Origin of the sequence: Polaribacter gochangensis (assembly GCF_046224025.1) — a bacterium.
In the GTDB taxonomy this organism is placed as follows: domain Bacteria; phylum Bacteroidota; class Bacteroidia; order Flavobacteriales; family Flavobacteriaceae; genus Polaribacter; species Polaribacter gochangensis.
Genome location: NZ_JBJXRF010000002.1, coordinates 230,686 through 288,356 on the forward strand (window position 1 = coordinate 230,686; position 57,671 = coordinate 288,356).

Genomic DNA, 57,671 nt, shown 5'->3' on the forward strand with positions numbered 1-57,671 from the left:
CAAGCGATTGCTCGAGTCCGTTGTGGTTTTGATACATATGTTGCAAAGATTTTACAAACTGAATTGCATCCACCGAATTAAACGTTCTATGAACAAAATTTTGAAATCGTTTTAAATCTGATTCTTGATGATTGATTATAAAATCATACGGAGCATTGTCTAACAATTCCATTAGTTTATTGGAATTATTGATGATCATTTTCCGATTTCCCCAAGCAATTGTTGCTGTTAAAAATCCAGCAATTTCAATATCTTCTTTTTTAGAAAACTGATGTGGAATTTGAATTGGATCGGATTCAATAAATTTAGGATGGTTGTACAACACCACTTTTTCGTCTAAAAATTCTTTTAAATCTGCTTTGTGTAATGGCATTCTTAGTGATTAGAAAAAGTTCTTAAATAATTACGCCATCTTTCATTGTTAACGTTCTGTCTGCCATAGCAGCTAATTCTTCGTTATGTGTTACCAGTACAAAGGTTTGATTAAATTCATCTCTTAATTTAAAAAAAAGCTCGTGCAAATTTTGAGCAGAAGTAGAATCTAAATTTCCGCTTGGTTCATCTGCTAAAATTACAGACGGATTATTAATCAATGCTCTAGCAACAGCAACACGTTGTTGTTCTCCGCCAGAGAGTTGGTTTGGTTTGTGTTGATATCGATCTTCTAAACCTAAAAAATCTAACAGCTCTTTGGCTTTTTTCTCGGTTTCTTTCTTCTCTTTTTTTGCAATAAAAGCAGGAATACAAACATTTTCTAACGCAGTAAACTCCGGTAATAATTGATGAAACTGAAAGATAAAACCAATGTGTTGGTTTCTAAATTTAGAAATTTTATTGTCAGAAATCCCTTTTAAAGAAGTTGCATTTAAAATCAATTCATAATTAACATCAGATTGAGGTTTGTCTAAGGTTCCAATTATTTGTAGTAAAGTTGTTTTTCCTGCTCCAGACGGACCAACAATAGCAACAACTTCGCCTTTTTTTATGTGTAAATCAACACCTTTTAAAACGTTAACCTTACCGTAAGATTTATGTATGTTTTTAGCAATTATCATAGTTATATATCAATACAACGAAAGTATTAAAAATAAGTTATATAAAAACAGAAAAGACCTTGAAGCTTTTACACATCAAGATCTTTTAAAATATATATAATGGAATCTAAAATATATTTTTTAGTTTATTGTAATCTATATAATAGACAAATCGTAATGAAAACACATTTTGATTTGGTTGCTCAAATAAATTATCTAAATTCTTAAAGAAATCTAAACTCGAATTAGAATCTTGATTAAAAATGGTATTACGATATAACGCAATTAATTGACTTCCGGGAGCAAATTGCCAGATGTAATTTAAATCTAAATTCCAACTATTAAAGTTTACATCGCTACCATTATTGTATGTTTCTGGAGATAAACTTCCGTCGGCATTTAATTTAAAGTAGCTATTTGTATAATCAACAGAACTCCAATAGTGTCTAAAAGACAACGATAAAGAAGATTTTGTACTGAAATTATATCTACCAGAAACGGAGTTTACGTAACTTTTTCTATCTCTATTTCCAAAAATAATATCTGTTCCGACTTGATCTACATATCCTTGATCGTTTACGGTTTTGTTAAAGTTAAAGTTGTAATTTAAAGAGAATTGATTGCTAAAACGGTAACGTGGACTTAAACCAAAACCGAATCCGTTTTTTGGATTATTAGCATAATTAGATAAAAAGAAGTTCATATTTAATCCAAGTTTTTTCTGAGAATTGGTATTGAACCAAGAATTAAAATTTAATCTTTCAGGTCTTGTAAAATAAATTCCGCTTGTGTTTCCTTGTCTAGGCTCATTAAAATCTTTACTTTCTGAGCCATAATTGATGTTAGCTCCAAAATTAAAACGGTTTTTGGTTTCTGCATTAAAGTTTAATCCGGCTTGATAACCTGTGTATGTTCCTGAATCATATTGGTATTGTAAATTATTATAAAAATTAAAATTATATCGATTAAAAATCCCTTCTGGTTTTAAAGTTCTAAAACCTGCGTTTCCATAAATTTGTTGTTCGTTATTACTGAATAAAATTCCCATATCATTTGGATTGAAATTTTCGTCCTCAAAATTATATCCGATTTCCCAATTCCATTTTCCAGAATTTTTACCAAAACTAGTATCAAAAGTATATCCAGTATTTGGGTTGTTAACATCATCAAAAATATTGCTCATTTTTACAGAACCATCTACATTGTATTTGCTATCTTTTGTTTCTAAATGCCAAAGTAAACCAGTGGTATTTGCATCTCTAAAATCTCCACTTCTTGTAACATTTGTGTTTATTAAAGTGATTGCAGAATTTTGATTGAACTGTTTATCTACTACTAAAATATTGTAATTTGAAAACGGACTAGTTTCAACTTTTCTAGTAGTGCCGTTACTATTGTCTCTAATAGTTGCTTCTGTTTTTCCTGTAATTGCGTTAAAAAAACCTATTCCTAAACCATTTTTTGTTCTTCCAGAAATTTTAATGGCATTAAGCATGGTTACTTTTTCTGGATTGTCTATAATCTCTTCATTGGCATTTAATTGACTTGCTACATCAAATTGATCTATTGGAGAACTCCCAATTCTTCTAGAATAAAACAATCTTCCTTTGTTGAACAACTCTGTTCCTTCAGTAAAAAACTGTCTTTGTTCTGCAAATTGTTGCTCAAACGGCCCTAAATTTAATTCAACATTATCAAAACCGGCTTGACTAAAATCTGGAATTAAAGTAGCGTCTAAAGTAAAGTTTTCAGACAATCCGTATTTTAAATCCAATCCAACACTCCAATCATTTGTAGATGTTCCGTCGTAAGACTCTGTGATGGCAGAAGCATACGGATACAACCCTAATCGTGTTGGAGGTTTGATGTTTTTTAAATTTTCAACCAATCCATCATGTTGTGTCCATCTTCCTACCGCATTATCAATATGTGTCCACGTATGTTGTTCATTTAATCTCTCTAATCTTCTGTGAAAATTGAATCCCCAATGTTGTACTGGAGCATTTGCAAACCGTAAAGCAGAGTAGGGGATTTTCATTTCTACAGCCCAACCTTTATCATTTACTTTAGCGGCACTTTGCCAAACGGCGCTCCAATTAAAATCTTCTTGTCCATTTGAAACTTTTGAATCTCCTTGATTTCCGGTACTTTGTACAACAAATTCAAAAGGATTCTGCCCATCATCATTTGGATTTATAGTTGCTAAAAAGAAATCTGCTTGACTAAAATTATCTCTTGTTGCAAATTGCATTGGAATTTTATCAGGATTTGGATCATGTAACATTGCAGAAATATAAATGGCGTCGTCGTTGTAAATAACTTTTACAATTGTTCTGTATTCATTAGAAACTTTTTTACCATTGTCTGGTCTAAAGACAACAAAATCTTTAATTAATTCAGCATTTTTCCAGGCATCATCATTTAGAATACCATCAATTTTTGGAGGTGTTGTAATTCTTGTTGCAGATACTTTTTTTCGTTTTTTCTTGCCTTGTGTTTTTGATTGAGAAAATGTCGTTTGGAAAACTAAGAGTGCTACTAGTGAGATGAATCGTAATTTCATTATTTTTTGTTTTGATTGATACCGTAAAGACTTCTTAAAAAATAAAATGTCACAGTTAGGTTTGTTAATTAAATCTTAAAATGGTTTAACAACTCAAAACTATTTATTGAAGAGTTCTAAATAAAATGCAATGTAATCAACTGTAGAAGTAGTGTATTGAGATGTAAAAAAAGCCTCAATCTAATAGATTGAGGCTTTGAAACATTATGAAAATATGTTTAAAAAATATTTTTGATATTGTTGTAATCAATAAAATAGACAAATTTTATAGAAAAAGTATGCAAAGCAGGCTGATTGAATAATTCATCAATATTATTGATAAAACTCAATGAAGATTGATCGTTGTAATTAAAAATGGAGTTTCTGTAAAAAGCAGTTAACTGACTTCCTGGAGCAAATTCCCATAAGTAATTCAAATCTAAATTCCAACTATTATAATTTACGTCATGATTTGCTGTGTAAGCATGATTTGCTAATGTTCCGTCTGTATTTAAACTGTAAAACTGACTGTTATATTTAACAGTTTGCCAATAATGTCTAAATGATAATGATAAAGAAGATTTTGTGCTAAAACTATATTTGCTAGATATGCTGTTTTCGTACGAATCTGAACCTCTTTTACCAAAAATAATATCATTATTGTCATCATTTGTATAACCAATAGCGTTTTTGCTACTACTATATTTAAATTGATACACTAAAGACATTTTATTACTAAATCGATACCTCGGACCAAACTCAAAACCAAATCTTGATTCGTCTGTTTTAAATACTTTTCTAATATTAGCTTTTAAATCGAAGGCAAACTTTTTTCTAAAATCTGTAGAGATAAATCCATCAAAATCTAATTCAGAACCTCTCTCTAAATAGCGTTGCTCTGCAATTTCTCTTCTTGGTTCGTAGAAGTCTTTTTGTTTTCCTATTTTCCCTTTAGCATTTAATCCAAAAGAAAAACGTTTATTGGTGTTTGCGAAAAAACCAATTCTATAGCTATTTCCAGTGTAAACCCCAGGATTGTATAAAAAGCTATTAAACAATCTAAAATTAACCATAAAGCTATTGAATTTTCCAACGGGTTGTAAAATTCTATAACTAGCCATTGTATAAAAGGTTTGCTGATTGTTTCTTCTTTGAAAACCTAAATCGTTATAATTGTATTTGTCATCTTCAAAATTATATCCAATTTCTCCTTGCCAATTTCCTGCAATTTTAGCAATGCTAGAATCAAAAGCATACCCTGTTTCTGTTGCTCCGTTTTCTTTTATATTACTAGTTTTTACATAGCCATCAGCAAAATAAGTATTCGATTTATTTGTTAAATGATATAGTAGGCCAGTTACGTTTGCATCTCTAAATTCTCCTTCTCTTAACACGTTTGTGTTTATAAAAGTTACAGATGAATTTTGATTGAACTGTTGATCTAATACCAATACATTGTAATTAGCAAATGGTTCGGTTACTTTTTTATAATATTCGTCTATAGGCCTGTTTCCAGCTATTGTTGTTTTTTTAATGGTTGCTTCGGTTTTATCTGTAATTGCGTTAAAAAAACCAATTCCTAAACCACCTTTAGTTCTTCCAGAAACCTTTAAAGCATTTAACATGTTTACTTTATCCGGGTTTTCATAAACTTCTTCATTTGCAGCTAAATTATCTTCAGCATCGTAATACCCAACTGGTCTATTTCCTATTCTTCTTGAGTAGAACATTCTACCTTTGTTAAATAATTCTGTTCCTTCTGTAAAAAACTGTCTTTGTTCGTTAAAGCGTTGTTCAAACGGGCCTAAATTTAAAGTAACATTATCAAAAGCAGTTTGCCCGAAATCTGGGACTAAGGTTAAATCTAAAGTAAAATTTTCTGTAATTCCGTATTTTAAATCCAATCCTAAATTCTGATTGAAGTCTGTTTCTCCATCAAAATGAGAAACCGAAGTTGAAGCATATGGATAGAAACTTAATCGCGTTGGTGGATTAATATTACGGATCCCTTTTAAAATGCCATCATACTGTGTTCGTTTACCAATAGTATTATCAATATGATTCCAAGTGTATTGCGAGTTCTGGTTAATTATTTTTCTTAAAAATTGAATTCCCCAAGTTTGCACTTCTTCATTAGAAAAGCGCAATGCAGAATAAGGAATTTTCATTTCAACAGACCAGCCATTGTCTAAAGTTTTTACTGCACTCTTCCAAACGGCACTCCAACTTCTATCTGGTCTTCTACTATCAGAAACTTTCGCGTCTAACTGTGTTCCTGTAATCATTACATCAAAAGAAGTTGCATTTACACCATCATTATTTGGGTTTAAGATTAAAGAAAAAAGATCCGCCTGGCCATCATTATCTCTACTTGTAAATTCGCTTGCTATTTTAGAAGGATTTGGGTCAAACATCATTGCAGACACATAAATAGCTTCATCGTCATACAATACTTTTACTTCTGTTCTGTAATCTGGATTTTCCTTCTCGCCGTTGTTGGGTTCCATCATTACAAAATCTTTAGCAACTTCTAACCCTTTCCAAGCATCATCGTTTAGCAGGCCATCAATCTTTGGTGCCTTGTTGATACTTCGTTTTATATTAAGTACTTTTTTGGTTGCGTTGCTTTGAGAAAAAAGGAGAGTAGTTGTAAAAAGGGAAAATAGAAATAATAGTTTCGTGCTTTTTATCATCATTTGTTGTAGTAGTTAGTTTTAGAAGCAAAAATATTTAGGTTTTATTTTAATTATCATAAAATGATGTTAATTTCTTAATAAAATTATGATTTTATTAAGACAACTTTTTTCTGAGTTATTTTATAAAAATTGCTACGTTATTCTCATTTGAATTTGTATTTTTGTGGCGTTAAAAAACATTCTTAAAAATGAATTTACACGAATATCAAGGAAAAGAAATACTAAATAGCTTTGGCGTTAAAATCCAACGCGGTATTGTAGCTAAAAATCATAAAGAAGCTGTAGATGCAGCAAAACAATTAACAGTAGAAACTGGCACCAGTTGGTACGTTGTGAAAGCACAGGTTCATGCAGGTGGACGTGGAAAAGGCGGCGGAGTTAAGTTGGCAAAAAATTTATCTGAAGTAGAAAGCATTTCTAACGATATCATTGGAATGATGTTGGTAACACCACAAACTTCTGCAGAAGGTAAAAAAGTAAACCAGGTTTTAATTTGTGAAGATGTTTATTATCCTGGTGATGCTGAACCAGAAGAATATTATATGTCTGTTTTGTTAAATAGAAACACAGGTAAAAATATGATTATGTATTCTACTGAAGGTGGAATGGATATTGAAACTGTGGCAGAAGAAACACCACATTTAATTTTTACTGAAGAGATTGATCCTTTATTAGGAATCATGCCTTTTCAAGCGCGTAAAATAGCGTTCAACCTAGGATTGTCTGGTGTTGCTTTAAAAGAAATGACAAAATTTGTGACTGCTTTATACAAAGCATACATCGGTTCTGATTCTTCTATGTTTGAAATCAATCCGGTATTAAAAACATCAGATTCTAAAATTTTAGCAGTTGATGCGAAAGTTACTTTAGATGACAATGCGTTGTTTAGACATAAAGATTATGCTTTGATGAGAGATTTACGTGAAGAAAATCCGATTGAAGTAGAAGCAAATGCCGCTGGTTTAAATTATGTTGATTTAGATGGTAATGTTGGATGTATGGTAAACGGAGCTGGTTTGGCAATGGGAACAATGGATTTAATTAAACAAGCTGGTGGAGAACCTGCAAACTTTTTAGATGTTGGTGGAACGGCAGATGCACAACGTGTAGAAACTGCTTTCGGAATTATCTTAAAAGACAAAAACGTAAAAGCAATTTTAGTAAATATTTTTGGCGGAATTGTACGTTGTGATAGAGTAGCGCAAGGAGTTGTAGATGCCTACAAAAATATGGGAGACAAAATTAATGTGCCTATTATTTGTAGATTGCAAGGAACAAACGCTGTTGAAGCAAAACAACTAATTGATAATAGCGGAATGAAAATTATTTCTGCTACAGAATTTCAAGAAGCTGCAGATAAAGTACAAGAAGTGTTAGCACAAGCTTAATTGCTTGAAAATATATTTAAGTGTTTAATGAAACGCCTCACATTTGTGAGGCGTTTTTTTTGCTTCTAAACGAATGCTTTTAATTCATTTTTTTAATTTATATTGTTGAACTTATTTAAATGATACATCATGAAGAAACTATTGATTTTGCTTTTATTTCCAGTAAGTGTTTTTGCACAACAACCAGCTAATTCAGAAGTATTCTGGAATACGTTAAAAGAACATTGCGGAAAATCTTATGAAGGAGAAATTGTTGCCGGAGGAAAAGAAGGCGATGGTTTTGTAGGAGAAAAATTAGTGATGCATGTTCGTTCTTGTAAAGACAAAACAATTAGAGTTCCTTTTTTTGTTGGAGAAGATAAATCTAGAACATGGGTTTTTACGATGACAGATAAGAAGTTAATTCGTTTAAAACACGATCATCGACATAAAGATGGTTCTGAAGATACAATTACACAATACGGTGGTCTAAGTCCAAATACAGGATTGGCAAATGTTCAATTTTTTCCAGCGGATCAACAAACAGCAGATTTAATTTCCTATGCTTCTCATAATGTTTGGTGGGTTACTATTGATACAACCAGCTTTACGTATAATTTACGTAGAATAGGAAGCGATAGATTCTTTTCTGTGAAATTTGACCTAACTAATGAAGTGAAAACTCCAAGCGCACCTTGGGGAAATGAAGATTGATTTAGAAAGGTTTTCTTAATTAGACTAAACTGATATTAAAGATACACTTCTTAAGGCTATTTTTTAGCTTAGTTCTTCTTAATGGTCTTTCCAAATTTTTTCATATAGTTATGTTTTTAACGTTGTTGTATATGGTTTGTTGTGTGTTTTAAGCAACTAATTTAGCAAATAAAAACCGAATAGAAAATCCGCGAGGATTTTCGTAAGTATACCAGCACTAGCAATTAATTATATAAGGTGTTGTGTGTAGTTTTTTATGGTCAATATAGATGTCAAAAGTTTAAAACACCTATTTCAGTTATAAATATTTCTTGGTGTTTTTAGTTAGTCAGGTAACAAAGTTTAACTAGGACAATTGATTATTCTATTTTTTTAAAATACAAAATAAGCTTATAGTTATTAATTTGTTTAATTCGATATAATTTATTGTACAATCTAATTCTTGCTTAAACTGTCTATTTTTCTTATTGCGTTTTCATTGTTATGATTTAGTGATAAAGTTTTTTGTAATTAATAATAGAATTTACTTTATCTCCAATAGCTTCATATGCTTCTCCCAAACTATCAAAAGCATTATACGAATTTGGGAAGTTTTCTGTATTCAAAAGGAAAAAGAGTAAAGCTTCTGCTTTATCACTTTCATTTCTGCTTTGCAGTATACTGTAACCAATTCTGTTTACAAGAGCTTCTGGCGGACTAAAATCCCAAAAAAGTTTTTTAGAAAGCTTTTGGAAGTGTTGATTAAGTTGTTCTATAGTTTCTACATCTCGATAGTAAACTCCATAGCCATTAAAAATAGTTGAGATACCATTGTAAAAAGCAATTGGTGAGATTGAGTTATGATTTTCGCCTTCAAAATATTCTAATCTTGCAGGGAAATAGCCTTCGCATTTACTATTTAATGCCTCGTATAACCTTACGTGCCGATCTCTATTTCTAATATTTCTTTTACCCTAATTAGCAGTTGCTATGTATAAAAACCTTTTAAACGATTTTTCAGTTACAACTTGCAATTTAACATCCATCGTTTCGGCGTCCCAAATTCCAAAGCTTGGGTCAACAGCAATAAAAGTATTGAAAACAGTATCTTCTTTCATATAGGCGTGAGTGGCCAATAAACCTCCTAAAGAATGTCCGAACAATACTTGATAGGACGTTGTTCTATAATTTTTATCTAGCTCCTTAATGAGTTCTTCTTCTAGAAAGCGAAAAAAAATTTCGCCATCTCCTGTATTATTTTCTCTTACGGTTATTATTTATTTGGTGATATTCTCTACCAATATTCAACTATTCGTGAGATTTTACCATCTCTAAATTCAAAAAGTGTCATTTGCAATTCACTTTCTATTATAGCACCACCTTTTTTTTCCACAAATCTTTTTTGAACAGCAGCCGCTTTTAAACCTATTATTTTACTTTCTATTTTAAAATCTGTAACTCTCCCATCGTAATTGCCTTCATTTAGGTTCCTTAAAGCACTTTTATATAAGCTCTCACAGGTATAAAACCCATTAAATTTTGAATGTGTATAAGTAAAATCATCAGTAAATAGATTGAATGTGTTATCAATATCTTCAACTGTAGAACCTTCTTGAAACATTTTTAGGTTGAGATTGTAATACTTGGTTAGTATCGTGTTTATTGAATCTTTGTGTACTTCAGTTACTTCTTGGGCAAGAATAGTATTGCTAATAAGAAAAACTAATAAAAGGAATGATAATTGGTTTTTTTTCATGGATAGTTATTTATCGTGCGAATTAGATTTAACAGATGCTTTATTTTGTAAAGAATACATAAGCTTGATATATCGTTCAATTTCTGCTGTATAATTTTTATATAAAAACGTATATTCAGGGTTTAATTCAGTTTTAATTTTTAAGAGTGTCTCCTCTGGCCTGTTTCCATTTTTATTGTCTAGTTCTACCTGTTTCCAAACACTTGATAACAAATTAATATCACGTCTAATTGATCTCACTGTGGTTGTGTTACCATGACCTATTAATATTTTGGTTGGATTTAATTCAGCGATGAAATTAAGTGTGTTGATTAAACTTGGAATATTTACATCTTCAGTGATAATCGGCATCCAATCTGAACTTAAAACGTCTCCCCCAAAAACAACTTTATGTTTTGGTAGCCACATTATTATATCTCCAGCTGAGTGATTCTCTTCTGTCAAAATAAATTCAACTTCTATACCATCGAAATTACGTTTTAGACTATTGTTTATTATAGAAGAGGGAAATGCAAGCTGGGTAGGGCCTATTTTACCTTTGGTAACCTTGTTATAAAATGCTACATCATCTTTACCATATTTTTTCATCTCAGCTAATGCGTTTTTACTTGTAATAATTTCTGTTGTTTTATCAAAGGCAGCGTTGCCCAGCCAATGATCTGCATGACTATGGGAATTTACCACCCAGCGAACTGGAAGCTTAGTAACAGATGCAATGGTTCTTTTTATTTTATGTCCTATAGATTCAGACGAACCCGTATCAAAAAGCAAAACACCATTTTTGGTAACGATAAAATGAACATTAGAATTCCATCCTTTATTTTCAGGAGTTGGCAACCCAAATGACGGGGAAACAATACTATATATATTTTCTGCAACACGAACGACATTAAATGTTTCAGAGCTTATTTCTTTTTTATAGAATTTTTCAGTTTTTGCGTTTTTGTTATTGAAAGAAAAACACAAAAGGCAACTAATTAAGATGCTTAAATGGTATTTAAAGAATAAAAATTTTAGCATTGATGTCATTTGTTTAATGTTTTAATCATGTTGTTAACCGACTATTTGACTAAAGTTTACGTGTTCTTTTTTCCAATTCCAGATGGACATGCCAAAGTTTCCGGAATCTTCAACAACTTTCATTTGTACCTCATTTATTATTTCAATAACTATTTTACCGTTTAAATTGTCGTTGCCTATGGGAACGTCTGCCCATTCTAAAATTATTTGATTGCCCTCTATTTTTCCATTCCCAACATGACACCAGTTTTCAGCTAATTCACTTTCCAGTGTTTTATGATTCATACCTAACCAAAAAACCTTATTTTCAACAATGTTGATCCAAAAAAAATTCCCTCCGGTTGATTTCCAAAATCCCTTTTTGGGTACGATAGTTTCTTCTTTTACGTTGTCTTTCATAAGAGTGTTGTTATGATATCTTTGTTTACAGCTGAAAATAGAAATAAGTAAAACAAATATCATTATTTTCTTTAAATAGGTCATTTTTTTTAATTTAAGTAGTTATTAAGCTAATTTATAGCCTCAACTATATGACTTTAGTTATGATAGATTTCCATTCTAAATGTATCTTCTGCCTTTAGTTTAAGTATTTTACAAATGCTAATTGCTATTTTAGTTTTTTTTAAGGTTGATGTATTTAATATTATCTATCTCAATTATAAAGTCAATTTGTTATTTTTTATGGCATCAGTATAATTTTAAATGTCTAATGAACTGCAATATTAAATCTTTTAAAATTTATCTAAAAGGACAATTGTCCTTTGCCAAAAAATCTAAAACTATTTAATTTGCTTTAAGAAATGAAAACAATGAAAACACAAAAAGGTTTTTTGAGTTATTGATTATTTTGGTGACATTAACAAATTGTAGTTATGCCTTCATATAAAAATGGAATTGAGAGAGCAATTAAAGTAGCCCAACAAGCAAAAGAAAAAGGGAATTTACCTTATGGGTGTATTTTAACAGATGCGGAGGGAAAAGTTTTGCTAGAAGGAGAAAATACAATTAATACGGATAATGATTGTCTGGCACACGCTGAAATAAACTTAATTAGAGAAGCTTGTAAGCTTTATGATTATAATGTTTTAAACACATGTGTTATATACACCAGTGACGAGCCATGCGCAATGTGTTCATCTGCAATTTACTGGAGTGGTATCGGTAAACTAGTTTTTGGATTAAGTAAAAAAACTTTCTATGATAGCATAGGTAGAGGAAATCGTAATTGGGTATTTGAACTTGGTTCCCGAGAAGTACTTAGTAAAGGAGGTCGTGAAGTAAAAGTTGTTGGTCCAATATTAGAAGACGACGTCTTAAAGATTCATGAAATAAAATAAGATTAATTTTGATTTTTTAAAGCTCTGTTTAGACTCCTTAATGTTACACCTAGATAATTAGCAATATCCTGTTTAGATATGACTTGTGTTAATTCGGGAAAAATCTTTTTTAGTCTATTAATATTAGAGTGAATAGAATTAAATTGATTATAAGAATGCCGATGCGCTTTATAAGCAATTTTATTAGTAAGTGTTTTTAAAATTAAATCATTAAAATTCTTATCATTACTTAGAAGTTTTTTAAAATAACTTTTATTTATTGCATAGACTTGAACTTCATTAATACTTTCCACAGAACAAACACTTGTAATATCATGTATAGTCTCTACTTCTCCAAATAGTTGACCTTCTCCAAAAAATTCTTGAATAAAAACATTTCCATCCTCTGTAGTTATATAACATTTACTAATCCCACTTTTTAATACATAAACATGAGATGTTTTATGATCTTGCTTTATAATCTTGTTTCTTGGTTCGACTTGTTGCAAAATAATATGTTCCCTCGATTTTTTTTCTAAGGATAAAATATAATTTAAAATATTTTTGTCTACTCTAATCATTGAGTTAAGTGTTTATTTTATAAAAGGATACAAATTAACTGATTTAAAATTTAGATTTTATCATATTTTTTAATTTAAAAGATTCTGAATACTGTCAAATTACTTTGTCATTTCTATACATAATGTTTAAAATTATGTAGCCTTATTTCAGGACGGGTCAGCATTATGCACAACGTTGTTGTATATGGTTTGTTGCGTGGTTTAAGCACCTAATTTAGCAAATAAAAACCGAATAGAAAATCCGTGAGGATTTTCGTAAGTAGGCTAGAACTAGCAATAAATTATATACGGTGTTAGCAAATGTTTTTTTGTTTTTCAGTTTTTCGGATTTCAGAGTTTGAGTAAGAATTTCTCAAAGATTTTATTCCACATTTTATTCAATTCCGTAATTTATATTTTTTCCAGTTTGAGTAAATCTTCACGTTTTATAATTCCGAGAACTTGCTAAAATTCAAGTAATAATTTTTCACGATTGAGAGACTGTTCAGCACTTTAAAAGTCCTTTTTCTGTTGAAATTTAAGTTAATATTGAAAAATCAAACCAAATAATAACAATATTATCGGTATCAAATTTATGAGTATCCATATTGACTTAATAAGACTGTTTTCAATTTCTTTTGTTCTTAATAATTTTACACCATTCAAAATAGACCAAACTATCGAAATTATCATTAATGTATTTCCTAAATATTTTCCAATTTCATAAATTAAATTCAAATCAGTTTCCCATAAATTGAATGTAATACTGCGAATCACAATTCCTAAGACATAAATTATTAAAATTAAGATTGTATTTCTTTTTAATTTGTTCATTTCATTACGTGATTTTTTTCAAATATTTGCTAACTAGTTATATAGAGAATAAAGTTCTCGTTTACCAAATTGAATTCCCGGATAAGAGGAACTTATGTTTCTTTTCATCTAGTTGCTGTTAAAGATACTAAATACTTTTAAGAATCATTATTATTAGGAATTCTACAAATGCTTTTTCAACACTTCAATTTCGTCTCTAAATTGTGCAGCAGTTAAAAAGTCTAAGGCTTTTGCTGCCAATTCCATGTTTTTACGCGTTTCTCTAATGCGTTTTTCTATTTCTGGTTTTGGCAAGTATTCTAAATCGGCTTCTGCAGCTTTGTTAATGGCATTGTCATAATGAAAAGAAGAAACTGCACTTTTTGTGAGCGAATTGTCTATTGCTTTGGTAATTTGAGTTGGTGTAATGTTATTTTCTGTGTTGTATTCAATTTGTTTTTGGCGTCGTCTGTTGGTTTGGTCAATGGTTTTTTGCATGCTGTTGGTCATTTTGTCTGCGTACAAAATTGCCAATCCGTTTACATTTCTAGCTGCTCTACCAATGGTTTGTGTCAACGATCTATGCGAACGTAAAAAACCTTCTTTATCGGCATCTAAAATAGCCACCAAAGAAACTTCTGGTAAATCCAAACCTTCACGTAAAAGGTTTACGCCAATCAATACATCAAACAAGCCTTTACGCAAATCTTGCATAATTTCTACACGTTCTAAAGTATCCACATCAGAATGTATATAACGACAGCGAACTTGAATTCTAGTTAAGTATTTTGCCAATTCTTCTGCCATTCTTTTGGTGAGTGTTGTGACCAAAGTACGCTCGTCTTTTTCTACTCTAATTTGAATTTCTTCAATTAAATCATCAATCTGATTTAAACTCGGACGCACTTCAATAACGGGATCCAACAATCCTGTAGGGCGAATCACTTGCTCCACATAAACGCCTTCTGTTTTTTGCAATTCATAATCGGCAGGAGTTGCACTTACATAAATTACTTGATTCTGAATAGCTTCTAATTCTTCAAATTTTAACGGACGATTGTCCATGGCAGCTGGCAAACGAAAACCGTGTTCTACCAAGTTTTCTTTTCTACTTCTGTCTCCGCCGTACATGGCGTGTGTTTGCGGAATGGTAACGTGACTTTCATCGATAATCATTAAATAATCATCCGGAAAATAATCCAACAAACAGAAAGGTCTTGTGCCTGCTTCTCGTCCGTCTAAATAGCGAGAATAATTTTCGATTCCAGAACAATACCCCAATTCTCTTATCATTTCTAAATCGAACTCAGTGCGTTCTTTTAAACGTTTTGCTTCTAAATGTTTGCCGATTTCTTTGAAATAATCTACTTGCTTTACCATATCTTCTTGAATCATATGGATGGCATTTTGCAACACATCTGGTGAGGTTACAAATAGATTTGCAGGATAAATGGTGAGTTCTGAATATTTTTCTAAAACTTTATTCGTTTCCATATCAAAGGATTCAATCTCTTCAATTTCATCGCCAAAAAAATGAACTCGATAACCGTTATCACCGTAAGATGGATAAATGGTAATCACATCACCTTTTACTTTAAAGGTTCCGCTTTTGATGTCAAATTCGGTTCTAGAATACAAACTGGTTACCAATTGATGTAAAAATTTTGTTCTAGAAATTTGTTGTCCGGTTTCAATCGGAATGACGTTCTTTTTAAATTCCACCGGATTTCCGATTCCATATAAACAAGAAACGGAAGCCACAACCAACACATCTCTTCGTCCAGAAAGTAGGGAAGAAGACGTGCTAATTCGTAAGCGTTCTATATCATCGTTGATAGATAAATCTTTTTCGATGTATGTTCCTGTTACGGGAATGTATGCTTCTGGTTGATAATAATCGTAGTACGAAACAAAATATTCTACAGCATTTTCTGGAAAAAACTGTTTGAACTCAGAATACAATTGAGCTGCCAATGTTTTGTTATGCGCCAACACTAAAGTTGGTCGATTGATTTTCTCTACAACATTTGCAACCGTAAAGGTTTTTCCAGAACCTGTAACACCCAATAAAGTTTGGTATTTTTCTCCAGAAACCAATCCTTCAGTCAATTGTTTGATGGCTTCAGGTTGATCTCCTGTTGGCTTAAATTTAGAATGTAATTGAAAATCCATAAAGACAAAAATACCAATTAAGAAACGGAATTTGAAAGAAGTTGCACTTATTTTCTAAGCAAACTAAAATGTCCAGTTTCCTTTCTTACATTCCCATGAATGTCTTCTAAAACGGCATTGAACCAATAATCGTTTGATGGTAATTTACTACCGTTATAGGTTCCGTCCCAACCGTTTCCATCTTTATCGGTAATTAAAGCAACTACTTTTCCGTAGCGATCAAAAATTTCTACTCTGGCAGATTTGTAAAATGCATTGTTGGATCCTAAAATTTTCCATGTATCGTAAACACCATCATTATTTGGTGTAAAATGGCGTTGAAAAAAAATGAAAGATAATTTTTGACTGCTTACTGTTCCACAACCATTAACATCACGAATATACACCGTATTTAAACCTGGTTTTACATTGTTAAAAGTAAAGGTTAAGTTCTCTGTTCCTTTTGTGAAATCAGCTAAACTAGTGCTGTTTAAAGCATATTCATATTCTCCAATTCCAGCAACAGTTATGGTTAACATATTTGCTTCAGGATTGTCTTGATTGTCGATCAAATCAGTAGAAACAATCAACGCTTTGTTCGATTCTAAAACTGTAAATGAATTGTATCCAGTACAAGAAGTATCATCATTTGCATCATTTATATCATTTTGATACGCTCTGTATGCTTCTACTTTATACGTTCCTTGCACATTTGCTTTGTAAATTGCGTTGGTTGCACCAGTGATTAAATTTCCGTTTAAAAACCATTGATACGTGTCTGTCGGATTTCCGGTTGAGCCATCTAAATCAATTGTTACTTGCTGCGGATTATCAATAGGATTATTGACACATAAATACATCGGAGTTGTATTTCCTTTTGGAATCGGACGTGTATTTACAAATATTTTAAACTGTCCAATTCCAGAACAGGCATTAGAACCTTTTGTAGAAATACGCACAAAAACATCTGAGTTGTCTGTAAATAAATCGTCTTCATAAGGCGCTATGATTTGATTTGTTTGTAAAGATGCGTCGTTTGCAGTTCTGTAATATTCAAAATCATGTGTTGCATCAGAAAAAGCGCCACCAGAATTTGCAATAATGTTAGCTGTTTTGGTATCAAAATTATAAAAAGTATTTCCAGAGCCTTCACTATTTCTAGCATCTGGAACATTGGCATTCAAATCAATTTCGCACAAATATAAATCTGGATATGTATTTAGAGCAGTTGCATTTACTTTTAATTCTAATTCGCCATCTTCATAACAACCAGTAGTGTCATTTGTTAATCGCACCACTAATTTATGATTTCCAGCATTTGTAGAAACGGTATTTCTGTACCCAACTTTATTGGTAATTGGAGATGTAAAATTGATATCTGTTGCTTCGTAAAAAGTAACTGAAATTCCAGCTGTATTATTTGTCAATTCTTCTTCTTTAGATTCTAAATTAAAAGAGGTAATTCCGTCTATTGGATTTCCGTCAATATCACATTGTTCGTATACGGGAATAGCGGTAACTGTTGGTTTCGGAACAAATAAAATTTCTACAGAACCGTTGTATTTTTTAATTCTTCCACAACCATCATTGATAATCATTTCTAAATTATAAGTTCCAGAACCATAATTAGTGTTGTCAACTGTTATTTTTCTGGTGTTTATATGCACTGTTGGATCTCCAGTTTTAGTCCATTTATAGGTTGATCCAGCAACACCGTTTAGCTCTGGTTCAAAACTAAAAGAATCACCAATACAAACTTGTTGGGTTTCAAGAGTTAAGTCAATAGTTTTAGTATCGCTATCTAATATTTTTACTGGCGAAAAGAAAGATTGAATAAAAGGAGGTAAACCTTGTGTTGCTTTTCCAAAACCTAAATTGATTTTATCTTCAGTATAAATTATATTTAAAGCATCCTCTTCAGGATTTTCAATCACATCTAAAAATTGTGTTCCGTCATTATAATTTACAGAAACCGCTGCGTAAATTTTTCCATCAGGGCCTAATTGTAATGCACCACGATATCCAACTTGAGAATGAATTAAGCGTTTTGAAGTTGTAATGCTTTGTTGAGTTAAATCAAATTGATAAACTTTATTATTTGTGCCATCAAAAGTTGAGGTGTATAATTTTGAAGAAGATTGAGAGAATTCAACGCCATAATGTGCACCATCATTTGAAGCACTTGCTAAAATTGTTGTTGCGTTTTCGACAGTACCATTAGAGGAGTCAAAATTATATAAAACCAAACTTCCGTTTCCAATACTATTGTTGTTTCTATAAGTAAAATCTGCAAGCGCAATCTTTTTCCCGTCAGGAGAAACTTTTAAATAACCTCTTCTATCTCTTAATGTGTAATTCGTTGCGCTAACCACAGGATTTGCAGTATCAACACCATTTCCATCAATTTTGTATGCGTAAAACTCATTGTTTACAGCAGATAAAATCCAAATAGTATTACAATCATCTCCTTGAACTGCAGTCACTTTTTCAGACCAATTTCCACTTTTACCATCTGATAAACTAACAGGTCCGTTTATGATTTCTCCTAATCCGCCATTTTTAGAGATATCAATGGTGTAATAATTAAAACCGTTTCCGTTATAAGCCTGAACGGTAAAAATGTAGTAAATATTTGCATTGGTAGGGTTTGGAACCACTAAAGCAGATTGTGTACTAGACGGATCGCCATATAAATCTGTAGCTAAAGTTCCGTTTGTATACTTCATTATTTGATGAGAACTATCATACACAGTTGTTCCATCAGAATAAAATAATAATTTTCCGTCTTTGTCAGAAATTGTCGAGCAGCCTTCAAGTGTGTTTAGTTTTCCGTCTGCTAAAGCAACAGGAGCACCAGTTGTAAAATCTAAGCCTGCATTTTGTCCAAAATACCAAAAATTTGCTTCTTTTTGTCCGTAAGTTGTTAAGGTAAATAGAAATATAAATACACTTAATACTCTTCTCATTTGACAGTTTTTTAATAGAACGTCAAATATATTTAAAAAGAATTATAAATCTCTCTTTTTTAACAATGCATATGACAAGTATATAAAGATTGCTGTCCACACAGAAACGATAATAATATCTGTAAACTGTACTGAAAAATCTTTAGTTATTTGTTCACCAATTTGGTTTGCAACAGATTTTACTGCTCCTAATCTTGTAAATGGTTCTTTGATTAAATTTGACATGGCTTCTAATGGTAAGAATTGCATAATGTTATTTACATGTTCTGTTGTGCTATCTTCATTTCTAAAAGAATAAAATAAATAACCTTTAAACATGCTTTCTATAATCAACCAGACAACCATTGCACCAACTGCAAAAGCTGAGCGTTTTACTAAAATCCCTAAAAATAAACCAAAGGAGAAAAAGCCCACCAATTTGATAAAAAATGCCAGCAAATATTCTAAATCTGAAACAATGATAGACAGCTCATTATAATCAGAATACACAAATCCTAAAATTAACGAAGTTACAAAGACAAAAAGTGTAGAAACTGCAGCAAAAACTAGTACTGTATAAAATTTAGAAAGAATAAATTCTCTTTTACTCAAACCGTCAATCAAATTTTGCTTCAAGGTTTTATTGCTGTATTCGTTTGCCATCATAGACACAATTACCAACAATAAAAAGAATTTGAAAAGGGAAGCCATATAGGTGTTAAAATGCCAGATGTAAGGAAAATTAAAAATTCCTTGATCAGCTAAATGAAACTTAACGGGACCAATATCAAATTTAATGGCAGCAATTAATGCAATTGAAGTTAATAAACCAAAGTAAATAATAGACAATACTTTACTTGCTCTGTTGTGTTTTAATTTATGAAATTCTATATTTAGTAATCTAAACATGATGTGTTATATTTTTATGAATTTGTTCTCGCCTCTCGACTCCGCTCGAGATGACATTTCGAACTAATATTCAGTTAGTTAATTGTTGTTTGTTAAATCTAGGAATTGTTGCTCTAAACTTGGTTTGCGTTTAAGCAAGTGCGATAAGGTAATTCCTTTGCTAAATAAATAAGCGTTCATTTCTGAAGCAGTCATTTCGTCTTTTAACGTTGCAATGATTGTTTCTTCTTCTTTTTTTACAGTATGTATTGAAGCATGATTTTCTAACAACTCCATGAGTTGTTCTTCATGACCATCAACTTTTAGTTCAAACAATCCTTTTGAAGCTGTCATTTCATCAACTCTACCAGAATACAATTTGATTCCTTTTCTAATTACTACAACATGACTACACACTTTTTCAACTTCATCTAATAAGTGAGAAGCCAATAAAATGGTGGTTCCGTTTTTAGCAATATTTTTAATGATTTGTCTAATTTCATGAATTCCTTGCGGATCTAAACCATTTGTAGGTTCGTCTAAAATTAAAATTTCAGGATCATTTAACAAGGCAGAAGCTATTGCCAAACGTTGTTTCATTCCTAAAGAGAATGTTCTAAATTTGCTATCTCTACGTTCGTATAGGTTAACAGTTTTTAGTTTTTCATCAATACTATCGTAGGAAACGCCTTTAATTTTACAAATCAATTTTAAATTTTGAGTTGCGGTCATATACGGATAAAAGTTTGGGCGCTCAATTATGGCTCCAACTTTTTTCAATGCTTCGTGTGTAGACAATCCGCCGTTAAACCAGCTAAATTCGCCCGAAGTGCTGTTTACAACATTTAATATGATTCCTAAAGTGGTAGATTTCCCACTTCCATTTGGGCCTAAGATTCCGTATACATTCCCTTTCTGAATATCAAAAGAAAGATTGTTTACAGCGTGAACAGGGCCAAATTTTTTGTCTAAATTTTTAAGAGATAAGATAGTTTCCAATGAAATTGTTTTAGTCGATTATGATTATACGACGAACAAGTTACGGAAATGTTACTAGTATTTATAGAATTTTAAAATGGGTAAAAAAAATACGATTTAATAATTGTCAAAATCGTAATCTTCAAAAGAATCAAATTCGTCATCAGAAAACGCATCATCTTCTTTTTCTGCAACAAATTCTTTTTCTGGAGCTTCATCTGGAATTTCTCCAACAGACATAATTATTTTAGGTTCGTCAATTGCTGCATCAGAAATAGCAACAACTTCTACATAGAAAGTCCATAAACTAAAGAAATCATATACGTAAATCAACTTATCCTCTGTGTTTGGCAGCGTTTCATTTAAGATGCATGTACTCATAGAAATTTCATCACCAAACTCTGACATGTTAAATAAGGGAATTTCTTCACCTTGATTCCACTCGTCATTTGTTCTATAAAAAGACGCCATTTCTTGACCATTAAATCCAAATGATTTGGCAATTAAAGAATGTAATTCTTCTAAGTTAATAGTATCATTTACTGTAATTGTTCTAATTACATCTTTTTTGGTATCTAATATGATGCGTACTTTATACATTCAGATTTTCTTGTAATAATGACCGCAAAAATACAATAAATTATATGTATTTTTACCATTAAATTCATCAGAATGTTAGACAAAGAAGCAATTTTAAAAAGATTTAATAAAATGTGTGAAAACACATTAATGGAAACGTTGGTCATTAAATTTACAGATGTTGGAGATGATTTTTTAGTAGCAAAAATGCCCGTAAATTCTAGCGTGCATCAACCTTACGGATTATTGCATGGCGGAGCAACAGTAGCGTTGGCAGAAAGTGTTGGTAGTGCGGCTTCGGCGTATTTTATAGATACCGAAAAGTACATTGTTAAAGGAATAGAAATAAGTGCAAATCATTTAAAAAGTGTAAAAGAAGGAATTGTAACTGCAAACGCAAAAATAATACACAAAGGAAGAACCACACATTTGTGGGAAATAAGAATTGTGAATGAAAACAATGAGCTTGTTTCTCTTTGTAAACTCACAAATATTATTTTGGAGAAGCAATAAACTATGCAGTTACTTTTAGATAAAATTAAAGAAGCTTACAAAAATAATTTGCCATTTGTTGCGTATAACAAACCAAATGAAACCAACGTTTTTGGAGTTTTTCAAAAAGATGCTACTTTACATACAATTACCACTGATTTTACGCAAACTGGATTTGTATTTGCGCCTTTTAACACGTCAGAAAAAACAGTTTTCTTTCCTTTAGATGAGTCAGACTTTATAAAGGATTCATTCTCAAAACAACAACTTCATTTTAAAGAAAAATCGTTTTACAACGATGCTTCAAAAGCAACACATATAGAAATTGTTCAAAAAGCAATTGATGCCATCAACAAAAAGGATTTTAAAAAAGTTGTTATTTCTAGAAAAGAATTTATTGCCTTAAATGGAGTAGAAGTAGCGGTAATTTACAATAGATTGGTGCACTTATATGCAAATGCATTTGTGTATGTTTGGTTTCATCCGCAAGTTGGTTTATGGTTTGGAGCAACACCAGAAACCTTATTAAAGGTAGAAAACAACTACTTTACAACGATGTCTTTGGCCGGAACGCAAGTGTTTAAAAAAGGGAAAAAAGTAACGTGGAACCCTAAAGAAATTGAAGAACAACAAATTGTAACAGATTATATTTTAAATAAACTTTCTAATTTTTCCACCAACTTAAATCAATTACAAACAGAGACTGTAAAAGCAGGTTCTTTGTTGCATTTAAGAACAGAGATTAAAGGAAAGTTACCCCAAGAAGCATTGTTCTCTTTAGTAAACTTATTGCATCCAACTCCGGCTGTTTGTGGCTTGCCAAAAGAAGCAGCAAAACAATTTATTTTAGAAAACGAAAACTACAATCGTTCTTATTATACAGGTTATTTAGGCGAATTAAATAGCAATGCAACTAATGATTCACATTTATTTGTAAACCTAAGATGTATGGAAGTTAAGAATGAATATGCAGAAATTTATGTTGGTGGAGGAATAACCAAAGAAAGTGACCCGGAAAAAGAATGGGAAGAAACCGTAGCCAAAAGCAACATTATGCTAAAAGCTTTATAAATAAAAACGTCCTCTAAATTAGAGGACGTTTTTTGTGAGAATTATTTGAATTTTAGATGTCATCAAAAGAAACATCTGTGAAACTTTCTGTTGATTTGATAGTTTCAGTTTCAGTAGTAACTTCTTCTTTTTTATAATCTTTTTGATGTCTTTCACTAATTACTTCTTGTCCTTTTTCTGTAACAATATAATCAGTTGCAGCTTTTAACATGTCGTTAAACTCTTCAAAATCTTCTTTGTACAAATAAATTTTATGTTTTTGATAATGAAAAGAACCATCATCATGTGTAAATTTTTTACTTTCTGTAATTGTCAAGTAATAATCATCTGCTTTTGTTGATCTTACATCAAAAAAGTAGGTTCTTCTTCCTGCTCTTAAAACTTGAGAAAAAATCTCTTCTTGTTCTACTCTCTCAGCCATAATAATTTATAATAGAATTAATTTTTGTTTGTTGTTTGTTGAACAAATCTAAAAAAATATTTTACTTTTTCTAACTAAAGATTAGTTTTCTTTTTCTAAAAGTTGTTGTTCGTACAATTCTTTGTAATACCCATTTGCCGTTATTAATTGATTATGAGTTCCTTGCTGTACTATTTCGCCGTTTTCTAACACAATAATTTTATCGGCATTTTTAGCTGATGAAACTCTGTGACTTATGATAAAAGTTGTTTTTTCTTTGGATACCTTTTCTAAATTAGAAAGGATTTTTTCTTCTGTTTCTGTGTCTACAGCAGACAAACAATCGTCAAAAACTAAGATTTTCGGATTTTTAATTACTGCTCTAGCAATGCTTAAACGCTGTTTTTGACCTCCAGAAAGTGTTACACCACGTTCTCCTAAAATAGTTTCGTATTTGTCTTTAAACTCAATAATATTATCGTGAATTACCGCATTTTTTGCCGCTAAAATAATTTCTTCTTTTGTGGCGTCTTCTTTACCAAATTTGATGTTGTTTTCAATCGTATCAGAAAATAAAAATGGATCTTGTGGCACAAAACCAATTTGATTTCTTAAATCGGTTAAGTTCACTTCTTTTATGGGGGTATTGTCAATTAAGACAGTTCCTTCGGTAGCATCATACAATCTAGAAATTAAATTGATAATTGATGATTTTCCTGAGCCAGTATTCCCTAAGATAGCAACAGTTTTACCTTTTTCTACAGAAAAATTAATGTTTTTTAAAGCTGTAATATCGGTATCATCATACACCAAACTTACATTTTTAAATTCAACAGAACCATTGACCTCTGTATTGTTTTTCGCAGTATTTTTTATTTCCGGTACTTCTTCTAAAAATTCATTAATTCTTTGTTGCGATGCTTCTGCTTGTTGCACCATAGAAGTTACCCAACCAACAATGGCAACTGGCCATGTTAAAATATTTACGTACAAAATAAATTCTGCAATTACTCCAATCGGAATTTCGCCAGCGATGTACTGTTTTCCTCCAATATAAATAACCAATAAATTACTTGCTCCAATTAACAGCACCATCAACGGAAAAAAGACCGCTTGCACTTTGTATAAATCGATGTTTTTTTCTTTACTATCATTTGCTAATGCATCAAAATTTTGAATGATCGATTTTTCAATTCCGTACGATTTCACCACATCAATACCAGAGAAAAACTCTTGGTTAAACGTCGTTAATTTTGATAAATATTGCTGCACAATCGTACTTTTTTCGTTGATAATTTTACTCAATACAAAAATAGAAATTGATAAAACAGGAAACGGAATGAGCGTGTACATGGTTAATTTGGCATCAATGCTATACATTTGATAAAACCCAACAACAAACAACACAATCATGTTCATGCTGTACATGATTGCGGGTCCAAAGTACATTCTAACTTTAGAAACGTCTTCGCTTATTCGGTTCATTAAATCTCCAGTTCTATTCTTTTTATAAAAGTTGATAGACAAGCGTTGGTATTGTTGATAGATTTCGTTTTTTAAATCAAACTCAATCAACCGAGAAGTAACAATAATGGTTTGACGCATTAAAAAAGTAAAAAATCCGGCAACCAATGTAACAGCAATAATTAATAAAATATTTATTAAAAGTTGATGTTTTACATCGTCTGTGTTTGTCACGGTTCCTTTTCTATATTCGTCAACAATGTTAAAAGAATCTCCAATAAACCTCGGAATTCTTAAGGATAAAATTTTAGATAAAATGGTAATAATAATACCAATTAACAACCGGTATTTATATTTTAAAAAGTATTTATTTAAGTATTGTAATGCTTTCATTTACAAACGTTCTTACTGTTTTTTTTAATTTTTAATTTTATTTAGCGATGGTATTATTCTTAATAATATCATAATTAAATAGTGTTTCTTTTGATTTGATTTGCTAAAATCTTATTTTTGCGCCATAAAAATTAAGAAATATTAAATTTCAATACTAAACACTGAACAATGACAACAAATATTTTAGATGCAAAAGATTTAAAAAATGACCCAGTTTTTGGTCAATTTTCTTTTGATGGTCATGAGCAAATCGTTTTTTGCAACGACGAAGATACAGGATTAAAAGCAATTATTGGTATTCATAACACGGTTTTAGGTCCGGCTTTAGGCGGAACAAGAATGTGGAATTATAATAGTGAATGGGATGCGTTAAACGATGTATTGCGTTTGTCTCGTGGAATGACTTTTAAATCTGCTATTACTGGATTAAATCTTGGTGGAGGAAAAGCGGTAATTATTGGTGATGCAAAAACTCAGAAGAACGATGAATTAATGCGTCGTTTTGGTCAGTTTGTAGATTCTTTAAGCGGAAAATATATTACAGCAGAAGATGTTGGAATGGAAACAAGTGATATGGATGTGATAAGAGAAGTTACTCCGCACGTTACAGGAATTTCAGAAAGCAAAGGTGGTGCTGGAAACCCTTCTCCGATTACTGCATACGGAGTTTATATGGGAATGAAAGCTGCAGCTAAATATCAATTCGGAACAGAAAACTTAGATGGAAAGAAAATTTTAGTTCAAGGAGTTGGTCATGTTGGAGAAACGTTAGTGAAACATATTACAGATGAAGGAGCACAAGTAATTGTTAACGATATTAACGAAGCTCGTTTAGAAGCATTAAGTAAAAAATACGGAGCAAGTGTAGTTTTAGGAAACGACATTTACGGTTTAGATGTTGATATTTATGCGCCGTGTGCTTTAGGAGCAACTATCAATGATGACACAATTGGTCAGTTAAAGGCAAAAGTGATTGCTGGAGCAGCAAATAATCAATTGGCAGATGAAGTAAAACACGGAAGATTATTAAAAGAAAAAGGGATTGCTTATGCACCAGATTTTTTAATTAATGCAGGTGGAATTATAAACGTGTATGCGGAGTTAGAAGGTTACGGTAAAGATGAAATCATTAGAAAAACAGAAAATATTTACAACACAACTTTAGATATTTTTAATCTTTCTGAAAACGAAAACATCACAACTCATAGAGCAGCATTTAATATTGCTCAAAGCAGAATTGATGCTCGTAAAAATGAAAAAAACAAGTAGTACATATCAATAAAAATCATATTTTTGCAGAGCGTTAGAATTATCTACCGCTCTTTTTTTTAAAATTAAGTTCTTTAGAATGATTAATAGAAGACACATAAGAGTCAAAGTAATGCAATCGGTTTACGCAATGATAACTTCAAAAGCTGATGATTTAGTAAAAGAAGAGAAATTCTTAAAACACAGCATTCAAAAATTGCTAGACTTATATGTTTTGCAATTGCAAATGCTGGTTGAAGTTCAGAAATTAGCTACTCAAAAAATTGAACTTTCTAAAAAGAAACATCTTGCAACTAAAGAAGATTTACAGCCAAACACCAAATTTATCAACAATAAAGTAATTGCTACAATTGCTAATAGTACATCTATTTCTGACCATATTTCTAATCAAAATTTAAAAAATTGGAAAAATGATGATGAATATGTAACTATTATTTGGCAGAAATTACAAGCAAGTGATTTGTATAACAAATACATGAACTCGAATGAAGATTCTTTTAAAGCTGATAAGAATTTTATTCAAGACTTTTTTGCAGAAATAATTGCCCCAGATGATAAGTTGGCAGAATATTATGAAGACCAAACAATTAGTTGGTTAGACGACCTTCCTTTTGTAAATACTTGGGTTTTAAGAACGTTAGGGAAAGCAAAAGAAAACAAATCGTTGGTGTTAGGAAGTATTTATAAAGATGAAGACGATGAAAAATTTGTATTAGATTTATTTAGAAAAGTAATCTTAAATCACACAAAGTTTGAAGAAGACATAAGTAGTAAAACACCCAATTGGGAGGCAGAGAGAATTGCAGATATTGACATGATTTTAATAAAAATGGCCATATGCGAGTTTTTAAAATTCCCGTCAATTCCGGTTCGAGTAACTATTAATGAGTATATTGAAATATCAAAAGATTATTCAACCAATAAAAGCGGTTATTTTATTAACGGGGTGTTAGATAAACTCTCAAGAGAGTATTCTGAAAATAAAAGACTTGATAAAATTGGTAGAGGATTGTTATAATTTAGTATTTTTACATAAAATTTTTAAATCATGAGAAAAATAATTGTATTTAGTTTAGCTGTTTCATTAGGATTATTAACAGCATGTTCAGGAGGAAATGCCGCTGCAAAAGTAGATCAATCTAAATTAGCAGAAGCAAAGAAAAGAGATATTGATATTAATAAAGGTGCGCCAATTATAAGCTTAGATAAAAAAGAGTATGATTTTGGGACTGTAACAGACGGAGATGTTGTGCAAACAACTTTTGTTATTACAAACACAGGTAAATCGCCTTTAATTATTACAGATGCAAAAACTACGTGTGGTTGTACAGTGCCAACATGGCCAAAAGACAAGCCAATTGCTCCAGGAGAATCTACTGAAATAGAAGTAGTATTTAATACCGCTGGTAAAGGTGGTGGAAGACAAGTAAAAGATGTAACATTGTTTACAAATACTGCCGTTGGAAGAGAAATTTTAAAAATAAAAGGAATCGTAAATCGTAAATAAGAAATAATAAACGAATGATAATTTTACAAGCTAGTACAAGTGGAATAGGTAGTATGTTGCCTTTTTTAGCAATGATAGTGGTCATCTATTTTTTTATGATTAGACCTCAAATGACCAAACAAAAGAAAGAAAAAAAGTTTCAAGCAGAGATTAAAAAGGGAACAAGAGTTATTACAAGTAGTGGAATTCATGGTAAAATTGTAGAAATTCACGAAAGTGACAATACCCTAACTATCGAAACAGGTGCAGGAAAAATAAAATTTGAACGTGCAGCTATTTCTTTGGAGTTAACTAATAAGTTAAATGCTCCTGTAAAAAAATAAGATTCTTAAGAGTTTGAAAAAAGAGAGCAATTTTGCTCTCTTTTTTTTTGAATAAATCTTTGCAACGTTGTGTTTTTAAATTGCTTTATGTAGCTTGCAATAATAATTAGAACTAATGCGAAAAGGAAAAAATCAACATAAAATACCCAAATCTTTTTTTGTAGCATTAATTGTTGCTTTGTTTTTTTGGTTGCTAACAAAGTTGTCAAAAGAATATCAAGCAGTGATTACGTTTCCTGTTGAGTATGTTAACATTCCGCAAGATAAATTAATACAAAGCACACCATTAAACAATATAGATGTTCAAGGAAAAGCTACCGGTTTTCGGTTTTTAAGTATTAGCCTTTTTAAGAAAAAAATTAAATTGGATGTAAGGAAATTGCATCGTAAATTAAATTCTGACTATTATATTTTAATAGAAAATCAAAAGATTGATATTCAGAATCAAGTTTCAAATGATTTTATGATCAACGGAATTGCACAAGACACCATTTATTTAGACTTGGGCCAGTTAACTTCTAAGAAAATTCCGCTAAAAGGGAATTTCGATTTTTCTTATAAATCCGGATATCATTTAACAAAATCAATAAATATTACACCAGATTCTATTTTAGTTTCTGGACCAAAATCGCAAATAGATACCTTAAGAAACCTATCACTTCAAAAGTTAATTTTAAAAAATATTTCCACTTCAGTTGAACGAACTTTAAAGATTAAAGAAGTTTCTGAAGTGATAAAGTTTGGTGTAAAAGAAGCAACTGTTTTTGCAGAAGTAGATCGGTTTACAGAAGGAAATCTGGAGCTACCATTTGAAATAATTAATTTACCAGACAGCGTTTCGGTAACCACATTTCCTAAAAGTGTACAGATTTTTTACCAAGTTGGTTTGGCAAATTTTAGTAAAGTAAATGCAACTTCGTTTAAAATTGTGTGCGATTATAACAATTCGTTAAACAACCACTTAAATTATTTAATTCCAAGAGTTGTTATAAAACCAAATTTTGTTACCTCGGTAAAAATTAATCCAAATAAAATAGAATATTTAATTCAGAAATAAGATGGTAGTTGGTTTAACAGGCGGAATTGGAAGTGGAAAATCTACAGTGGCAAGAGCATTCCAGAAAATGGGAAATATTGCCGTGTATTTTGCTGATGATGAAGCTAAAAGATTAATGACAACTTCTTCTATAATAAAAAACCAAATCTGTAGTGAATTTGGAAAAGAAGCCTATCAAGGAAACCAATTAAATAGAGCTTTTATTGCTGATGTAGTTTTTTCTACCCCAGAAAAATTAGTACGTTTAAATTCAATTGTGCACCCAGAAGTTTTTAAACACTTTAAATTGTTTGTAAAAGCAAATAAAGACAAAGATTATGTGCTTTACGAAAATGCCATTTTATTTGAAAATGCAAGTGCTGTTTTATGCGATAAAATAATTACTGTTATAGCTGATGAAAACTTAAGAATAGAGCGAGTTATAAAAAGAGATAGCACAACAGAATCAGCGGTAAAAGCTAGAATTAATAGTCAATGGAAAGATTCAAAAAAAGCACTATTATCTAATTACATCGTTAGAAATAATACCTCAGATAACTTGTTAGATCAAATTATGAAGATTCATAATAATTTAACAAAATAGCCAACTTTAGTTTTTATATATCTAGTATTTTTCTTAAAATATTCTTAAATTCTCACTACTTTTGTTAATATGCGTTAAAATCGTTAATTAACATTTAAGAAAGCATATTTTTGAAGAATGGGTAAGAAAATGTTTGTCCTTATTGTAGCTTTAATGAGCTTTTCTTTAATCGGAATTGTAACAGTACAAGTGTATTGGATTAGCAATGCGGTTGAAGCAAAAAAGAAACAATTTTTGAATGATGTTCAAATCGCATTGACAAGTGTTTCTGAGGAAGTTGCAGAAAAAGAGTATGCAGAATTTCAACGTAAAATAAAGCCTTATTTAGATGTTACACAAAATGTTTCTAGTAACGAATTAAGGAATTTTATTTTACAACAAATTGATACTACAGGGAAACAAATAACATCGTATAGTTTAACTGTTTTAGAACAAAACATAAAAGTTCCTGCAGATTTTTTAGAGAATGATAGTTTGGTGTTAAAGAGAATTACGGGTAGAGAAGATATTTTTAACGCGAATAAATTTTCTGCAAATTCAGATTTTTCAAATAATAATAGCTCACAAATTTTCACAACAATTAAAAGATATAGAAATGTTGAAGAAGTGTATTTTAAAGATGCATTTAAAGTGTTTAAATCTGCTTTTCCGATACATCAAAGAATTAGTAACAGAGATTTAAATGCAACCTTAAAAAAAGAATTCACAAAACGAGGAATCAATATCGATTTTAAATATGGCGTGTATAGTTCTGATGGATATTTAACTAATTTAAAATCGGGATACTATACAATTAACAAAGCAAATAGTATTGGTTCTCCTTTGTTTATAGACGATAGCGGAGATAGTAAATTTAAATTATATGTTACTTTTCCAAATCAACAAGAGCACATTTTAGGAGATATTTCTAACATATTATTGCTTTCGGTATTTTTTATATTCATTATTATCGTTGCCTTTTCGAGTTCGTTATATCAAATTATCAAACAGAAAAAAATATCTGAAATAAAATCTGATTTTATCAATAATATGACACACGAGTTTAAAACTCCGATTGCCACAATAAACTTAGCCTTAGACGCGATAAGAAATCCGAAGATTATAAACGACAATGAAAAAGTAAATCGATATGTAAAAATGATTCGCGAAGAAAATAAGCGAATGCACGCACAAGTAGAAAATGTGTTGCGAATTTCTAAATTAGAGAAAAATCAAATAGACATTAATAAATCAGCAATTGATATGCACGATATTGTTGAAGAAGCAATTTCTCATGTTCGTTTGTTGGTAAATGATCAAAAAGGGAATATTACAACAAATTTACATGCGTTACAGTCAGAGGTTTTAGGAAATGATTTACACTTAACCAATGTTGTAGTTAATATCCTAGAAAACGCGTTAAAATACTCTCACGAAGAACCCAATATAGAAGTATTTACAGAAAGTACTTCTAAATTCTTTATATTAAAAATAAAAGATGACGGAATTGGAATGAGTAAAAATGCACAGAAATATGTATTTGACAAGTTTTATAGAGAGCATAAAGGGAACATTCATAATGTAAAAGGGCACGGTTTAGGCTTGGCTTATGTAAAAGAAATTGTAGAAAACCACCAAGGAACGGTTTTTGTAGATAGTGAAAAAGGAAAAGGAAGTACATTTACGGTAAAATTGCCATTAATTTAAAAATATTAAAATATCAATATTATGGGAAGTAAAAAAATATTATTAGTTGAAGATGATCCAAATTTTGGAACAGTTTTAAAAGATTATTTAGCATTACACGATTACAATATAACACATGCAAAAGACGGAATTGAAGGTTTAATCGAATTTAAAAACAACGATTTTGACTTGTGTATTTTAGATGTAATGATGCCACGTAAAGACGGGTTCTCATTAGCGGCAGATATTCGTGCTACAAACAAAGAAATACCGATTATTTTCTTAACTGCAAAAACCATGAAAGAAGATGTGTTAAAAGGATATCAAGTTGGTGCAGACGATTATTTAAACAAACCTTTCGATTCAGAAGTGTTGTTATTTAAAATAAAAGCAATTTTACAAAGAAAAGAATCTGATACCAATAAAGAATCGGATGAATTTGAATTTACAATTGGTAAATTCTTCTTCAATTCTAAATTAAGACATTTGGCTTTTGATGGCGGAGAAAATCAAAAATTATCTCCAAAAGAAAGCAAACTATTAAAAATGTTAGCCGTTCATAAAAACGATTTAATGCCAAGAGAATTAGCATTGACAAAGATTTGGAGAGACGATAATTACTTTACTTCTCGAAGCATGGATGTGTACATTGCTAAATTGCGCAAATATTTAAAAGCCGATGAAAATGTTGAAATTTTAAATATTCATGGAGAAGGATTTAGATTGGTAGAAAATTAAAAAAATAAACTTCACGTAATAAAAAAGCTCAATAGATTTTCTATTGAGCTTTTTTATTAACTTTACTTTTAGAAGTAAAAGATAAAAAAAATGGCAAAATTTATTAAAATTTATAGCGAAAACCCAAATCCGAAAGAGATTGACAAAGTTGTAAAAGTTTTACAAAATGGCGGATTGGTTATTTATCCAACAGATACCGTTTATGGTTTAGGTTGCGATATTACAAACACAAAAGCGTTAGAAAAAATCGCTAAAATTAAAGGAGTTAAATTAGATAAAGCTAATTTTTCTTTTGTTTGCAACGATTTAAGTCACTTGTCAGACTACGTTAAACAAATCGATACGGCAACATATAAACTTTTAAAAAGAGCGTTGCCTGGACCTTATACCTTTATTTTACCAGGATCTAATTCGTTGCCAAATGTTTTTAAAAAGAAAAAAACAGTGGGAATTCGTGTTCCAGATAATTCTATCGCTTTAGAAATTGTGAGAACTTTGGGCAATCCAATTGTTTCTACTTCTATTTATAGTGATGATGATATTTTAGAATACAATACAGATCCAGAATTAATTTTCGAAAGGTGGCAAGACAAAGTAGATATTGTAATTGATGGCGGTTACGGAGATAATGAGGCTTCTACAGTAATCGATTTAACAGCCGCAGAACCTTCGGTGTTAAGAGAAGGAAAAGGGAGTTTAGATATTCTTTAGAGTTACAAAGTTTCAAAGATGGTAAGTTTGTCAGTTCGAGTATTATGCCAAAGCGTGGTGTATCGAAAACAAATTTAAAATTTAAGTGTCAATTAGAGCACTTGTTTAAGATTCCATAAAAAACAAATATTACTTCAAATCTTTAAACTTTTTCCTTTTTAAAAAGAAATACTGCCAAACAATACTTGTATGTAAATTATAATCCATTTTTTTCTGACGGTTTTTACGTTTCTTTAAAAATTGATTAAAGTGTCTGTAAAAACTAAAATGCGCTTTTATAATTGCCCAAGTATGTATTGGTCTTAGTTCGAAGATGAATTTAATTCCTGCAATCCCGTCTAAAATTAAACGAGAAAATATCACAAACAAAAACCATTTTTTTGGCACATTTTTAACCACATTTAGTAAACTATTTCTAAAATTTAAGAATGTTTTCTGCGGGTTTGTTTCTTGTAACGTTGCACCACCAACATGATATACCGTAGAAGCGCCAACATATTTTATTTGAAAACCTTCATTTTGAGTTCTCCAGCACAAATCAATTTCTTCTTGATGTGCAAAATAATCTTCGTCAAAACCTCCTAATTGATGATATACTTTTGAACGGATAAACAAACAAGCTCCAGAAGCCCAAAATATTTCAGAAATAGCATCAAATTGTTTGTTGTCGGTTTCTAAATGATTAAAAACGCGTCCTCTACAATATGGGTATCCAAATAAATCGATAAATCCACCTGCAGCACCAGCATATTCAAACTTTGTTTTGTTTTTAAAGTCTAATAATTTTGGCTGAATGATCGCAGTATTTTCTTCTTCTTTAAACACCTCGATAACCGGAGCTAACCAATTCTCGGTAACTTCAATATCAGAATTTAATAAACAATAAATATCTTCTTCAACATATTGTAACGCATCGTTATACCCTTTTGCATAACCTCCATTTATGGTGTTTTCAATAATTTTTACAGAAGGATATTGCTCTTTGATAAAACGAATTGAATTGTCAGTAGAAGCATTGTCTGCAACATAAATAGTAGCTTCTTCTGAGCTAAAATTTATGACAGATGGCAAAAATTGTTCTAACAATTTTTGTCCGTTCCAATTTAATATGACGACTGCAGTTTTCAAGTCAGCAAACTTACGTTTTAAAAGTGAATTTGATTGGTAACAATTTGTTAATTTGCTATTGGTAATTAGGAATGTCTTTTAAGAAAATATACGTTTCGTTTTCAAAATCCATTTTACAGAAAAAATGTTCCAATCCGTTGGTTACAATTAAGTAATTGGCTTTTAATTTTAAATTATAGCGCGCAATTTGATCAAAAGTGTCTTGAGATATTTTAATTTGTGGCGCTTTGCATTCTACAATAATATCAGGATTTCCATCCGTATTAAAGATTAAAATATCAGTTCTTTTTTTACGATTGTTAATCGTTAGTTGTTTTTCTAAAGCAATTAGAGAAATAGGGTATTTTTTCTCCTCAATTAAAAATTGCACAAAATGTTGTCGAACCCATTCTTCTGGAGTTAAGACAAAATATTTTTTTCTCAAATTATCAAAAATAAGCGTATGTTTTTCGTTACTTTTGAGTTTGAAAGAATAAGTTGGAAGATTGAGTTTTTGCATCAATCAAAAGTAAGAAAATGAACGAAATAAATTCTATTGTAAGCGATATTAAAAACGGAAATGTAAAACCTATTTATTTTTTAATGGGTGAAGAAGCATATTATATTGATAGAATTTCCGATTTAATAGAAGCTACCGTGTTGGATGAAGCCGAAAAAGGTTTTAATCAAGTTGTCATGTACGGTAGAGATGTTTCTATAGAAGAAATAGCATCTTCTGCGAAACGCTATCCGATGATGGCAGAAAAGCAAGTTATTATTGTTAAAGAAGCACAAGATTTAAGTAGATCGATAGAAAAGTTGGTTTCTTATGTAGAAAATATTCAACCAACTACCGTTTTGGTCATCAATTACAAGTACAAAAAGTTAGACAAACGTAAAAAATTATACAAAGCAATTGAAAAAGCGGGTGTTATTTTTGAAAGTAAAAAATTATACGACAATCAAGTTTCTGATTGGATTCGTAGAGTTTTAAACGGTCGGAATTATAAAATTGAACCAAAAGCGGCGTTAATGTTGGTAGAGTTTTTAGGAACTGATTTGAGTAAAATCAACAACGAGCTTGAAAAGCTAATAACTATTTTACCAAAAGAGTCAATCATTACACCGCAACATATCGAAGAAAATATAGGGATTTCTAAAGATTTTAATAATTTTGAATTGAGAAAAGCAGTAGGAGAGAAGCAGATTGTAAAAGCAAATAGAATCATCAATTATTTTGCAGAAAACCCAAAGAACAATCCAATTGTGATGACTATTTCTTTGTTGAATAGTTTTTTTACGCAAGTATTACAATATCACGGCTTAAAATCTAAAGACAAAATGAGTGTTGCTAAAGGTTTAGGTGTAAATCCATATTTTGTTGGAGATTATGTGACTGCAGCTAAAAATTATCCGATGCGAAAAGTATCTCAAATTATTGGCTTGCTAAGAGAGGCCGATGTAAAAAGTAAAGGTGTTGGTGCCAACGGAATGCCGCAAGCGGATATCTTAAAAGAGCTACTTTTTAAAATCATGCATTAGTATAGTTATTTTTTTATTAAAAATCAGTATAGAAGTAATTAAAAAACAAAAACCTCGCAAATAGCGAGGTTTTTAAATATCTTAAAAAGAAGATTATTCTTTTACTTCAGTTGCATTATCAACAATTAATCTGTTTTCTCTGTTGGCAATTTCCCAAGCTGTATGGAAAACCAAACGAGATCTATTTTCTAACAAATCGTAATTAATTTTGTCTGGCGTATCTGTGTGTTGGTGATAATCTTCGTGTGTACCATTAAAATAAAAGATGATTGGCACATTGTATTTTGCAAAATTATAATGATCTGATCTGTAGTAAAAACGATTCGGATCATTTTCATCATTGTATTTGTAATCTAAAGAAATGTTAGTGTATTTAGCATTCATTGCTTCAGATAAATCATGCAATTCTGTACTTAATTTATCAGCACCAATTAAATACACAAAGTTAGGATTGTCTTTATGTCTATCGTCAATTCTACCAACCATGTCTATGTTTAAATTAACAACCGTGTTTGCAATCGGAAAAATGGGATTTTCAACATAAAATTTTGAACCTAATAATCCTTTTTCTTCTCCAGTTACGTGTAAAAATAACACAGAACGCTTTGGTCTTTTTCCGTCTTTTACTGCCTTTTGAAATGCTTCTGCAATTTCTAATACAGCAACCGTTCCAGATCCATCATCATCTGCACCATTATAAATTTTACCCCCTTTTATTCCTTCGTGATCTAAATGTGCAGAAATAACAATTATTTCGTCAGGTTTCTCAGAACCTTTAATAAATGCAACCACATTTTCAGAATCTTTTAAACCTCTTGCTCTTCCGCTATTTAAAAAAGAAGCTGGTACTTTTTGGTAATAATCATCACCACCCAAGGGAGATGCAATACCTTGTTCTACATAAAACTTCTTTAAATATGCTGCTGCTTTTTTCTGTCCTAGTTCTCCGGTTTCTCTGCCTTCAAATTCATCAGAAGCGTAAATAAATAAATGTTTTGCTAAATCTTTTTCTGTAATTGTTGCTGCGTATTTTTCTGCATAATCTATATTAGGATCTATAGATGCATTTTTACTGGTGCTACATGAAACCAATAAAGCAATAATGCTAGCAGAGAGAATTAATTTTTTCATTTGGTAATTGTTATAGTTTGGATTGATTTTATTTGTTATTTTTTATAGGTATTCACTTCAAATATAAAAAATTAATTGTCTTTACTGATGGTGAATTGGCGTAATCTTTTATTAAAACTCAAGATTTCTTTTGGAAATAAATTTTCGAGTTTATTTTGCTCAATTAGATCTTCTGTTTTTCCAGAAAACACATCTTTTGAACTCATAATAATTAATTCATCAACAATGTCAATCGCTAAATTAATTTGATGTGTAGAAATTAAAATTGTTTTCTGAGTTGTTACTACTAAGTTCTTTAAAAGCTGAAATATTTTATACGTATGATGCATGTCTAAATGCGCAGTTGGTTCGTCTAAAATGATAACATCTGTGTCTTGCGCTAAAGCTCTTGCTATTAAAACACGTTGTAATTGTCCGTCGCTCAATTCATAAAATCGATGGTCTTTTAAATGTTCCACTTCGGTAAGTTGAATAGCAACATTTATCTTTTCAATGTCTATTTTTGACAACGTATCAATCCAATTTGTATAGGGTTGTCTTCCAAGTGCAATCAATTCGAAAACAGTTAATTGACTTTCGGGCAATCGTTCTGTTAACACCAAACTTAAGTTTGTCGCCAATTCTTTATTGCTAAATTCATTTAGATTTTTATCATTTAAAAAAACGTCTCCAGCTAATTGATTTTGAACTTTAGAAACGGTTCTTAATAAAGTCGATTTTCCGATTCCGTTTTTTCCTAATAAGGCAATAAATTTCCCTTTTTCAATGGCTAAATTAACATCAGAAGCAATTATTTTTTTTGCTTTTTTCTGCTGATAACCAATGGTTAAATTTTTGGTTTCTAAAACGATATGTTTCTTAGAAGTATTCAATTAAACGTATATTTTTTTCTTTCTGATTAACAACCAAATTACAACTGGCGCCCCAAATAACGAAGTAATTGCATTGATTGGAAGCGTATATTCTAGCGTAGGTAATTGTGCAATAATATCGCAAATTAACAAAACGATTGCGCCTGTAATTGCAGTAGCCGGAATTAATATTTTATGATTCGATGTAGTAAAAATTAATTTTGCAATATGCGGAACCGCCAACCCTATAAAAGCAATTGGACCAGAAAAAGCGGTAATAACTCCAGTTAACAAACTTGTAATTACCAAAATAATAATTCTACTTTGTTTGATGTTAATTCCTAAACTTTTTGCATATTTTTCTCCTAATAAAAAACTGTTCAACGGTTTTATAATTGCAAAAACTCCTGCAAAACCAATAAGATAAATTATGATAAAAATCGTTAATTCATCCCAAGACAAATTCCCTAAACTTCCAAAACTCCAAAATACATATTGTTGAATTTGTTCTGCTTCACTAAAGTAAGATAAAACGCTAATGATTGCAGCAGTAAAGCTTCCAAACATCAATCCGATAATTAAAATAGACATGGTATTCCGTACTTTATTTGCTGCTAAAATAACGGCGGATAACACTAAAAAAGAACCTAAACTCGATGCAATTGCAATTGACCAATTGGTAGGTTGTAAAAATAGAAATCCACCAAAAAATGAAGAACCTAAGATAAGCAATGCAACACCTAAACTTGCTCCAGAAGAAATTCCTAAAACAAACGGTCCAGCTAACGGATTTCTAAATAATGTTTGCATCAACAAACCACTTATTGATAATCCAGAACCGACTAAAATTGCTGTAATTGCTTTTGGCAATCTAAAGTTTAAAATTATTGTAGCCCATTCTTCTCTAATACTTTCATCACCTAAAAAAATGGCAAAAATATCTTTAAAAGGTATAGAAACCGAACCAAAACTAATATTTAAAAAACATAATACAACTACTAAAATTAGTAGTAAAATAAACTGTTTTGTATATGTTTTGTTGTTCATAAAAAGAGAAATATCTCCTCAAGCGGAGTCGAGATCTAATCAAGATTAAAACCTCTCGACTCTGCTCGAGGAGACAAATTTAGGTTTTATTTTTTATTAAAAAACGCACTAATTTTTGTACTGCATTTCCTCGATGAGAAATGCTGTTTTTTTCTTCGGATGTCATTTCTGCAAAAGAATTGTTAAATCCGTTTGGTTTAAAAACAGGATCATAACCAAAACCTTTTTCTCCTTGTTTTTCGGTTAAAATTTCGCCTTTGCAAATTCCTTCAAATAAAAATTGTTCATTATTTAAATTTAACGCTATTGCAGTTCTAAATTGTGCTTTTCTGTTTGATTTGTTTTCTAATTCCGACAATAATTTTTGCATGTTTTTTTTAGAACTATTTTCTGACCCAGCATATCTTGCAGAAAAAACTCCAGGCTCTCCATTTAAACTTTCAACTTCTAAACCTGTATCATCAGCAAAACAATTGTAGCCAAATTTTTCTGTAATATAATTTGCTTTTAGCTTTGCGTTTCCTTCTAAAGTTGTTTCAGTTTCTTCAATTTCATCAAAGCAATTGATATCACTTAAACTCAATAATTCAATTGAATCTGGTAACATTTTTTGAACTTCGGCAAGTTTATTAAGGTTATTTGTAGCGAAAACAATTTTCATAGACTTCGTGTAATTAAATGCAAATGTAAACAAACCTAAATTCTGTGAAAAGAAATTAAGTTATATTCGCAATAGGGAATTATAATTCTAAAATTTCGAAATCAATAAGTAAAATTAAGGTTGTTTTTTGTAGAATTTATTTTTTTTAATTTTATTAAAAAAATATCTGAATGCGTTGATTTTATTGATTTGTCGTTTAAATGTCGGGTTAAAAATGATTCAAAAAATTTGTAAACTTAATTTGGTAAACTAACATTGCATGGAAATTAAAAATATACTTGTAATGAAACAACCAGAATTAGGAAAGAAGATTTTAGAGCTTCGTAAGCAAAAAGGATTTACCCAAGAAGAATTGGTAGAACAATGCAATATCAATGTTCGAACAATTCAACGAATTGAAGCCGGAGACGTTTCTCCTAGAAGTTATACCATAAAAGCAATTTTAGAAGTGCTAGGTTGTAACTATGAGGATGTTATTGAAGACGAGTATGCTCCAGGAAAATTTGATACACTTTTAGGAATCAATCCTAATAAAATTTACAAGCAACTAAATACAGCTTGGATTTTTGGAATTGTTTATTTTATACTTGGTTTTATTGAGTTTTCAATAGAGTTTTTGAAAGATTATTTTGATAATATTGTATTTTACAACACCTTTTATATTGTACTAAAATTAATAGTTTTAGTTTCTTTCTATTTCTTAATAAGAGGATTTGTAATTGCAGGTTCTTTGTATAAAAATTATTTGCTTCAAATTATTTCAATTTTATTAATTGCGTTAACGCTATTTTCAACTATTTCAGATATAACAACGTTGTTTGTTTTTGAAGATTTTATAGGTTTATTTAGAGCATCGATATTATTAACATTCGGAGTTTTAAGCATATTTTTTGGAGTTGCAAATTTAAGATTGAAAAATCAATTAGGAGATATTGCAAACTACACAGGAATTGCAGAAATTGTAACTGGAGTTTGTTTTTTTACAATATTATTAGCGCCAATAGGAGCCTTTACTTTAATAGTTGTAGAGATTTTAGAAATTATCTTGATTTATAAAGTTGCTTCTGCAATTAAAAAAAGTGCTTAAAATTACTCATGATGATAGGGCTCATTCTTTAAAATAGTATAGCCTCTATAGATTTGTTCTACAATAAATAAGCGAATCATTTGGTGGGAAAATGTCATTTTAGATAATGATATTTTTCCACTTGCTTTTTTATAAACGGCATCAGAAAAACCATAAGGTCCGCCAATGACCAACACCAACTGTTTGATTCCTGCATTCATTTTCTTCTGTAAATACTGAGAAAATTCAATAGAAGTAAACTGTTTTCCTTTGTCATCTAACAAAATCAATTGATCGGTGTTTTGCAACTTGTTTAAAATCAATTCGCCTTCTTTTTCTTTTTGCTGAATTTCACTTAAGTTCTTTACATTTTTAATATCAGGAATTATTTCTAATTCAAATTTGATATAATGTTGCAAACGTTTTTGATACACTTCAATTAATTGAAGCAAATTTTTATCATCCGTTTTTCCAATGGCAAGAAGTTTGATTTTCATATTTTTTATATTGTCACTTCGAGTGATTTTCGATTTTATGAGAAAATTGTATCGAGAAGTCTCACATTAAATTGTTCTCGATACAAATTTATTCGTTTTTCACTCATAAATTCACTCGAACTGACAAAAAGTTGAAAATCATTCCTATTTTTACACCACAAAACCATTTTATGATATCACAACAACAATTTGAAACAGAATTAAAAATCATTATAACCAACGCCATTCGAGAAGATGTTGGAGAAGGAGATCATACATCACTTTCTTGTATTCCTGAGGATGCAAAAGGCAAAGCAAAATTATTGGTTAAAGAAGACGGAATCATTGCCGGAGTCGAATTTGCAAAAATGATTTTTAAACAAGTTGATGCAGATTTACAAATTGAAACGTTGATAAACGACGGAGAAAAAGTAAAATTTGGCGACATCGTTTTTTACGTTTCTGGCCGTTCGCAATCTATTTTAAAAGCAGAGCGTTTGGTATTGAACTCTATGCAACGCATGAGTGCAATTGCTACAAAAACACGTTTTTTTGCTGATTTATTAGAAGGAACAAAAACAAAAGTTTTAGACACTAGAAAAACTACACCAGGAATTAGAGCCATCGAAAAATGGGCGGTTAAAATTGGTGGCGGAGAAAATCATCGTTTTGCATTGTATGATATGATTATGATTAAAGACAATCACATCGATTTTGCTGGCGGAATTACAGCGGCAATCAGCAAAACAAAAGCATATTTATCAAAAAATAATATTGATATAAAAATTATTGTAGAATCAAGAAACTTAGAAGAAATTCAAGAAATTCTAGAATGCGGCGGCGTTTATAGAATTTTAATCGACAACTTTAATTATGAAGACACCCGTAAAGCAGTTGAGCTAATCGGCGATAAATGTTTAACAGAATCTTCAGGCGGAATTAACGAAGAAACCATCAGAAAATATGCAGAATGTGGTGTAGATTTTATTTCTTCTGGTGCATTAACACACTCGGTTTATAATATGGATTTAAGTTTAAAAGCTGTTTAATTGAGTTGCAAAGGTTCAAAGGCTCAAAGTGAAAGAGTAACAAGGATAAAAAGTAAGTAAAACTTTGCAACTACTTTTAACTTTGCGCCTTTGTAACTATTTTAAACTTTGCCACTTTCAAAAAAATAAATGATAGACAATTACTTCGATAGCGAAAACTTCACAAAAGTTGATTTTACAAAAACTAATATCAAAAAAGGAGAATATGACAATTGTACATTTTCAAATTGTAATTTCGAAAATGTACATGCTTCTAATATTCAGTTTGTAGAATGTGAGTTTATAGATTGTAATTTTAGCAATACTGTTGTAAAACACACCGCTTTTAAAGATGTTCAGTTTATAAGATGTAAAATGATTGGCATAAAATTTAATGAATGCGATTCGTTTTTATTACAGCTAAGTTTTAATGCTTGTCAGTTAAATTTCTCTTCGTTTTATCAATTAAAGATTCCGAAAACATCATTTAAAGAGTGTAATTTAGACGCTGTAGATTTTACTGAATCGGATTTAAATATGGTTTTGTTCGAAGGTTGCGAATTAAAAAACGCAATTTTTACGCAAACCAATTTAGAAAAAGCTAATTTTATCACTTCAAATAATTTTTATATCGACCCAGAAAATAATCGTTTAAAAGGAGCGAAGTTTTCTAAAGAAAATATTGTTGGGTTGTTGATGAAGTATGGAGTTGTGATTGAGTGACAAAGTTGCAAAGAGGTAAAGGCTCAAAGTTGCAGAGGTTCAAAGTTGCAGAGTTACAATGAAAAATGAAACAAGAAATTTAGTGTAATGCAAACCTTTGCAACTACGTTTAACTTTGAACCTTTGTACCTTGTTTAAATAAAAAAAGAGATGAAAACGTTTAGAGATTTATTAGTGTGGCAAAAATCAATGAATTTTGTTACGGAAATTTATAAAGTATCTAAATTATTTCCAAAAGACGAAAACTTTGGATTAACTTCTCAAATCAGAAGAAGTGCAGTTTCAATTCCGAGTAATATTTCTGAAGGTTATGGTAGAGAAGGAATGAAAGATTATCTTCGTTTTTTAAATATTGCAATGGCTTCATTATTTGAGTTACAAACTCAATTAGAAATTGCTTATAATTTAGAATATATTAAAAAAGATAAATTTGATTGTTTGTATGAATTATCAAGAGAAATAGAAAGAATGTTATCAAGTTTTATAAGAACTATTAAATCAAGAAAAAACTAACTTTGAACCTTTGCAACTATTTTAACTTTGAACCTTTGCAACTCTGAACCTATTTTTAACCTTTGAACCTTTTTTAAAAACTTTGCAACTCAGTAACTAACAAATGACAAAAGAAATAGAAGATAAACTAGAGCAAATTCCCATTATTAATATTTTGGTGCGTTTTGGTAAAAAGATAAAAGTTCCGGGTTTAGAAGGAATGTCTTTGTACGACGTACTAGAAATGTATGTTATAGGAATTGTTAGAGGCGCTTTAACAACACGTGCTGGAGGAATTGCATATAGCTTTTTCATGGCAGTTTTTCCGTTTCTACTTTTCATATTAACATTAATCAATTACATTCCTATTGATGGTTTTCAAGACGCGTTAATGGAGTTTATAAAAGACGCTTTGCCTCCTGAAACATTTGGTGCTGTAAAACCCATTTTAGACGATATTATTTTAAATCAAAATAACGGATTATTGTCATTTGGTTTTATTGCGTCTATCTTTTTAATGACTAATGGTGTGAATGCTATTTTTGGCGGATTTGAATATTCGTATCACGTAAAAGAAGTTCGAAATGTTGTTAGAGCTTATTTTATATCCTTAGGAGTTTCTATTGTAATGACATTATTTTTAATGCTCACCGTGGCATTATCTATTTTTTATGGGATAGGATTGAAAAAACTAAACACAGAAAATTTTATAGTAAGTGATTTTTGGCTGAAATTTGGAACAGGAATCTTGTTTGTTTTTATGATTTTTACCATAATTTCTATGCTGTATCATTTCGGAACAAAATCTGGGAAATACTCTAGTTTCTTCTCACCAGGAGCCATATTTACAACGGTATTATCTATTTTTACATTCTATTTATTCAGCATTTATGTAACCGAATTTTCTAAATACAACGAGTTATACGGCTCAATCGGAACCTTATTAATATTGATGTTATTTGTGTGGCTAAACGCCATTATCTTATTATTAGGATTCGAATTGAACGCAAGTATTTATAGTTTAAGACGCAGAAATAAAACCTTTACAACTCCCAAAAAATTATAACTTTTTCACGATATTTGCCGCGACAATTAACAATTAACATTTATCAATGAACAATAATAATTGGTTAATGATTACTGATAACTGAACACTGATTTATATGAAACCAAGCATCCCAAAAGGAACAAGAGATTTTTCGCCAACAGAAATAGCCAATCGTAATTATATTTTTAATACGATAAAAGCTGCTTTTGAAACCTTCGGATTTCAACCTATTGAAACTCCGAGTTTTGAAAACTCTTCTACCTTGATGGGAAAATACGGAGAAGAAGGAGATCGTTTGATTTTTAAAATTCTAAATTCTGGAGATTATTTAAATAAAGCTGATGAAAAATTATTGTTAGAAAAGAACAGTACAAAGTTAACTTCACAAATTTCAGAAAAAGCATTGCGTTACGATTTAACTGTGCCTTTTGCGCGTTATGTTGTACAACACCAAAACGACATAACATTTCCGTTTAAACGCTATCAAATTCAGCCAGTTTGGAGAGCCGATCGTCCGCAAAAAGGACGTTTTAGAGAGTTTTATCAATGTGATGCAGATGTTGTTGGGAGCAAATCATTATGGCAAGAAGTTGAGTTTATTCAGTTGTACGATACTGTTTTTAGTAAGTTAAACTTATATGGAACGACTATCAAAATCAATAACAGAAAAATATTATCTGGAATTGCAGAAGTGATTGGAGCAAAAGATAAATTAATTGATTTTACAGTTGCGTTAGATAAGTTAGATAAAATCGGAAAAGATGGCGTTGTCAAAGAAATGCTATCCAAAGGAATTACAGAAAACGCGATTGAAAAAGTGAGTCCGTTGTTTGATTTTTCTGGCTCAAATACAGCTAAAATAAGTTCATTGGAAGCGATGTTACAAACTTCTGAAGAAGGAATGAAAGGCGTTCAAGAGTTGCGTTTTGTGTGCAATTCTATTGCAGAATTAGGATTGCAATCTGCAACATTAGAAGTTGATGTTACGTTGGCAAGAGGATTGAATTATTACACCGGAGCAATTTTTGAAGTTGCTGCACCGAAAGAAGTAAAAATGGGCTCGATTGGCGGCGGAGGAAGGTATGACGATTTAACAGGAATCTTTGGAATGCCAAATGTTTCTGGAGTCGGAATTTCATTTGGATTGGACAGAATTTATTTGGTGTTAGAAGAAATAGGGTTGTTTAAAACGGTTGAATTGCCAAAACCAAAAGTATTGTTTGTCAATTTTGGAGAAGTAGAAGCCTTATTTTCGATGAAAGCAATAGCAGAATTGAGAAAAAATAACATCAAATCGGAATTGTATCCAGACAATGCAAAAATGAAAAAACAAATGAATTACGCCAACAAACGCGAAATTGAGTTTGTCGTAATTGTAGGATCACAAGAAGTAGAAAAAAATGAATTCACGTTAAAAAATATGAGTTCTGGAGAACAAACAACTTGTTCAATTTCAGAATTGGTAGAAAAACTGAACTCATAAAAATAATGATAGATTCATAGTTTTAATTTATAGAGAAACGAATATAATACGTTGCAAACACGTAAATTTGCAAACTAATACAGAAAGAAATGTTTGAAGTGAACAGCAAAATGAATGACGAAAGGGTTGAAGAAATAGGAGAGAACCACGTTGGTACATCGGCAAAAACGCCATTACGAGACGATGCGTTTGCTATTTCTAACGAAGAAAAAATCAATAGAATTCAAGAAAGTGTAAAAGATATTTTACAAACTTTAGGAATGGATTTAACAGACGATAGTTTGCAAGGAACTCCGAAAAGAGTTGCAAAAGCCTTTGTAAACGAATTGTTTATGGGATTAGATCCAGCAAATAAACCAAAGGCATCAACCTTCGAAAACAATTACAATTACGGAGAAATGTTGGTCGAGAAGAATATCGTTGTGTATTCTACTTGCGAGCATCATTTATTGCCAATTATTGGTAGAGCGCATGTTGCCTATATTTCTGACGGAAAAGTAATTGGTTTGTCAAAAATGAACAGAATTGTGGAATACTTTGCAAAAAGACCACAAGTTCAAGAACGTTTAACAATGCAAGTTGTACAAGCGATGCAAGAAGCTCTAGGAACCGATGATGTTGCTTGTGTAATTGACGCAAAACATTTGTGTGTAAATTCTCGAGGAATAAAAGACATTGAAAGTAGTACGGTAACAGCTGAATTTGGCGGAAAGTTTAAAAATAAAGAAACCAAACAAGAGTTTTTAGATTATTTAAAAATGAATACAGATTTTAAGAATATGTAAGATGTTTAAGGATAATTACAATAAAAACGCCGATGCATTTGCATCGGCGTTTTTTTATTTTCCTATTTGATATTTCAGCATGAGTTTATTTTTTTCGGTTTCAAATTCATATTGAATTTTAGACATTGCCATTTGATGTTCTCCTTGAATTTTTGCAATCTTAACCTCGTATTTGTTTTTAACTTTTACAGTTTCTCTTTCGTACTTATTTTGATAAATCATCAGTTTTAAACTGTTTGAACCATATTTAGCTTGCAGTTCATTTAATTCTGTTTTTACATCATAAGATAACTGATTCATCTTTTTTGTTGTAGTGTAATTTAAGTCTTCTACATCAGTTTTCATTTTAAATTCTAAAGCATTGTATTCTTTTTGAAATTTGTTTAATAACGGATGATTTACTTGCGCTAAAACAGACAAAGAAATAAAGAACAAAAGTAGTGTAGCAATTTTTTTCATAATATTTTATTTTCCTTAAAGATATAAAATATTTTTAAGCATTAAAAAAGCCGATGTAAATACATCGGCTTCATTGAGTTTTTATAGAAAAAATTACTTTTTAAATCTTTTCAGTCTTCCAATTCCGCTGTACAAAATCAATCCACCAAAAAACAAGTTAAATAAAATATAAACAGATTTACTTTCCGTTTTTAAAGAGAAAATCAAATAATATATTTCTTGCTCATTAAAAATGGCATAAAATCCTTTAGCAAGAAAACTGATTCCGACTAGAATGTAAATATATGGAATTGCTTTTTTCATTTTATTGTTTTACTAAAACCCATTCTCCTTTTTCAATTAAAGGAATGGCTTGTTTGTATTTTACTTCTTTTTCTTCTCCGCTCATTACATTTTTAATGGTAACACGTTCGTTTCTTCCAATTTTTGGTTGTTCTCTAACAACGGTTTCAATGGGTTCGTTTTGTTGTTGTCTAGAATTATTGATAGCTTGTTCTGTACTATTTTGAACATCAGCTTTACTCACATTTAAACGTTCTCTTTTTTGTTGACGCGCTTCAGAAATACTTCCTTGATTCGGAATTTCTCCTTTAAACAAGAAGGATAAAACTTCTTTATTTACGTCGTCAATCATTTGCTTAAACAATTCAAACGCTTCAAATTTATAAACTAATAACGGATCTTTTTGCTCGTACGATGCATTCTGAACAGAACTTTTTAATTCGTCCATTTTACGTAAATGCGTTTTCCAATTCTCGTCGATTATAGCAAGTGTAATATTTTTTTCAAAATCCTTAACTAACTCTTTTCCTTCAGATTCGTATGCTTTTTGTAAGTTGGTTACAACTTGTAAACTTTTTACGCCATCAGAAAACGGAACTACAATTCGCTCATATTTATCGCCTTCGTTTTCATACACATCTTTAATAACAGGAAAAGCAGCTACCGCATTTTTAGCAATTCTGTCTTGATAATGTGCATAAATAGTTTCATACAATGTATCAATCAAAGCTTGTTCGTCCATAGATTCAAATTCTTCTTCCGAAAATGGAGAAGTCATTGAAGAAAAACGAATCAATTCAAACTCAAAGTTTTTAAAATCTTTTAATGGTTTGTTTTGACTAACAATAGCTTGACAGGTATCGTAAATCATGTTTACAATATCAATTTTTAAACGATCTCCGTCTAAAGCATGTCTTCTACGTTTGTATACAAACTCACGTTGTGCATTCATAATATCGTCATATTCTAACAAACGTTTACGAATACCAAAGTTGTTTTCTTCTACTTTTTTCTGTGCTCTTTCAATAGATTTTGTAATCATAGAATGCTGAATTACTTCACCTTCTTTTAATCCCATTCTATCCATCATTTTTGCAATTCTATCAGAACCAAAAATACGCATCAAATTATCATCTAAAGCAACATAAAATTGAGTCGAACCAACATCTCCTTGACGACCAGCTCTACCACGTAATTGTCTGTCAACTCTACGAGAATCATGTCTTTCTGTACCAACAATTGCTAAACCACCAGCTTTTTTTACTTCTTCGGTAAGTTTAATATCTGTACCACGACCAGCCATGTTTGTTGCAATTGTTACTTGTCCTGGTTTACCAGCTTCTGCAACAATGTCTGCTTCTTTTTTGTGTAGTTTTGCATTTAAAATATTGTGGTCAATTCCACGCATTTTTAACATTCTACCCAATAATTCAGAAATTTCAACAGAAGTTGTACCCACTAAAACAGGTCTTCCTTGTTCAACTAGTTTAACAACATCTTCAATAACAGCATTGTACTTTTCTCTTGTTGTTTTATATACTAAATCTTCTTTATCATCTCTTTGGATGGGTTTATTTGTTGGGATTTCTACAACATCTAATTTGTAAATTTCCCAAAGCTCACCAGCTTCTGTAATCGCAGTTCCTGTCATACCAGAAAGCTTACGGTACATTCTAAAGTAATTTTGTAAAGTTACAGTTGCAAAAGTTTGTGTTGCGTCTTCAATTTTTACATTTTCTTTTGCTTCAATGGCTTGATGCAATCCGTCAGAATAACGACGACCGTCCATAATACGACCCGTTTGCTCATCAACAATCATTACTTTATTGTCAATTACTACATATTCTGTGTCTTTTTCAAATAAAGAATATGCTTTTAACAATTGATTCATGGTGTGAATACGCTCACTTTTGATGCTAAAATCTCTGTATAATTCTTCTTTTATTTTTGCTTTTTCTTCGGCAGATTTTTCACTTTCATCAATTTCTCCAATTTTCACACCAATATCTGGCAATACAAAAAAGTTCTCATCACTTGTTTTTCCTGATAAATGAATAATTCCTTTGTCTGATAAATCGATTGAGTTGTTTTTTTCTTCAATAACATAATACAATTCTTCATCTACTTCTGGCATCAATTTGTTATTGTCTGCCATGTAAATGTTTTCTGTTTTTTGAAGAATTTGTTTAATTCCTTCTTGCGATAAAAATTTGATTAACGCTTTGTTCTTCGGTATTCCACGATAAACTCTTAACAATAAAAAACCACCTTCTTTGGTGTTTCCTTCAGCGATTAATTTTTTTGCCTCAGCGAGAACACCTACTAAGTATTGTTTTTGAAGTGTAACAATATCAGCAACTAAAGGTTTTAGTTCGTTAAACTCGTGTCGGTCTCCTTGAGGAACAGCACCAGAGATAATTAAAGGTGTACGAGCATCATCAATTAAAACGGAATCTACTTCATCAATAATTGCATAATTTGGAGCTCTTTGCACCAATTCTTCTTTTGTATGCGCCATATTATCACGCAAGTAATCAAATCCGAATTCGTTATTTGTTCCGTAAGTTATATCTGCGTTGTATGCTTTTCTACGCGCATCAGAATTTGGTTGATGCACATCAATACAATCTATACTTAATCCGTGAAACTCTAAAATTGGTCCCATCCAAGCAGCATCACGTTTTGCTAAATAATCATTAACAGTAACAACATGAACTCCTTTTCCGGTTAATGCATTTAAGTAAACTGGCAAGGTAGAAACCAAGGTTTTTCCTTCTCCAGTCATCATTTCTGCAATTTTTCCTTGGTGTAATACAGAACCACCAATTAATTGAACATCATAATGAATCATGTCCCAAGTAATTTTTTGTCCAGATGCATCCCAAGTAGTTGACCAAATAGATTTATCTCCTTTTAAAGTTACGTTTTCTTTGATTGCAGAAAGTTCTCTGTCAAAAGGAGTAGCGGTAACTTCAATTTCAGTATTGTTTGTAAATCTTTTTGCAGTTTCTTTCATAACAGCAAAAGCCTCTGGCATTATTTCTTGAAGCACAGCTTCAGATGCTTCATACGTTTGATCTTTTAAAGTGTCAATTTCAGCATATATGGCTTCTTGTCTGTCTATATCTGCGGATAAAGCTTCTTGTTCTAATTCAGAAATTTTAGTTTCAAAGGCGTTAGTTGCGTCTTTTATTTTGGCTTTAAATTCATCAGATTTTGCCCTTAATTCGTCGTTTGATAAATTGCCAATTACTTCTGCAAAAGCATTTGTTTTTTCAACGATTGGTTGTAGTAATTTTAAATCTTTTTGTTGTTTGTCTCCAACAAATATTTTTAAGACCGAGTTTAATAAGCTCATTGTATGTGTTCTATTTAAAATTCAATTTTATGAATTGAATGTTGATTTATAATTAGTTGATAATAAATAAGTTGATATTTATTGACAGCAATTACAATTTAATGTTAAATGTAAACAAAAAAAAAGCCTCGATTGAGACTTTTTTGATGTAAATTTTTGTTAATATTCATCTTCGTTCCAAAGGTAATCTTCTTCGGTCGGATAGTCTGGCCAAATTTCTATAATAGAATCGTAAGCATCACCTTCATCTTCAATTTCTTGTAAGTTTTCTGCAACTTCTAATGGCGCCCCTGTTCTAATAGCGTAATCTATCAATTCATCCTTCGTTGCTGGCCAAGGTGCATCTGCTAAATAAGATGCTAATTCTAGTGTCCAATACATTTTTAGTAGAGTTTAATTTTCTGCAAAAATAATTTTTTTATTCAGAAAACCAAGTTTTTTTTGATAAATCTGTCAATAAAATAAAAGAACTTAATTTTCTTTTTCAGGAATCCACGGAGTTTCCTTAACTGATAAGTCTTTAGACAACTTTCGTGCCAATACAAACAGGTAGTCAGAAAGTCGGTTTAAATATTCTAAAATTGCAGGATTAACGGTTTCGTTTTCGTTTAAGGCAGTTACTAATCTTTCCGTTCTACGGCAAATACATCTGGCAATGTGACAGAATGACACGGTTTGATTTCCTCCAGGCAAAATAAAATGGGTCATTGTGGGTAGTTCTAGATTCATCGAATCAATTTCTTGCTCTAATAAAGCAACGTTTTCTGAAGTGATTTTCGGAATATTCAATCGTTCTTTACCGCTTTTTAAGATTTCTTTTTCTGGCGGAGTTGCCAACATAGAGCCAAGTGTAAACAATTCGTTTTGAACTCTAATTAAAGAACCGATTGCGTTTGTATCAATATTTTGATCTCTAACTAAACCAATATATGAATTTAATTCATCTACAGTTCCGTAAGATTCTATTCTTAAATGATGCTTCGGAACTCGTGTTCCGCCAAATAATGCGGTTGTTCCTTTATCGCCAGTTTTAGTGTAAATTTTCATTAGATAAAAGTACGAATTAACTATTTAAACTCTAATTATAAAATGCTCTTTCTCTTGTTCTTTTCTAAAAAATACAATTCCCCATTGAAAAGTATCTATGGTAACTTTTACTTTTGGATGTTTTTTTATTTCTTCCCATGCATCTTCCATTTCTTTACTCCAATGGATATCGTCAAAAATAAAAAAGCTTTCATTATGTATAAACTGAAGACAATGATGAAAATAATCTAATGTTGGTTTTTTTTGATGGTTTCCATCAAAATAAACCATGTCTAATAAGTTGCTAAATGGTAATGTTGGTAAGGTTTTGCTAAACTCACCTGTAATTATATCAATATTTTTAAAAGAAAAATGATCGAATTGTTTTTGCGCAACTCTTGCAGTATTATTACACCCTTCAAGAGTTGTAATTTTAGCGATAGGGTTTCCAACATGTATTGCTGCAGTTCCAATTCCAAGAGAAGTTCCAATTTCTATAACAGTTTTCGGCTTAAAATACTCTGAAATATTACATAATAAATTAGCGCTTTTAGAGCTTATCCCAGCATATATAGCAATTTTACGAATAGGTCTTAAATTACTTTTAAAAACTTTAGAACCAGCCCCGAAATCTGTTACTTCAATATTTTCTCTATTTGATAAAAGTTTTTTTCTGTAGAGTTTAAGTGTATTTTTTTTTGATAAAATAGTTTTTTGATAAAAACACTTTGTGGTTAAATCATAGACAAATGGAGAATGAATTCCGTGTTGATTTGTAGATTTGATCAAGTGCTTTATGTAAGAAAAAACTTTTTGCATAGAAATAATAGCAAAATTAAAGGAAAAATATAGGAAGAGCGATATAAAAATTATATTTTTGAGTGGTAAATATATTTTATTCTATGCTTAAACGATTTTTCGTAGTACTCTCAGTAATATTTTTTGTTTCATGTGTGCCAAATAAAGATTTAATTTATTTGCAAGGAGAACCAATAACTAAAAAAAATGTATACAAGTTAAACAATGAGCCATATAGACTTCAAGTTGATGATGTATTGTCGATTGATGTCAAAGCAAAAGATGATAAATATGTTGAGCTTTTTAAAAAATCAACCTTTGTAAATCAATCAAATAACACCAATGGAGGTTTTGAAAGTGGGTCAATTAATCAATCAGGTTACAGAGTTGATAGACATGGAAATATTAGATTACCTGTAATAGGTGAGGTAAATGTATTAGGTTTTACCACAAAAGAAGTTCGATTAAGATTAGAAGAGGAACTTTTAAAATACCTAACAGATAAAGAGAGCTTTTTCGTTACTGTAAACCTATCTGGAATTAAATATACGGTGATCGGTGAAATTGTAGATCCAGGTCCAAAAGTTATTTATCAGAATAGAGTTAGCATTTTAGACGCTATTTCTAATTCTGGAGATATTACGATTACAGGAAATAAAAAGAAAGTTGAAGTTTGGAGAAGTACTATTAATGGAAGAAAAAAATATGTTTTAGATTTAACAAAAGCGACTACTTTTGATTCTGAAGTTTTTTATATTCAACCCAATGATTATATTAATGTTTTACCACTAAAACAAAAATCTTGGGGAACAGGAACAACAGGTTTACAGTCATTAACGACGTTAGTATCAATTTTTACTTTAGTTACATCTACTATTTTATTAGTTAGAAATTTATAAAATTTATGGGTAATAAAACTTCATATGATAATAATCAACAGCAAAACTCGATTGATGTAAAACTTTATATTTTTAAAGTTTTAGCCTATTGGAAATTATTTGTTGTTACGATTGTGATAGGATTAATAGTTGCTAAATTCATGAATGGCTATAAAGAAAGAGTATATAGCCTAAGCACAACAATAAGTGTTAAAGAGGAAAATAATCCACTATTTTCAACAGGAACAAATATCGCCTTTAATTGGGGTGGAGAAAGCAATGCTGTTGGTACTGTAAAAGTAATTCTTACTTCAAGAACTCATAATGAAAAGGTAGTAGATACTTTGCAATTTTATATTGATTACCTAAAAGAAGGAAGGTATAGAAAAGAAGATGTTTATGGTAGTACGCCTTTTAAAGTGGCGATTGATTTAGATAAGCCTCAGATCTACAATAAATTCATTAGAATAGAAACGGTTAATAAAGATAAGTTTAAAATTTCATTTGATTTTAATGAAGAAGGTAATGACCTGTTAGTTGCTTACTCAAGTGATATGATAAAAGCAGGTACCGGAAATATTATAAGTACTTATTCATCGGATGAAAAAAGTTTTTCAAAAGAATATTATTATGGAGAAAAAATAAGTACTCCTTTTTTAAATTTTACAATTAATTCTGTTGACGAAATTTCAGAGGGAGATTTTTACTATATAAAATTTAATAATTTTGATAGTACTGTTAGTCGCTATAGAGGTATAAGGGTTTCAGACTTAACGGATGGTGCCTCTATTTTAGAACTAAAACTAAATGGAGCAAATAAGAATAGAATTGTAGATTATTTAAACATGTCGGTTAAAGTTCTAGAGAAAGATAAAAAAGGAGCAAAAATAGCCTACGCAGAAAACACCAAAAAATATATTGATAATTTATTTGATAAAGAATCTGACAGTTTAAAGATTTTAGGTAAGGCATTAAGTAGGTTTAAAACAAAAAATAATATTTATAATCTATCAGCTCAAGGCACTAAAATTTTAGAAGAAATCACAATAATTGATCAAGAGAAAAGAAGAGTAACAGATAATATAGAATCATTAGACAGTTTAAGAAACTACCTTATTACGCACAAGAGGTTTAATGATATTCCTGTTCCTGCGATTGTACAAATTGCTGACGGTAAAATTCCACAAGAAATTGGAGAGTTAATTAGCAAAGCTACGGTAAGAGAAAAGTTAAGGGGTCAAATAACAGACAACCATCCAGATATTATTGCATTAGACAATGATATTGAAACTACAAAAAACATCCTTATTGAAAACATTAGAAGCTTACGAGAAACGCTCAGTAATGATTTGAAAAAAATTAATAAAAGACAGTCTATAACTTTAAATAAGCAAAAAACGTTGCCTCAAAAAGAGCAAGGTTTAATAGCTTTTGAAAGAAGTTACGAAATGTCTGAAGCTAATTATAACTATTTAAAACAAAAAAGTTACGAAGCAGGAACTGCCATTGCAGCAAATGTTTCGGATGTGAAAATAATAGATACCGCAAAAGATTTAGGAAACGCTCCCATCTATCCCATTTCAAGTTTTAATTATTTATTGGCATTGTCAATAAGTATCATATTGCCCCTTTTCTATATTATTATTGTTGAAATTTTAGATAATAAAATTCATACCGTAGAAGAAATTGAAAGCGCTTATGCTATACCTGTACTTGGCGTTGTTGGTAGAAACGATTGGAGAAATAATTTAGCGGTTTTTGAAAGACCAAAATCTTCTGTTGCAGAATCTTTTAGAGCATTAAGGTCAAACATTCAATTTTTGTTTAACACAAATAATAAAAATTCAAAATCAAAAACTTTACTACTTACTTCTTCTGTAAGCGGAGAAGGTAAAACAATGATCTCGATTAATATGGCTTCTGTATTTGCATTGAGTGGTAAGAAAACAGTTTTAGTTGGGTTGGATTTAAGAAAGCCAAAAATATTTCCAGATTTTGATTTAGGAAATGAAAGTGGAGTCGTAAATTATTTAATTGGTCAGAGTAGTATTGAAGAAGTTATTAATAAAACTCATGTTCCAAATTTAGATTTAATTTTATCAGGGCCAATTCCGCCAAACCCTTCAGAATTACTTATTAACGAAAAAACGGATGAATTAATAAAGTATTTACAAGATAAATATGACTATGTAATTATTGATACACCTCCAATTGGTTTAGTTTCTGATGCATTAGAATTATTTAAATATTCTGATGCTATTATTTATGCCATTCGTCAAAATTATTCTGAAAAAGGAATGATGAAAATGATTGATGATAAGTACAAAAATAAAGAAGTGTCTAACATTAGTTATGTGTTAAATGATTTTTCATCTCAAGGAAAATATGGTTACGGTTATGGATACGGTTATGGATACGGTTATGGTTACGGTTACGGGAAATACGGTAATGGGTATCATGAAGAAGAGGAGAAAGTTAGCTTCTTAACTAAAATAATTAATTTAGTAAAGCCTAGAACTTAAGGAAAATAAAAAAAGACCATTTCTAAATGGTCTTTTTTTATTTTAAATAGAACTAGAATTACTTTAAGTTTCCAATCATTTCTGCTGGTTTAACCCATTCGTCGTATTGCTCTGGAGTAACATACCCTAAACGTACAGCTTCCTCTTTTAATGTAGTTCCGTTTGCATGTGCTGTATTTGCAATTTCTGCAGCTTTATAATAACCAATCTTAGTATTTAATGCCGTAACTAACATCAACGAATTGTTTAATAATTCAGTAATTCTCACTTGATTTGGCTCAATTCCAGCTGCACAGTTTTCATCAAAAGATTTACAAGCATCACCAATTAATTGTGCAGATTGTAAAACGTTAGCAGCCATCATAGGTTTAAAAACATTTAATTCATAATGACCTTGAGTACCGCCAATTGTCACAGCAACATCATTACCCATTACTTGAGCACAAACCATAGTTAATGCTTCTGCTTGTGTTGGATTCACTTTTCCTGGCATAATTGAACTTCCAGGTTCGTTTGCAGGAATCATAATTTCCCCAATTCCAGATCGAGGTCCAGAGGCCATCATTCGAATATCGTTAGCAATCTTATTTAATGAAACAGCTAATTGTTTTAACGCTCCATGAGTTTCTATAAAAGCATCATGAGCAGCTAATGCTTCAAATTTATTTTCTGCTGTTATAAAAGGCAGTCCAGTAAAATCAGCAATATATTTTGCAACTAAAACATCGTATCCTTTAGGGGTGTTTAATCCTGTTCCAACCGCTGTTCCTCCCAAAGCTAATTCAGATAAATGTTCTAAGGTATTGTTTAGTGCTTTTAATCCGTAGTTTAATTGTGCAACATAACCAGAAAATTCTTGACCTAGGGTAAGTGGAGTAGCATCCATTAAATGAGTTCTTCCAATTTTTACAACATCTTTAAATGCTTCTGCTTTTGCTTTTAAAGTGTTACGTAATTGTTCAACTCCAGGGATGGTAACTTCCATGATTTTTTTATACGCTGCAATATGCATTCCTGTAGGAAATGTGTCGTTTGATGATTGTGACTTATTTACATCATCATTTGGTTGAATGGTTTTTTCACCTTCACCTATAATTTCTCCTGCAATTTCATGCGCTCTATTTGCAATAACCTCATTACAATTCATGTTTGATTGCGTTCCAGAACCAGTTTGCCAAATAACTAATGGAAATTGATCGTCGTGTTTTCCTTCTAAAATTTCATCACAAACCTGAGCAATTAAATCTCTTTTTTCTGATGTTAAAACTCCTAAATCACAATTAGTGTAGGCAGCAGCTTTTTTTAAATAAGCAAAACCGTAAACAATTTCTAACGGCATAGAAGCTGAAGGACCAATTTTAAAGTTGTTTCTAGAGCGTTCTGTCTGTGCTCCCCAATATTTATCAGCAGGAACGTTTACTTGCCCCATAGTGTCTTTTTCTATTCTGTATTTCATTTTTTGTGTTGTTTTTTGCTACTACAAAATTACTAAAAGTATCACAATCAGTTATCAACAAAAAGAAAAAATACGTGTTTAAAATAATTTTTAATAATTAGTGTAAATTGAAAATATATATTATTTTTGTGGTATTAATTATTTTAAAGAAACACAAATGTTAGATTTTTCAGAATTCTCAGGATTTTTATTATTCATGTTTATTTTTACAGCTGGTTTTTGGTTGTTAATTTTCTTATTGACATTTGTTGTTCCTTACTGGATTGGTGGTACAATTTGGGAAAATATGAAATTAAAGAAAGAAGCAAAAAAAGCTGCTGATAAAGAGTAGTTTTTTTAAACAATATTTAATAAAAAAGGGTTTGCATTTTGCAAACCCTTTTTTATTGTGGTAATTCTTTTAGAATTATTTCCCGAACCCTTCGCCACCTTCTTCAAAGT

At 30.7% G+C, this 57,671-nt stretch carries 56 protein-coding genes (2 of these 56 only partly in view); 25 read left to right on the forward strand and 31 right to left on the reverse strand.

Going from position 1 to position 57,671, the window contains the following annotated elements; translation table 11 throughout:
* The 4 genes from ACEWL1_RS06365 to ACEWL1_RS06380 all read right to left on the reverse strand — a co-directional run.
* Positions 1–373: the 5' portion of a TIGR02757 family protein gene (locus tag ACEWL1_RS06365; protein WP_409232457.1), read on the reverse strand. 398 nt of this gene lie to the left of the window's left edge; 373 of the gene's 771 nt are visible here — the first part of the coding sequence; it begins with the start codon at positions 371–373; its stop codon lies off the left edge, out of view.
* Between the two features lie 22 nt (positions 374–395).
* On the reverse strand, positions 396–1,055 hold the full coding sequence (locus tag ACEWL1_RS06370) for an ABC transporter ATP-binding protein (RefSeq protein WP_409232458.1): 660 nt from the start codon (positions 1,053–1,055) through the stop codon (positions 396–398).
* 106 nt (positions 1,056–1,161) lie between these two features.
* Positions 1,162–3,597, reverse strand: coding sequence for a DUF5916 domain-containing protein (locus tag ACEWL1_RS06375; RefSeq protein ID WP_409232459.1), 2,436 nt, complete (start codon positions 3,595–3,597; stop codon positions 1,162–1,164).
* Positions 3,598–3,815: 218 nt separating this feature from the next.
* Positions 3,816–6,272 (reverse strand): DUF5916 domain-containing protein, encoded by a 2,457-nt coding sequence (locus ACEWL1_RS06380; protein WP_409232460.1) that lies wholly within the window; start codon positions 6,270–6,272, stop codon positions 3,816–3,818.
* Between the two features lie 188 nt (positions 6,273–6,460).
* On the opposite strand from ACEWL1_RS06380, the gene sucC reads away from it, so the two are divergent.
* Positions 6,461–7,660 (forward strand): ADP-forming succinate--CoA ligase subunit beta, encoded by a 1,200-nt coding sequence (gene sucC / locus ACEWL1_RS06385; RefSeq protein ID WP_409232461.1) that lies wholly within the window; start codon positions 6,461–6,463, stop codon positions 7,658–7,660.
* 129 nt (positions 7,661–7,789) lie between these two features.
* Positions 7,790–8,353: a hypothetical protein gene (locus tag ACEWL1_RS06390; RefSeq protein WP_409232462.1), complete on the forward strand. Its 564-nt coding sequence runs from the start codon at positions 7,790–7,792 to the stop codon at positions 8,351–8,353.
* Between the two features lie 953 nt (positions 8,354–9,306).
* On the opposite strand, the gene ACEWL1_RS06395 is transcribed toward ACEWL1_RS06390, so the two are convergent.
* Genes ACEWL1_RS06395 through ACEWL1_RS06410 form a run of 4 tightly spaced genes read right to left on the reverse strand, consistent with a single transcriptional unit; the run spans position 9,307 to position 11,507 of the window.
* Positions 9,307–9,609, reverse strand: coding sequence for an alpha/beta hydrolase-fold protein (locus tag ACEWL1_RS06395; RefSeq protein ID WP_409233039.1), 303 nt, complete (start codon positions 9,607–9,609; stop codon positions 9,307–9,309).
* A 17-nt stretch (positions 9,610–9,626) separates the two neighbouring features.
* The gene (locus ACEWL1_RS06400; RefSeq protein ID WP_409232463.1) at positions 9,627–10,088 is read right to left on the reverse strand and encodes a nuclear transport factor 2-like protein; all 462 of its coding nucleotides are present in this window, start codon (positions 10,086–10,088) and stop codon (positions 9,627–9,629) included.
* 6 nt (positions 10,089–10,094) lie between these two features.
* Positions 10,095–11,117: an MBL fold metallo-hydrolase gene (locus tag ACEWL1_RS06405; protein WP_409232464.1), complete on the reverse strand. Its 1,023-nt coding sequence runs from the start codon at positions 11,115–11,117 to the stop codon at positions 10,095–10,097.
* 24 nt (positions 11,118–11,141) lie between these two features.
* Positions 11,142–11,507 (reverse strand): hypothetical protein, encoded by a 366-nt coding sequence (locus ACEWL1_RS06410; RefSeq protein WP_409232465.1) that lies wholly within the window; start codon positions 11,505–11,507, stop codon positions 11,142–11,144.
* A 473-nt stretch (positions 11,508–11,980) separates the two neighbouring features.
* Here ACEWL1_RS06410 and ACEWL1_RS06415 point away from each other — a divergent pair, with 473 nt between their 5' ends.
* Complete coding sequence (locus ACEWL1_RS06415; protein ID WP_409232466.1) at positions 11,981–12,445, forward strand: nucleoside deaminase; 465 nt, start codon at positions 11,981–11,983, stop codon at positions 12,443–12,445.
* A gap of 2 nt (positions 12,446–12,447) precedes the next feature.
* On the opposite strand, the gene ACEWL1_RS06420 is transcribed toward ACEWL1_RS06415, so the two are convergent.
* The 6 genes from ACEWL1_RS06420 to ACEWL1_RS06445 all read right to left on the reverse strand — a co-directional run bounded on the left by ACEWL1_RS06420 (position 12,448) and on the right by ACEWL1_RS06445 (position 21,359).
* Positions 12,448–13,005 (reverse strand): Crp/Fnr family transcriptional regulator, encoded by a 558-nt coding sequence (locus tag ACEWL1_RS06420; protein ID WP_409232467.1) that lies wholly within the window; start codon positions 13,003–13,005, stop codon positions 12,448–12,450.
* A gap of 975 nt (positions 13,006–13,980) precedes the next feature.
* Positions 13,981–15,969, reverse strand: a complete 1,989-nt coding sequence (gene uvrB / locus ACEWL1_RS06425) for an excinuclease ABC subunit UvrB (protein ID WP_409232468.1) — start codon at positions 15,967–15,969, stop codon at positions 13,981–13,983.
* Positions 15,970–16,016: 47 nt separating this feature from the next.
* Positions 16,017–18,914 (reverse strand): T9SS type B sorting domain-containing protein, encoded by a 2,898-nt coding sequence (locus ACEWL1_RS06430; protein ID WP_409232469.1) that lies wholly within the window; start codon positions 18,912–18,914, stop codon positions 16,017–16,019.
* Between the two features lie 42 nt (positions 18,915–18,956).
* The gene (locus ACEWL1_RS06435; RefSeq protein ID WP_409232470.1) at positions 18,957–19,802 is read right to left on the reverse strand and encodes an ABC transporter permease; all 846 of its coding nucleotides are present in this window, start codon (positions 19,800–19,802) and stop codon (positions 18,957–18,959) included.
* Positions 19,803–19,880: 78 nt separating this feature from the next.
* Entirely contained in the window at positions 19,881–20,780 is a 900-nt protein-coding gene (locus ACEWL1_RS06440; RefSeq protein WP_409232471.1) for an ABC transporter ATP-binding protein, read from the reverse strand.
* Positions 20,781–20,876: 96 nt separating this feature from the next.
* Entirely contained in the window at positions 20,877–21,359 is a 483-nt protein-coding gene (locus ACEWL1_RS06445; protein ID WP_409232472.1) for an IS1096 element passenger TnpR family protein, read from the reverse strand.
* Between the two features lie 72 nt (positions 21,360–21,431).
* On the opposite strand from ACEWL1_RS06445, the gene ACEWL1_RS06450 reads away from it, so the two are divergent.
* Together ACEWL1_RS06450 and ACEWL1_RS06455 are read left to right on the forward strand one after the other, a co-directional pair.
* Positions 21,432–21,851: a PaaI family thioesterase gene (locus ACEWL1_RS06450; protein WP_409232473.1), complete on the forward strand. Its 420-nt coding sequence runs from the start codon at positions 21,432–21,434 to the stop codon at positions 21,849–21,851.
* A gap of 3 nt (positions 21,852–21,854) precedes the next feature.
* Entirely contained in the window at positions 21,855–22,901 is a 1,047-nt protein-coding gene (locus ACEWL1_RS06455) for a chorismate-binding protein (protein WP_409232474.1), read from the forward strand.
* A gap of 52 nt (positions 22,902–22,953) precedes the next feature.
* Here the strand turns inward: ACEWL1_RS06455 and ACEWL1_RS06460 are convergent, their stop codons facing one another.
* Entirely contained in the window at positions 22,954–23,322 is a 369-nt protein-coding gene (locus ACEWL1_RS06460; RefSeq protein ID WP_409232475.1) for a PUR family DNA/RNA-binding protein, read from the reverse strand.
* An 81-nt stretch (positions 23,323–23,403) separates the two neighbouring features.
* Entirely contained in the window at positions 23,404–25,158 is a 1,755-nt protein-coding gene (locus ACEWL1_RS06465; protein ID WP_409232476.1) for an ABC transporter ATP-binding protein, read from the reverse strand.
* A 168-nt stretch (positions 25,159–25,326) separates the two neighbouring features.
* Between ACEWL1_RS06465 and ACEWL1_RS06470 the strand changes: the two genes are divergently transcribed.
* The 9 genes from ACEWL1_RS06470 (at position 25,327) to ACEWL1_RS06510 (ending at position 33,011) form a co-directional block, all read left to right on the forward strand.
* Positions 25,327–26,427: a Glu/Leu/Phe/Val family dehydrogenase gene (locus ACEWL1_RS06470; RefSeq protein ID WP_409232477.1), complete on the forward strand. Its 1,101-nt coding sequence runs from the start codon at positions 25,327–25,329 to the stop codon at positions 26,425–26,427.
* A gap of 79 nt (positions 26,428–26,506) precedes the next feature.
* Positions 26,507–27,445: a transcription antitermination factor NusB gene (nusB, locus tag ACEWL1_RS06475; RefSeq protein WP_409232478.1), complete on the forward strand. Its 939-nt coding sequence runs from the start codon at positions 26,507–26,509 to the stop codon at positions 27,443–27,445.
* 30 nt (positions 27,446–27,475) lie between these two features.
* Positions 27,476–27,934, forward strand: a complete 459-nt coding sequence (locus ACEWL1_RS06480) for a DUF1573 domain-containing protein (RefSeq protein WP_409232479.1) — start codon at positions 27,476–27,478, stop codon at positions 27,932–27,934.
* A 14-nt stretch (positions 27,935–27,948) separates the two neighbouring features.
* Entirely contained in the window at positions 27,949–28,257 is a 309-nt protein-coding gene (gene yajC / locus ACEWL1_RS06485) for a preprotein translocase subunit YajC (RefSeq protein WP_409232480.1), read from the forward strand.
* A gap of 115 nt (positions 28,258–28,372) precedes the next feature.
* Positions 28,373–29,314, forward strand: coding sequence for a YbbR-like domain-containing protein (locus tag ACEWL1_RS06490; protein WP_409232481.1), 942 nt, complete (start codon positions 28,373–28,375; stop codon positions 29,312–29,314).
* A 1-nt stretch (position 29,315) separates the two neighbouring features.
* Positions 29,316–29,897, forward strand: coding sequence for a dephospho-CoA kinase (gene coaE, locus ACEWL1_RS06495; protein ID WP_409232482.1), 582 nt, complete (start codon positions 29,316–29,318; stop codon positions 29,895–29,897).
* A 117-nt stretch (positions 29,898–30,014) separates the two neighbouring features.
* Positions 30,015–31,583, forward strand: coding sequence for a sensor histidine kinase (locus tag ACEWL1_RS06500; protein WP_409232483.1), 1,569 nt, complete (start codon positions 30,015–30,017; stop codon positions 31,581–31,583).
* 21 nt (positions 31,584–31,604) lie between these two features.
* Complete coding sequence (locus tag ACEWL1_RS06505) at positions 31,605–32,300, forward strand: response regulator transcription factor (RefSeq protein ID WP_409232484.1); 696 nt, start codon at positions 31,605–31,607, stop codon at positions 32,298–32,300.
* Between the two features lie 90 nt (positions 32,301–32,390).
* Positions 32,391–33,011 (forward strand): L-threonylcarbamoyladenylate synthase, encoded by a 621-nt coding sequence (locus ACEWL1_RS06510; protein ID WP_409232485.1) that lies wholly within the window; start codon positions 32,391–32,393, stop codon positions 33,009–33,011.
* Positions 33,012–33,140: 129 nt separating this feature from the next.
* On the opposite strand, the gene ACEWL1_RS06515 is transcribed toward ACEWL1_RS06510, so the two are convergent.
* Both ACEWL1_RS06515 and ACEWL1_RS06520 read right to left on the reverse strand, forming a co-directional pair.
* Entirely contained in the window at positions 33,141–34,139 is a 999-nt protein-coding gene (locus tag ACEWL1_RS06515; protein ID WP_409232486.1) for a glycosyltransferase family 2 protein, read from the reverse strand.
* 55 nt (positions 34,140–34,194) lie between these two features.
* A complete protein-coding gene (locus ACEWL1_RS06520; RefSeq protein ID WP_409232487.1) occupies positions 34,195–34,638 on the reverse strand; it encodes a type I restriction enzyme HsdR N-terminal domain-containing protein in 444 nt (147 codons plus the stop codon).
* 17 nt (positions 34,639–34,655) lie between these two features.
* Between ACEWL1_RS06520 and holA the strand changes: the two genes are divergently transcribed.
* Positions 34,656–35,660 carry a DNA polymerase III subunit delta gene (gene holA, locus ACEWL1_RS06525; RefSeq protein WP_409232488.1) on the forward strand — a complete coding sequence of 335 codons (1,005 nt, stop codon included), beginning with the start codon at positions 34,656–34,658 and terminating at the stop codon, positions 35,658–35,660.
* 93 nt (positions 35,661–35,753) lie between these two features.
* Here the strand turns inward: holA and ACEWL1_RS06530 are convergent, their stop codons facing one another.
* The 4 genes from ACEWL1_RS06530 to ACEWL1_RS06545 form a co-directional block, all read right to left on the reverse strand.
* Positions 35,754–36,791: a M28 family metallopeptidase gene (locus ACEWL1_RS06530; RefSeq protein ID WP_409232489.1), complete on the reverse strand. Its 1,038-nt coding sequence runs from the start codon at positions 36,789–36,791 to the stop codon at positions 35,754–35,756.
* Positions 36,792–36,862: 71 nt separating this feature from the next.
* Positions 36,863–37,663, reverse strand: coding sequence for an ABC transporter ATP-binding protein (locus tag ACEWL1_RS06535; RefSeq protein WP_409232490.1), 801 nt, complete (start codon positions 37,661–37,663; stop codon positions 36,863–36,865).
* Complete coding sequence (locus ACEWL1_RS06540) at positions 37,664–38,689, reverse strand: FecCD family ABC transporter permease (RefSeq protein WP_409232491.1); 1,026 nt, start codon at positions 38,687–38,689, stop codon at positions 37,664–37,666.
* 79 nt (positions 38,690–38,768) lie between these two features.
* Positions 38,769–39,350 carry a non-canonical purine NTP diphosphatase gene (locus ACEWL1_RS06545; protein ID WP_409232492.1) on the reverse strand — a complete coding sequence of 194 codons (582 nt, stop codon included), beginning with the start codon at positions 39,348–39,350 and terminating at the stop codon, positions 38,769–38,771.
* 283 nt (positions 39,351–39,633) lie between these two features.
* On the opposite strand from ACEWL1_RS06545, the gene ACEWL1_RS06550 reads away from it, so the two are divergent.
* A complete protein-coding gene (locus tag ACEWL1_RS06550; RefSeq protein WP_409232493.1) occupies positions 39,634–40,437 on the forward strand; it encodes a helix-turn-helix domain-containing protein in 804 nt (267 codons plus the stop codon).
* Positions 40,438–40,439: 2 nt separating this feature from the next.
* Here the strand turns inward: ACEWL1_RS06550 and rlmH are convergent, their stop codons facing one another.
* Positions 40,440–40,913, reverse strand: coding sequence for a 23S rRNA (pseudouridine(1915)-N(3))-methyltransferase RlmH (gene rlmH, locus ACEWL1_RS06555; RefSeq protein ID WP_409232494.1), 474 nt, complete (start codon positions 40,911–40,913; stop codon positions 40,440–40,442).
* A 170-nt stretch (positions 40,914–41,083) separates the two neighbouring features.
* Here rlmH and nadC point away from each other — a divergent pair, with 170 nt between their 5' ends.
* The 6 genes from nadC (at position 41,084) to folE (ending at position 46,451) form a co-directional block, all read left to right on the forward strand.
* Positions 41,084–41,941, forward strand: coding sequence for a carboxylating nicotinate-nucleotide diphosphorylase (nadC, locus tag ACEWL1_RS06560; RefSeq protein WP_409232495.1), 858 nt, complete (start codon positions 41,084–41,086; stop codon positions 41,939–41,941).
* A 129-nt stretch (positions 41,942–42,070) separates the two neighbouring features.
* Entirely contained in the window at positions 42,071–42,643 is a 573-nt protein-coding gene (locus tag ACEWL1_RS06565; RefSeq protein WP_409232496.1) for a pentapeptide repeat-containing protein, read from the forward strand.
* A 150-nt stretch (positions 42,644–42,793) separates the two neighbouring features.
* Positions 42,794–43,156, forward strand: coding sequence for a four helix bundle protein (locus ACEWL1_RS06570; protein WP_409232497.1), 363 nt, complete (start codon positions 42,794–42,796; stop codon positions 43,154–43,156).
* Positions 43,157–43,259: 103 nt separating this feature from the next.
* The gene (locus tag ACEWL1_RS06575; protein ID WP_409232498.1) at positions 43,260–44,201 is read left to right on the forward strand and encodes a YihY/virulence factor BrkB family protein; all 942 of its coding nucleotides are present in this window, start codon (positions 43,260–43,262) and stop codon (positions 44,199–44,201) included.
* A 97-nt stretch (positions 44,202–44,298) separates the two neighbouring features.
* Complete coding sequence (gene hisS / locus ACEWL1_RS06580) at positions 44,299–45,666, forward strand: histidine--tRNA ligase (protein ID WP_409232499.1); 1,368 nt, start codon at positions 44,299–44,301, stop codon at positions 45,664–45,666.
* Between the two features lie 89 nt (positions 45,667–45,755).
* A complete protein-coding gene (gene folE / locus ACEWL1_RS06585) occupies positions 45,756–46,451 on the forward strand; it encodes a GTP cyclohydrolase I FolE (protein WP_409232500.1) in 696 nt (231 codons plus the stop codon).
* Positions 46,452–46,505: 54 nt separating this feature from the next.
* On the opposite strand, the gene ACEWL1_RS06590 is transcribed toward folE, so the two are convergent.
* The 6 genes from ACEWL1_RS06590 to ACEWL1_RS06615 form a co-directional block, all read right to left on the reverse strand.
* The gene (locus ACEWL1_RS06590; protein WP_409232501.1) at positions 46,506–46,910 is read right to left on the reverse strand and encodes a hypothetical protein; all 405 of its coding nucleotides are present in this window, start codon (positions 46,908–46,910) and stop codon (positions 46,506–46,508) included.
* A 93-nt stretch (positions 46,911–47,003) separates the two neighbouring features.
* The gene (locus ACEWL1_RS06595; protein ID WP_409232502.1) at positions 47,004–47,213 is read right to left on the reverse strand and encodes a hypothetical protein; all 210 of its coding nucleotides are present in this window, start codon (positions 47,211–47,213) and stop codon (positions 47,004–47,006) included.
* Between the two features lies 1 nt (position 47,214).
* Positions 47,215–50,550, reverse strand: a complete 3,336-nt coding sequence (gene secA, locus ACEWL1_RS06600; protein ID WP_409232503.1) for a preprotein translocase subunit SecA — start codon at positions 50,548–50,550, stop codon at positions 47,215–47,217.
* Between the two features lie 159 nt (positions 50,551–50,709).
* On the reverse strand, positions 50,710–50,931 hold the full coding sequence (locus ACEWL1_RS06605; RefSeq protein WP_347174497.1) for a DUF2795 domain-containing protein: 222 nt from the start codon (positions 50,929–50,931) through the stop codon (positions 50,710–50,712).
* Between the two features lie 90 nt (positions 50,932–51,021).
* Positions 51,022–51,597 (reverse strand): cob(I)yrinic acid a,c-diamide adenosyltransferase, encoded by a 576-nt coding sequence (locus ACEWL1_RS06610; RefSeq protein WP_409232504.1) that lies wholly within the window; start codon positions 51,595–51,597, stop codon positions 51,022–51,024.
* A 24-nt stretch (positions 51,598–51,621) separates the two neighbouring features.
* Positions 51,622–52,365, reverse strand: coding sequence for an O-methyltransferase (locus tag ACEWL1_RS06615; RefSeq protein ID WP_409232505.1), 744 nt, complete (start codon positions 52,363–52,365; stop codon positions 51,622–51,624).
* Positions 52,366–52,553: 188 nt separating this feature from the next.
* Between ACEWL1_RS06615 and ACEWL1_RS06620 the strand changes: the two genes are divergently transcribed.
* Positions 52,554–53,273, forward strand: a complete 720-nt coding sequence (locus ACEWL1_RS06620; RefSeq protein ID WP_409232506.1) for a polysaccharide biosynthesis/export family protein — start codon at positions 52,554–52,556, stop codon at positions 53,271–53,273.
* Positions 53,274–53,278: 5 nt separating this feature from the next.
* The gene (locus ACEWL1_RS06625) at positions 53,279–55,774 is read left to right on the forward strand and encodes a polysaccharide biosynthesis tyrosine autokinase (protein WP_409232507.1); all 2,496 of its coding nucleotides are present in this window, start codon (positions 53,279–53,281) and stop codon (positions 55,772–55,774) included.
* Between the two features lie 58 nt (positions 55,775–55,832).
* Here ACEWL1_RS06625 and fumC read toward each other — a convergent pair whose 3' ends face one another.
* Positions 55,833–57,230 (reverse strand): class II fumarate hydratase, encoded by a 1,398-nt coding sequence (fumC, locus tag ACEWL1_RS06630; RefSeq protein ID WP_409232508.1) that lies wholly within the window; start codon positions 57,228–57,230, stop codon positions 55,833–55,835.
* Between the two features lie 157 nt (positions 57,231–57,387).
* Here fumC and ACEWL1_RS06635 point away from each other — a divergent pair, with 157 nt between their 5' ends.
* The gene (locus tag ACEWL1_RS06635) at positions 57,388–57,561 is read left to right on the forward strand and encodes a hypothetical protein (RefSeq protein ID WP_409232509.1); all 174 of its coding nucleotides are present in this window, start codon (positions 57,388–57,390) and stop codon (positions 57,559–57,561) included.
* Positions 57,562–57,636: 75 nt separating this feature from the next.
* On the opposite strand, the gene ACEWL1_RS06640 is transcribed toward ACEWL1_RS06635, so the two are convergent.
* Positions 57,637–57,671, reverse strand: partial view of a TonB-dependent receptor domain-containing protein gene (locus tag ACEWL1_RS06640; protein ID WP_409232510.1) — the 3' end only. 2,389 nt of this gene lie beyond the right edge of the window; the window shows 35 of its 2,424 coding nt (coding positions 2,390–2,424); its start codon lies off the right edge, out of view; it ends in the stop codon at positions 57,637–57,639.

What these genes read in the sequence shown, in the direction of transcription:
- ACEWL1_RS06550 (WP_409232493.1), top strand. Translation starts at nt 39,634, where the DNA reads ATGAAACAACCAGAATTAGGAAAGAAGATTTTAGAGCTTCGTAAGCAA.
- sucC (WP_409232461.1), top strand. Translation starts at nt 6,461, where the DNA reads ATGAATTTACACGAATATCAAGGAAAAGAAATACTAAATAGCTTTGGC.
- ACEWL1_RS06465 (WP_409232476.1), bottom strand. Translation starts at nt 25,158, where the DNA reads ATGAAAGCATTACAATACTTAAATAAATACTTTTTAAAATATAAATAC.
- uvrB (WP_409232468.1), bottom strand. Translation starts at nt 15,969, where the DNA reads ATGGATTTTCAATTACATTCTAAATTTAAGCCAACAGGAGATCAACCT.
- secA (WP_409232503.1), bottom strand. Translation starts at nt 50,550, where the DNA reads ATGAGCTTATTAAACTCGGTCTTAAAAATATTTGTTGGAGACAAACAA.
- folE (WP_409232500.1), top strand. Translation starts at nt 45,756, where the DNA reads ATGTTTGAAGTGAACAGCAAAATGAATGACGAAAGGGTTGAAGAAATA.
- nusB (WP_409232478.1), top strand. Translation starts at nt 26,507, where the DNA reads ATGATTAATAGAAGACACATAAGAGTCAAAGTAATGCAATCGGTTTAC.
- ACEWL1_RS06430 (WP_409232469.1), bottom strand. Translation starts at nt 18,914, where the DNA reads ATGAGAAGAGTATTAAGTGTATTTATATTTCTATTTACCTTAACAACT.
- hisS (WP_409232499.1), top strand. Translation starts at nt 44,299, where the DNA reads ATGAAACCAAGCATCCCAAAAGGAACAAGAGATTTTTCGCCAACAGAA.
- ACEWL1_RS06605 (WP_347174497.1), bottom strand. Translation starts at nt 50,931, where the DNA reads ATGTATTGGACACTAGAATTAGCATCTTATTTAGCAGATGCACCTTGG.
- yajC (WP_409232480.1), top strand. Translation starts at nt 27,949, where the DNA reads ATGATAATTTTACAAGCTAGTACAAGTGGAATAGGTAGTATGTTGCCT.
- ACEWL1_RS06405 (WP_409232464.1), bottom strand. Translation starts at nt 11,117, where the DNA reads ATGACATCAATGCTAAAATTTTTATTCTTTAAATACCATTTAAGCATC.
- ACEWL1_RS06380 (WP_409232460.1), bottom strand. Translation starts at nt 6,272, where the DNA reads ATGATGATAAAAAGCACGAAACTATTATTTCTATTTTCCCTTTTTACA.
- ACEWL1_RS06595 (WP_409232502.1), bottom strand. Translation starts at nt 47,213, where the DNA reads ATGAAAAAAGCAATTCCATATATTTACATTCTAGTCGGAATCAGTTTT.
- ACEWL1_RS06415 (WP_409232466.1), top strand. Translation starts at nt 11,981, where the DNA reads ATGCCTTCATATAAAAATGGAATTGAGAGAGCAATTAAAGTAGCCCAA.
- ACEWL1_RS06420 (WP_409232467.1), bottom strand. Translation starts at nt 13,005, where the DNA reads ATGATTAGAGTAGACAAAAATATTTTAAATTATATTTTATCCTTAGAA.
- ACEWL1_RS06390 (WP_409232462.1), top strand. Translation starts at nt 7,790, where the DNA reads ATGAAGAAACTATTGATTTTGCTTTTATTTCCAGTAAGTGTTTTTGCA.
- ACEWL1_RS06480 (WP_409232479.1), top strand. Translation starts at nt 27,476, where the DNA reads ATGAGAAAAATAATTGTATTTAGTTTAGCTGTTTCATTAGGATTATTA.
- ACEWL1_RS06540 (WP_409232491.1), bottom strand. Translation starts at nt 38,689, where the DNA reads ATGAACAACAAAACATATACAAAACAGTTTATTTTACTACTAATTTTA.
- ACEWL1_RS06590 (WP_409232501.1), bottom strand. Translation starts at nt 46,910, where the DNA reads ATGAAAAAAATTGCTACACTACTTTTGTTCTTTATTTCTTTGTCTGTT.
- ACEWL1_RS06410 (WP_409232465.1), bottom strand. Translation starts at nt 11,507, where the DNA reads ATGAAAGACAACGTAAAAGAAGAAACTATCGTACCCAAAAAGGGATTT.
- holA (WP_409232488.1), top strand. Translation starts at nt 34,656, where the DNA reads ATGAACGAAATAAATTCTATTGTAAGCGATATTAAAAACGGAAATGTA.
- ACEWL1_RS06635 (WP_409232509.1), top strand. Translation starts at nt 57,388, where the DNA reads ATGTTAGATTTTTCAGAATTCTCAGGATTTTTATTATTCATGTTTATT.
- coaE (WP_409232482.1), top strand. Translation starts at nt 29,316, where the DNA reads ATGGTAGTTGGTTTAACAGGCGGAATTGGAAGTGGAAAATCTACAGTG.
- ACEWL1_RS06530 (WP_409232489.1), bottom strand. Translation starts at nt 36,791, where the DNA reads ATGAAAAAATTAATTCTCTCTGCTAGCATTATTGCTTTATTGGTTTCA.
- ACEWL1_RS06450 (WP_409232473.1), top strand. Translation starts at nt 21,432, where the DNA reads ATGTTAGACAAAGAAGCAATTTTAAAAAGATTTAATAAAATGTGTGAA.
- ACEWL1_RS06455 (WP_409232474.1), top strand. Translation starts at nt 21,855, where the DNA reads ATGCAGTTACTTTTAGATAAAATTAAAGAAGCTTACAAAAATAATTTG.
- ACEWL1_RS06470 (WP_409232477.1), top strand. Translation starts at nt 25,327, where the DNA reads ATGACAACAAATATTTTAGATGCAAAAGATTTAAAAAATGACCCAGTT.
- ACEWL1_RS06460 (WP_409232475.1), bottom strand. Translation starts at nt 23,322, where the DNA reads ATGGCTGAGAGAGTAGAACAAGAAGAGATTTTTTCTCAAGTTTTAAGA.
- ACEWL1_RS06400 (WP_409232463.1), bottom strand. Translation starts at nt 10,088, where the DNA reads ATGAAAAAAAACCAATTATCATTCCTTTTATTAGTTTTTCTTATTAGC.
- ACEWL1_RS06435 (WP_409232470.1), bottom strand. Translation starts at nt 19,802, where the DNA reads ATGTTTAGATTACTAAATATAGAATTTCATAAATTAAAACACAACAGA.
- ACEWL1_RS06565 (WP_409232496.1), top strand. Translation starts at nt 42,071, where the DNA reads ATGATAGACAATTACTTCGATAGCGAAAACTTCACAAAAGTTGATTTT.
- fumC (WP_409232508.1), bottom strand. Translation starts at nt 57,230, where the DNA reads ATGAAATACAGAATAGAAAAAGACACTATGGGGCAAGTAAACGTTCCT.
- ACEWL1_RS06545 (WP_409232492.1), bottom strand. Translation starts at nt 39,350, where the DNA reads ATGAAAATTGTTTTCGCTACAAATAACCTTAATAAACTTGCCGAAGTT.
- nadC (WP_409232495.1), top strand. Translation starts at nt 41,084, where the DNA reads ATGATATCACAACAACAATTTGAAACAGAATTAAAAATCATTATAACC.
- ACEWL1_RS06510 (WP_409232485.1), top strand. Translation starts at nt 32,391, where the DNA reads ATGGCAAAATTTATTAAAATTTATAGCGAAAACCCAAATCCGAAAGAG.
- ACEWL1_RS06500 (WP_409232483.1), top strand. Translation starts at nt 30,015, where the DNA reads ATGGGTAAGAAAATGTTTGTCCTTATTGTAGCTTTAATGAGCTTTTCT.
- ACEWL1_RS06610 (WP_409232504.1), bottom strand. Translation starts at nt 51,597, where the DNA reads ATGAAAATTTACACTAAAACTGGCGATAAAGGAACAACCGCATTATTT.
- ACEWL1_RS06625 (WP_409232507.1), top strand. Translation starts at nt 53,279, where the DNA reads ATGGGTAATAAAACTTCATATGATAATAATCAACAGCAAAACTCGATT.
- ACEWL1_RS06490 (WP_409232481.1), top strand. Translation starts at nt 28,373, where the DNA reads ATGCGAAAAGGAAAAAATCAACATAAAATACCCAAATCTTTTTTTGTA.
- ACEWL1_RS06445 (WP_409232472.1), bottom strand. Translation starts at nt 21,359, where the DNA reads ATGTATAAAGTACGCATCATATTAGATACCAAAAAAGATGTAATTAGA.
- ACEWL1_RS06375 (WP_409232459.1), bottom strand. Translation starts at nt 3,597, where the DNA reads ATGAAATTACGATTCATCTCACTAGTAGCACTCTTAGTTTTCCAAACG.
- ACEWL1_RS06570 (WP_409232497.1), top strand. Translation starts at nt 42,794, where the DNA reads ATGAAAACGTTTAGAGATTTATTAGTGTGGCAAAAATCAATGAATTTT.
- ACEWL1_RS06370 (WP_409232458.1), bottom strand. Translation starts at nt 1,055, where the DNA reads ATGATAATTGCTAAAAACATACATAAATCTTACGGTAAGGTTAACGTT.
- ACEWL1_RS06575 (WP_409232498.1), top strand. Translation starts at nt 43,260, where the DNA reads ATGACAAAAGAAATAGAAGATAAACTAGAGCAAATTCCCATTATTAAT.
- ACEWL1_RS06505 (WP_409232484.1), top strand. Translation starts at nt 31,605, where the DNA reads ATGGGAAGTAAAAAAATATTATTAGTTGAAGATGATCCAAATTTTGGA.
- ACEWL1_RS06520 (WP_409232487.1), bottom strand. Translation starts at nt 34,638, where the DNA reads ATGCAAAAACTCAATCTTCCAACTTATTCTTTCAAACTCAAAAGTAAC.
- rlmH (WP_409232494.1), bottom strand. Translation starts at nt 40,913, where the DNA reads ATGAAAATCAAACTTCTTGCCATTGGAAAAACGGATGATAAAAATTTG.